This window comes from Amycolatopsis sp. NPDC003861 (assembly GCF_053605405.1).
In genome coordinates this window covers 17,141-72,782 of the sequence record NZ_JBSGJD010000013.1, presented here as the reverse complement: position 1 = coordinate 72,782, position 55,642 = coordinate 17,141, and the positions used below count along the sequence as shown (strand labels likewise).

General features: G+C 71.9%; 51 protein-coding genes, 4 tRNA genes and 3 pseudogenes. 38 read left to right on the top strand and 20 right to left on the bottom strand.

What is annotated here, in order from left to right:
• The first annotated feature begins 182 nt into the window (after nucleotides 1-182).
• Entirely contained in the window at nucleotides 183-1,022 is an 840-nt protein-coding gene (locus ACWEVN_RS06010) for a universal stress protein (RefSeq protein WP_452050451.1), read from the top strand.
• Here ACWEVN_RS06010 and ACWEVN_RS06005 read toward each other — a convergent pair.
• A complete protein-coding gene (locus ACWEVN_RS06005; protein ID WP_452050450.1) occupies nucleotides 977-1,213 on the bottom strand; it encodes a PLD nuclease N-terminal domain-containing protein in 237 nt (78 codons plus the stop codon). The genes ACWEVN_RS06010 and ACWEVN_RS06005 overlap by 46 nt on opposite strands.
• Before the next feature lie 148 nt (nucleotides 1,214-1,361).
• On the opposite strand from ACWEVN_RS06005, the gene ACWEVN_RS06000 reads away from it, so the two are divergent.
• From ACWEVN_RS06000 to ACWEVN_RS05990, 3 genes are all read left to right on the top strand, one after another.
• Nucleotides 1,362-2,021, top strand: coding sequence for a CBS domain-containing protein (locus ACWEVN_RS06000; RefSeq protein WP_452050449.1), 660 nt, complete (start codon nucleotides 1,362-1,364; stop codon nucleotides 2,019-2,021).
• A gap of 10 nt (nucleotides 2,022-2,031) precedes the next feature.
• Complete coding sequence (locus ACWEVN_RS05995; protein ID WP_452050448.1) at nucleotides 2,032-3,276, top strand: NAD(P)/FAD-dependent oxidoreductase; 1,245 nt, start codon at nucleotides 2,032-2,034, stop codon at nucleotides 3,274-3,276.
• Between the two features lie 79 nt (nucleotides 3,277-3,355).
• Nucleotides 3,356-5,209, top strand: a complete 1,854-nt coding sequence (locus tag ACWEVN_RS05990; protein ID WP_452050447.1) for an LPXTG cell wall anchor domain-containing protein — start codon at nucleotides 3,356-3,358, stop codon at nucleotides 5,207-5,209.
• Nucleotides 5,210-5,318: 109 nt separating this feature from the next.
• Here ACWEVN_RS05990 and gap read toward each other — a convergent pair whose 3' ends face one another.
• On the bottom strand, nucleotides 5,319-6,332 hold the full coding sequence (gene gap, locus ACWEVN_RS05985) for a type I glyceraldehyde-3-phosphate dehydrogenase (RefSeq protein ID WP_452050446.1): 1,014 nt from the start codon (nucleotides 6,330-6,332) through the stop codon (nucleotides 5,319-5,321).
• 158 nt (nucleotides 6,333-6,490) lie between these two features.
• Between gap and ACWEVN_RS05980 the strand changes: the two genes are divergently transcribed.
• Genes ACWEVN_RS05980 through ACWEVN_RS05970 form a run of 3 tightly spaced genes read left to right on the top strand, consistent with a single transcriptional unit; the run spans nucleotide 6,491 to nucleotide 8,590 of the window.
• Nucleotides 6,491-6,988 (top strand): universal stress protein, encoded by a 498-nt coding sequence (locus tag ACWEVN_RS05980; RefSeq protein WP_452050445.1) that lies wholly within the window; start codon nucleotides 6,491-6,493, stop codon nucleotides 6,986-6,988.
• 10 nt (nucleotides 6,989-6,998) lie between these two features.
• Complete coding sequence (locus ACWEVN_RS05975) at nucleotides 6,999-7,778, top strand: ATP-binding cassette domain-containing protein (protein ID WP_452050455.1); 780 nt, start codon at nucleotides 6,999-7,001, stop codon at nucleotides 7,776-7,778.
• A complete protein-coding gene (locus tag ACWEVN_RS05970; protein WP_452050444.1) occupies nucleotides 7,775-8,590 on the top strand; it encodes a slipin family protein in 816 nt (271 codons plus the stop codon). The genes ACWEVN_RS05975 and ACWEVN_RS05970 overlap by 4 nt, the downstream gene beginning before the upstream one ends.
• A gap of 65 nt (nucleotides 8,591-8,655) precedes the next feature.
• Here the strand turns inward: ACWEVN_RS05970 and ACWEVN_RS05965 are convergent, their stop codons facing one another.
• Complete coding sequence (locus ACWEVN_RS05965; protein WP_452050443.1) at nucleotides 8,656-9,915, bottom strand: NAD(P)/FAD-dependent oxidoreductase; 1,260 nt, start codon at nucleotides 9,913-9,915, stop codon at nucleotides 8,656-8,658.
• Between the two features lie 141 nt (nucleotides 9,916-10,056).
• Here ACWEVN_RS05965 and ACWEVN_RS05960 point away from each other — a divergent pair, with 141 nt between their 5' ends.
• On the top strand, nucleotides 10,057-11,577 hold the full coding sequence (locus ACWEVN_RS05960; protein WP_452050442.1) for a WS/DGAT domain-containing protein: 1,521 nt from the start codon (nucleotides 10,057-10,059) through the stop codon (nucleotides 11,575-11,577).
• On the opposite strand, the gene ACWEVN_RS05955 is transcribed toward ACWEVN_RS05960, so the two are convergent.
• Genes ACWEVN_RS05955 through ACWEVN_RS05925 form a run of 7 tightly spaced genes read right to left on the bottom strand, consistent with a single transcriptional unit; the run spans nucleotide 11,565 to nucleotide 18,525 of the window.
• A complete protein-coding gene (locus tag ACWEVN_RS05955; protein ID WP_452050441.1) occupies nucleotides 11,565-13,208 on the bottom strand; it encodes a SulP family inorganic anion transporter in 1,644 nt (547 codons plus the stop codon). The two genes, ACWEVN_RS05960 and ACWEVN_RS05955, sit on opposite strands and share 13 nt — an antisense overlap.
• On the bottom strand, nucleotides 13,205-13,615 hold the full coding sequence (locus ACWEVN_RS05950; protein ID WP_452050440.1) for an ArsR/SmtB family transcription factor: 411 nt from the start codon (nucleotides 13,613-13,615) through the stop codon (nucleotides 13,205-13,207). Before ACWEVN_RS05950 ends, ACWEVN_RS05955 begins: the two co-directional genes overlap by 4 nt.
• Nucleotides 13,616-13,662: 47 nt before the next feature.
• Complete coding sequence (locus ACWEVN_RS05945) at nucleotides 13,663-15,024, bottom strand: wax ester/triacylglycerol synthase family O-acyltransferase (protein ID WP_452050439.1); 1,362 nt, start codon at nucleotides 15,022-15,024, stop codon at nucleotides 13,663-13,665.
• A gap of 9 nt (nucleotides 15,025-15,033) precedes the next feature.
• Nucleotides 15,034-15,714 (bottom strand): AMIN-like domain-containing (lipo)protein, encoded by a 681-nt coding sequence (locus tag ACWEVN_RS05940; protein ID WP_452050438.1) that lies wholly within the window; start codon nucleotides 15,712-15,714, stop codon nucleotides 15,034-15,036.
• Nucleotides 15,711-15,950 (bottom strand): SHOCT domain-containing protein, encoded by a 240-nt coding sequence (locus tag ACWEVN_RS05935; RefSeq protein WP_452050437.1) that lies wholly within the window; start codon nucleotides 15,948-15,950, stop codon nucleotides 15,711-15,713. The genes ACWEVN_RS05940 and ACWEVN_RS05935 overlap by 4 nt, the downstream gene beginning before the upstream one ends.
• 14 nt (nucleotides 15,951-15,964) lie before the next feature.
• Nucleotides 15,965-16,975 (bottom strand): Acg family FMN-binding oxidoreductase, encoded by a 1,011-nt coding sequence (locus ACWEVN_RS05930; protein ID WP_452050436.1) that lies wholly within the window; start codon nucleotides 16,973-16,975, stop codon nucleotides 15,965-15,967.
• Nucleotides 16,975-18,525, bottom strand: a complete 1,551-nt coding sequence (locus ACWEVN_RS05925; RefSeq protein ID WP_452050435.1) for a bifunctional aminoglycoside phosphotransferase/ATP-binding protein — start codon at nucleotides 18,523-18,525, stop codon at nucleotides 16,975-16,977. The genes ACWEVN_RS05930 and ACWEVN_RS05925 overlap by 1 nt, the downstream gene beginning before the upstream one ends.
• 125 nt (nucleotides 18,526-18,650) lie before the next feature.
• Here ACWEVN_RS05925 and ACWEVN_RS05920 point away from each other — a divergent pair.
• From ACWEVN_RS05920 to ACWEVN_RS05900, 5 genes and pseudogenes are all read left to right on the top strand, one after another.
• Nucleotides 18,651-19,298, top strand: a pseudogene (locus ACWEVN_RS05920) (ABC transporter ATP-binding protein); the annotation flags it as partial.
• Nucleotides 19,296-19,922: pseudogene (locus ACWEVN_RS05915) on the top strand (ABC transporter permease); the annotation flags it as partial. The pseudogenes ACWEVN_RS05920 and ACWEVN_RS05915, both read left to right, overlap by 3 nt.
• A 131-nt stretch (nucleotides 19,923-20,053) precedes the next feature.
• Complete coding sequence (locus ACWEVN_RS05910; protein ID WP_452050434.1) at nucleotides 20,054-20,500, top strand: DUF6292 family protein; 447 nt, start codon at nucleotides 20,054-20,056, stop codon at nucleotides 20,498-20,500.
• 4 nt (nucleotides 20,501-20,504) lie between these two features.
• The gene (locus ACWEVN_RS05905; RefSeq protein WP_452050433.1) at nucleotides 20,505-21,488 is read left to right on the top strand and encodes an Acg family FMN-binding oxidoreductase; all 984 of its coding nucleotides are present in this window, start codon (nucleotides 20,505-20,507) and stop codon (nucleotides 21,486-21,488) included.
• 78 nt (nucleotides 21,489-21,566) lie between these two features.
• Nucleotides 21,567-22,010 (top strand): hypothetical protein, encoded by a 444-nt coding sequence (locus ACWEVN_RS05900; protein WP_310970383.1) that lies wholly within the window; start codon nucleotides 21,567-21,569, stop codon nucleotides 22,008-22,010.
• A 6-nt stretch (nucleotides 22,011-22,016) separates the two neighbouring features.
• Here ACWEVN_RS05900 and ACWEVN_RS05895 read toward each other — a convergent pair whose 3' ends face one another.
• A complete protein-coding gene (locus tag ACWEVN_RS05895; RefSeq protein WP_452050432.1) occupies nucleotides 22,017-22,934 on the bottom strand; it encodes a galactose-1-phosphate uridylyltransferase in 918 nt (305 codons plus the stop codon).
• Entirely contained in the window at nucleotides 22,931-24,343 is a 1,413-nt protein-coding gene (locus ACWEVN_RS05890) for a glycosyltransferase (protein ID WP_452050431.1), read from the bottom strand. The genes ACWEVN_RS05895 and ACWEVN_RS05890 overlap by 4 nt, the downstream gene beginning before the upstream one ends.
• 199 nt (nucleotides 24,344-24,542) lie before the next feature.
• Here ACWEVN_RS05890 and ACWEVN_RS05885 point away from each other — a divergent pair, with 199 nt between their 5' ends.
• The gene (locus tag ACWEVN_RS05885) at nucleotides 24,543-25,163 is read left to right on the top strand and encodes an Rv1733c family protein (protein WP_452050430.1); all 621 of its coding nucleotides are present in this window, start codon (nucleotides 24,543-24,545) and stop codon (nucleotides 25,161-25,163) included.
• A 13-nt stretch (nucleotides 25,164-25,176) separates the two neighbouring features.
• Here ACWEVN_RS05885 and ACWEVN_RS05880 read toward each other — a convergent pair whose 3' ends face one another.
• Both ACWEVN_RS05880 and ACWEVN_RS05875 read right to left on the bottom strand, forming a co-directional pair.
• Nucleotides 25,177-26,529, bottom strand: a complete 1,353-nt coding sequence (locus tag ACWEVN_RS05880) for a hypothetical protein (RefSeq protein WP_452050429.1) — start codon at nucleotides 26,527-26,529, stop codon at nucleotides 25,177-25,179.
• 226 nt (nucleotides 26,530-26,755) lie between these two features.
• The gene (locus ACWEVN_RS05875; RefSeq protein ID WP_452050428.1) at nucleotides 26,756-27,187 is read right to left on the bottom strand and encodes a histone-like nucleoid-structuring protein Lsr2; all 432 of its coding nucleotides are present in this window, start codon (nucleotides 27,185-27,187) and stop codon (nucleotides 26,756-26,758) included.
• 152 nt (nucleotides 27,188-27,339) lie between these two features.
• Between ACWEVN_RS05875 and ACWEVN_RS05870 the strand changes: the two genes are divergently transcribed.
• Nucleotides 27,340-27,735: a helix-turn-helix domain-containing protein gene (locus ACWEVN_RS05870; RefSeq protein WP_452050427.1), complete on the top strand. Its 396-nt coding sequence runs from the start codon at nucleotides 27,340-27,342 to the stop codon at nucleotides 27,733-27,735.
• A 155-nt stretch (nucleotides 27,736-27,890) separates the two neighbouring features.
• A complete protein-coding gene (locus ACWEVN_RS05865; protein ID WP_452050454.1) occupies nucleotides 27,891-29,102 on the top strand; it encodes a tyrosine-type recombinase/integrase in 1,212 nt (403 codons plus the stop codon).
• Nucleotides 29,103-29,152: 50 nt separating this feature from the next.
• Here the strand turns inward: ACWEVN_RS05865 and ACWEVN_RS05860 are convergent.
• The 4 genes from ACWEVN_RS05860 to ACWEVN_RS05845 form a co-directional block, all read right to left on the bottom strand.
• Nucleotides 29,153-29,227: transfer RNA gene (locus ACWEVN_RS05860), tRNA-Val, on the bottom strand.
• A gap of 1 nt (nucleotide 29,228) precedes the next feature.
• Nucleotides 29,229-29,299, bottom strand: a tRNA-Cys gene (locus ACWEVN_RS05855).
• Nucleotides 29,300-29,323: 24 nt separating this feature from the next.
• Nucleotides 29,324-29,396: transfer RNA gene (locus tag ACWEVN_RS05850), tRNA-Gly, on the bottom strand.
• A gap of 112 nt (nucleotides 29,397-29,508) precedes the next feature.
• Nucleotides 29,509-29,934, bottom strand: coding sequence for an SsgA family sporulation/cell division regulator (locus ACWEVN_RS05845; RefSeq protein ID WP_013227152.1), 426 nt, complete (start codon nucleotides 29,932-29,934; stop codon nucleotides 29,509-29,511).
• 390 nt (nucleotides 29,935-30,324) lie between these two features.
• Between ACWEVN_RS05845 and ACWEVN_RS05840 the strand changes: the two genes are divergently transcribed.
• The 14 genes from ACWEVN_RS05840 to ACWEVN_RS05775 all read left to right on the top strand — a co-directional run bounded on the left by ACWEVN_RS05840 (nucleotide 30,325) and on the right by ACWEVN_RS05775 (nucleotide 42,190).
• Nucleotides 30,325-30,396 (top strand) — tRNA-Val (locus ACWEVN_RS05840).
• Between the two features lie 776 nt (nucleotides 30,397-31,172).
• Nucleotides 31,173-32,696 carry a sugar transferase gene (locus ACWEVN_RS05835; RefSeq protein ID WP_452050426.1) on the top strand — a complete coding sequence of 508 codons (1,524 nt, stop codon included), beginning with the start codon at nucleotides 31,173-31,175 and terminating at the stop codon, nucleotides 32,694-32,696.
• A gap of 984 nt (nucleotides 32,697-33,680) precedes the next feature.
• Complete coding sequence (locus ACWEVN_RS05830) at nucleotides 33,681-34,295, top strand: malonic semialdehyde reductase (protein WP_449680921.1); 615 nt, start codon at nucleotides 33,681-33,683, stop codon at nucleotides 34,293-34,295.
• A 133-nt stretch (nucleotides 34,296-34,428) separates the two neighbouring features.
• A complete protein-coding gene (gene thrS / locus ACWEVN_RS05825; protein WP_449680922.1) occupies nucleotides 34,429-36,456 on the top strand; it encodes a threonine--tRNA ligase in 2,028 nt (675 codons plus the stop codon).
• Nucleotides 36,453-36,995, top strand: a complete 543-nt coding sequence (locus ACWEVN_RS05820; protein WP_449680923.1) for an HIT family protein — start codon at nucleotides 36,453-36,455, stop codon at nucleotides 36,993-36,995. The genes thrS and ACWEVN_RS05820 overlap by 4 nt, the downstream gene beginning before the upstream one ends.
• A gap of 60 nt (nucleotides 36,996-37,055) precedes the next feature.
• Nucleotides 37,056-37,577: a MarR family winged helix-turn-helix transcriptional regulator gene (locus ACWEVN_RS05815; protein ID WP_449680924.1), complete on the top strand. Its 522-nt coding sequence runs from the start codon at nucleotides 37,056-37,058 to the stop codon at nucleotides 37,575-37,577.
• 88 nt (nucleotides 37,578-37,665) lie between these two features.
• Complete coding sequence (gene pgsA, locus ACWEVN_RS05810; protein WP_364246338.1) at nucleotides 37,666-38,289, top strand: phosphatidylinositol phosphate synthase; 624 nt, start codon at nucleotides 37,666-37,668, stop codon at nucleotides 38,287-38,289.
• Nucleotides 38,286-39,203 (top strand): phosphatidylinositol mannoside acyltransferase, encoded by a 918-nt coding sequence (locus ACWEVN_RS05805; protein ID WP_449680926.1) that lies wholly within the window; start codon nucleotides 38,286-38,288, stop codon nucleotides 39,201-39,203. Before pgsA ends, ACWEVN_RS05805 begins: the two co-directional genes overlap by 4 nt.
• Nucleotides 39,204-39,221: 18 nt before the next feature.
• The gene (locus ACWEVN_RS05800; RefSeq protein ID WP_449681030.1) at nucleotides 39,222-40,370 is read left to right on the top strand and encodes a glycosyltransferase family 4 protein; all 1,149 of its coding nucleotides are present in this window, start codon (nucleotides 39,222-39,224) and stop codon (nucleotides 40,368-40,370) included.
• Nucleotides 40,367-40,849, top strand: coding sequence for an NUDIX hydrolase (locus tag ACWEVN_RS05795; RefSeq protein ID WP_310970397.1), 483 nt, complete (start codon nucleotides 40,367-40,369; stop codon nucleotides 40,847-40,849). The genes ACWEVN_RS05800 and ACWEVN_RS05795 overlap by 4 nt, the downstream gene beginning before the upstream one ends.
• Nucleotide 40,850: 1 nt before the next feature.
• Entirely contained in the window at nucleotides 40,851-41,120 is a 270-nt protein-coding gene (locus ACWEVN_RS05790; RefSeq protein ID WP_449680928.1) for a hypothetical protein, read from the top strand.
• Nucleotides 41,117-41,368: a hypothetical protein gene (locus ACWEVN_RS05785; protein ID WP_449680929.1), complete on the top strand. Its 252-nt coding sequence runs from the start codon at nucleotides 41,117-41,119 to the stop codon at nucleotides 41,366-41,368. The genes ACWEVN_RS05790 and ACWEVN_RS05785 overlap by 4 nt, the downstream gene beginning before the upstream one ends.
• 32 nt (nucleotides 41,369-41,400) lie before the next feature.
• Nucleotides 41,401-41,667, top strand: a complete 267-nt coding sequence (locus ACWEVN_RS05780) for a hypothetical protein (protein ID WP_449680930.1) — start codon at nucleotides 41,401-41,403, stop codon at nucleotides 41,665-41,667.
• Between the two features lie 13 nt (nucleotides 41,668-41,680).
• On the top strand, nucleotides 41,681-42,190 hold the full coding sequence (locus tag ACWEVN_RS05775) for an XdhC family protein (RefSeq protein WP_449680931.1): 510 nt from the start codon (nucleotides 41,681-41,683) through the stop codon (nucleotides 42,188-42,190).
• Between the two features lie 108 nt (nucleotides 42,191-42,298).
• Here ACWEVN_RS05775 and ACWEVN_RS05770 read toward each other — a convergent pair whose 3' ends face one another.
• Nucleotides 42,299-44,407: an elongation factor G-like protein EF-G2 gene (locus ACWEVN_RS05770; protein WP_452050425.1), complete on the bottom strand. Its 2,109-nt coding sequence runs from the start codon at nucleotides 44,405-44,407 to the stop codon at nucleotides 42,299-42,301.
• A 134-nt stretch (nucleotides 44,408-44,541) separates the two neighbouring features.
• Here ACWEVN_RS05770 and ACWEVN_RS05765 point away from each other — a divergent pair, with 134 nt between their 5' ends.
• The 4 genes from ACWEVN_RS05765 (at nucleotide 44,542) to ACWEVN_RS05750 (ending at nucleotide 49,083) form a co-directional block, all read left to right on the top strand.
• Entirely contained in the window at nucleotides 44,542-45,984 is a 1,443-nt protein-coding gene (locus ACWEVN_RS05765; RefSeq protein ID WP_452050424.1) for an FAD-binding oxidoreductase, read from the top strand.
• Nucleotides 45,985-46,015: 31 nt separating this feature from the next.
• Nucleotides 46,016-46,999 (top strand): DUF5937 family protein, encoded by a 984-nt coding sequence (locus ACWEVN_RS05760; RefSeq protein WP_452050423.1) that lies wholly within the window; start codon nucleotides 46,016-46,018, stop codon nucleotides 46,997-46,999.
• A gap of 90 nt (nucleotides 47,000-47,089) precedes the next feature.
• A complete protein-coding gene (pdxS, locus tag ACWEVN_RS05755) occupies nucleotides 47,090-48,013 on the top strand; it encodes a pyridoxal 5'-phosphate synthase lyase subunit PdxS (protein ID WP_449680934.1) in 924 nt (307 codons plus the stop codon).
• A gap of 89 nt (nucleotides 48,014-48,102) precedes the next feature.
• Nucleotides 48,103-49,083, top strand: coding sequence for a hypothetical protein (locus ACWEVN_RS05750; protein ID WP_452050422.1), 981 nt, complete (start codon nucleotides 48,103-48,105; stop codon nucleotides 49,081-49,083).
• A gap of 25 nt (nucleotides 49,084-49,108) precedes the next feature.
• On the opposite strand, the gene ACWEVN_RS05745 is transcribed toward ACWEVN_RS05750, so the two are convergent.
• Entirely contained in the window at nucleotides 49,109-49,768 is a 660-nt protein-coding gene (locus ACWEVN_RS05745) for a DUF4190 domain-containing protein (RefSeq protein WP_452050421.1), read from the bottom strand.
• Nucleotides 49,769-49,895: 127 nt separating this feature from the next.
• On the opposite strand from ACWEVN_RS05745, the gene ACWEVN_RS05740 reads away from it, so the two are divergent.
• The 4 genes and pseudogenes from ACWEVN_RS05740 to ACWEVN_RS05725 form a co-directional block, all read left to right on the top strand.
• Nucleotides 49,896-51,809 carry a hypothetical protein gene (locus tag ACWEVN_RS05740; RefSeq protein WP_449680936.1) on the top strand — a complete coding sequence of 638 codons (1,914 nt, stop codon included), beginning with the start codon at nucleotides 49,896-49,898 and terminating at the stop codon, nucleotides 51,807-51,809.
• 8 nt (nucleotides 51,810-51,817) lie between these two features.
• Entirely contained in the window at nucleotides 51,818-54,661 is a 2,844-nt protein-coding gene (locus ACWEVN_RS05735) for an ATP-binding protein (protein ID WP_452050420.1), read from the top strand.
• Nucleotides 54,658-54,936, top strand: coding sequence for a hypothetical protein (locus tag ACWEVN_RS05730; RefSeq protein ID WP_449680938.1), 279 nt, complete (start codon nucleotides 54,658-54,660; stop codon nucleotides 54,934-54,936). Before ACWEVN_RS05735 ends, ACWEVN_RS05730 begins: the two co-directional genes overlap by 4 nt.
• Nucleotides 54,933-55,642: pseudogene (locus ACWEVN_RS05725) on the top strand (hypothetical protein); the annotation flags it as partial. The gene ACWEVN_RS05730 and the pseudogene ACWEVN_RS05725, both read left to right, overlap by 4 nt.

Genomic DNA, 55,642 nt, shown 5'->3' with positions numbered 1-55,642 from the left:
GGCCAGTTTCTTCGGGTTGCCCCCCGGTTTCTGGGGCCGAAGGTCCCCGGCCGGGAGGTCCTTGGGTGCCGGTTGCCGGGGACCGCGGACGAAGGACCGAAGTCCTCCCGGAACAGGGCGGAAGCCTCGCGCGCGCGAGTGCGGGGAACCGGTTGGCTCCGGGGCGGCGAAAGGGGAATCGGATGAGTGGCACCCAGCTGGTGGTCGGTGTCGACGGCTCGACCGGAGCGCTCGCGGCAGTCCGGTGGGCCGCTCGCGTCGCCCGAGCCCGGCGGCTCGGCCTGCGCCTGGTCCACGCGCTGCCGGAACTGCCCGCGCCCTACCCGAGGGCCGATCCGACGTACGAGCAGTTGCTGGAGGCGGCAGGCGCACAGGGCCGGGTCATGCTGGCCGAGGCCCGGGACGCGGCCGGCGAAGTCGAGGCGGAGACGGTGCTGCGGCTCGAACGGGCCGCCGACGCCCTGGTCGCCGCATCCGCCGGCGCGGCGATGCTCGTGCTCGGCACACCGGGGCTGCGGCCGCTGGGCCGGGTCCTGCTCGGGTCGGTCACGGTGGCGCTCGCCGCGCACGCGCGGTGCCCGGTCGCGGTGATCCGCCCGCACGCCGGGGAGGACGAGCCGCCCGCCGAAGGGCCGGTCGTGGTCGGCGTCGACGGGAGTCCCGCGAGCGAGGAGGCCATCGCCGTCGCGTTCGAGGAGGCGTCCTGGCGGGGTGCCCGGCTGATCGCGGTGCACTGCCACCGCGGCGGCCGGTGGGGCACGGGCGAGGAGTACGCCCGGGAACTGCTCGCCCAGCGGCTGGCCGGCTGGGGCGAGAAGTACCCGGACGTGGTGGTCGACCGCGAGGTCGTGGCCGGCCGCGCGGCAGAGCGGCTGCTGGACTTCGCCGACCGGGCGCAGCTGCTGGTCGTGGGCAGCCGCGGCCGGGGCGGGCTCAGCGGGCTGGCGCTGGGCTCGACGAGCCAGGCGCTGATGTCCTACGCGCTCTGCCCGGTGGTGGTGGCGCGCCCCCGGGCGAAGTAGAGCACTGGGCCGACGAAGTTCACCGCGATCACCAGTGCCCACAGCCACTTCGGGCCACGGACCTGCGTGGCGGGCCGGTGGGCGAGGTCCCACCAGGCGGCCGAGGCGAGCAGCAGCTGGACGCTCGCGGCGAGGCGGATCCGGCCGCGTTGCCGGGGGCTCAGGTCGCGCCACCGCTTGTGGTCGGTCATGGCTTCTCCTTTCGGTAGAGGCTTCCAGGCAAGGACATCGGCAGGCACGGGCAAAGGGGCGAAAGACCTCTCGGCCGGGGACCCTCGCCCGCAGCCCGGTTCCGGCCGGGTTCCTACCTTGAAGAGAACTGTCCGACGGAGGTGTGTGATGCGCGGTCCGCAGGTGTCGGATCTGATGACCTGGCCGGTGGTGACCGCCGGTCCCGGGACGACGTTCAAGGAACTCGTCTCCCTGCTGGCGGAGCACGGCATCGCCGCAATTCCGGTGCTCGACGAGCACCGGCGCCCGATCGGCGTGGTCGACGAAGCCGACCTGCTCGCCCGTCACCGCGGTGACAGCAGGGCGGAGCCGGTCTTCTGGAAGCGCCGGGTGTGGACCAAGGCGCAGGGGCTGACCGCGCGTGAACTGATGACCCGGCGCGTGCCGACCGTCGCCAAGGACGAGCCGGTGGCCGGCGCGGCCCGGAGGCTGGTGGAGGCGAAGCTGCGTCGCCTGTACGTCGTCGACGGCTCGGGCCGGCTGATCGGCGTCCTCGCCCGCCGGGACGTCCTGCGCGCGTTCCTGCGCCCGGACGAGGAGCTCAAGGAGACCGTCGAGCGCGAGGTGCTGCAGCGGTCGATCTGGGCGGACCCGGCGACGGTGACGGTCCAGGTCGACGACGGTGTCGTGACGTTGAGCGGGGTGATCGACCGGCGCAGCGAGGTGGAGCGCGCGGAGTGGCTGACCGAGTCCGTGCCCGGCGTGGTGGCGGTCCGCAACCGCCTGAAGTACACCCAGGACGACGGCGCGGCCGCCGGACTGCGCTGAAGGGGCGGCGATGAAACGCATCGTCGTCCTAGGCGGGGGCACCGGGGGAACGCTCGCGGCGAACCGCCTGTACCGCGACTTCGGCGACGGCGCACGAATCACCGTCGTCGACCAGGACGACCACCACGTCCACCAGCCGGGCCTGCTGTTCGTGCCGTTCGGGACGGCCGACCCGGACGACCTCGTCCGGTCACGCCCCCGGCAGCTGGCCGACGGGACCGGCTACCACTGCAGCGAGGTCGAGCGCGTCGACGTCGACGCCGATCGCGTGCACCTGGCCGACGGCACCGTGCTCCGCTACGACGCGCTCGTGATCGCCACCGGGGCGCGGCTCAGGCCGGAGAAGACCGCAGGGCTCACCGGGCCGGGCTGGCGTTCCCACGTCGACACGTTCTACGACCTCGACGGCGCGGTGGGCCTGGCTTCGGCGCTGGCGGGATTCGACGGCGGCCGCCTGGTGGTCGACGTTCTCGGACTCCCGGTCAAGTGCCCGGTCGCCCCGCTCGAGTTCTGCCTCCTCGCCGACTGGTTCTTCACCGGACGAGGTGTCCGGGACCGGGTCGAGCTGGCCTTCGTGACGCCGGTCAGTGGCGCGTTCGCCGAGCCGGTGGCCGCCGAGGCGTTCGCGGAACTGCTGGCGGCGAAGAACATCGAGCTGGTGGCCGGCTTCGCCACCGGCGAGGTCGACGGCACCGCCCGGCGGCTGGTGTCCACCGACGGCCGGGAGGTCGCCTTCGACCAGGCGGTGGTCGTCCCGTTGCACGGCGGTTCGTCCTATGTGGACGGCTCGCCCGGCATGGGTGACGAGCGCGGGTTCGTCCGGGCCGACGAGCACACCCTGCAGGCCGAGGTGAAGGACAACATCTTCGTCATCGGAGATGCCGCGGCGATCCCGGCCGTGAAGGCGGCGTCGGTCACGTACTTCGAGGGCGAAGTGCTGGCCCGTAACGTCGGGCAGTTCCTGGACGGCAGGCCGCTCGACGCGAGCTTCGACGGGCACGCCACCTGTTTCGTCGAAAGCGGTTTCGGCAAGGCGCTGCTGCTGGACTTCAACTACGAAACCGAGCCGCTCCCCGGCCGGTTCCCGGCGGACACGGGCCTGCCGCTGCTCAGGGAGTCGCGGCTCAACCACCTCGGGAAGGTGCTTTCCCCGTGGTTCTACTGGCACCACCTGCTGCCCGGCCGCGACCTGCCCGGCATGCCGAGCGCGATGCCGCGCGCGGGCAAGCAGTTCCCGGAACCGGCCGGACGCTGAGCACCCGGTCTCTTCCCCCTGAACTCTCCGGACCACGCACGCAGCGGCCGGCAGAGGCCGCGCAACGGGAGGAGTGATGATGAAACGAATGTCCCGGGTCGTCGCGGCGGCCACGTTGGCGGTGGCGATGTCCCTCGGCGTCTCGGCCGGGCCGGTGTTCGCGGCGGAGACCGAGGCGCCGGCTTCCGCCGCCGCACCGGGGGCGGATTCCCCGCCACCGGCCACGCCGGAAACCCCGACGACGAGACCGGCGCCGACATCGAGACCGGCCCCGACGACGAAACCGGCGCCGGCCACCAAGCCGTCTCCGGCCCCGACCACCACCAAGCCGGCACCCACGTCGGTGCAGCCGCCGGAGAGCGCGGTGAAGGACCCGCCGTCGTCCGTGTCGAGTACGGCGCCGGTGTCGACGACGTCGGCCTCCGCGCCGCCCGCTGCCGCGGAGGAGCAGCCGGACCTGCGGCTGACCGTGGTGTTCGACAAGCCGTCCTACCGGCCGGGTGACACGGTCGCCGCCCGGGCGACGGTGACGAACGCAGGCACCGGCACCGCCACCAATGTGTGGTTGACCGATTCGGGCACCCTGACGTCCCATTCCTGGTACGGCTTCACCGGCCCGAACGTCGTGGCACCGGGGCAGACGATCGAGGGCAGCACCTCGGCCTACATCGAAGACGTCAGCGAGAACGTCGTGCGGCTGACGGCCGCAGTCACCTCCAGCGAACCCGACGCGAACCCGGCCGACAACTCGGTCACGGTCACGGCCCCGCTCACCATCGTGCGCGGCGGGCTCACCGGGATCGCCTACGGCGACCACAACCGCAACCACGTGATCGACCCGGGTGAGACCCTGGCCGGTCTGGTCGTCCGCGCCTCGGGGCCGCCGGCCCCCGGCCGGTACTTCGACGCGGTGACCGACAGCGGGGGCCGGTTCTCCTTCCACGACATGCTCGCCGGGTCCTGGACGCTCTACGGTGTTTCCCCGGACTGGAAGTTCGCCGGCGTCACCGTGGAGGTGACCGGGGACAGCGAGCCGGAAGTGGTGGTCCGGGGCGAGTACGACATCACCGGCTGGCTCAAGGGGTCCGCACGGTTCTCCCCACCGACGTACGCCGGTGGGGACACCGCCCGGATGATCGTCACGGTGGCCAACAGCGGCCGCGGCCCGGTGCCCGGCCTGACCGCCCATTGCTTCACGAGCGACTACGGAGTGCCGATCGGCCTGGGCGAGCTGGACCCGGCCGGCGCGGGCGGCACGGTTCCGGCCATGTCCTCGCGGAACTTCGAGGTCACCATCCCGGTCCGGCCGGAGGCCGTGGCCGCCGGATATCTCGAGGCCCGCTGCACGGTCTACCCACCCGGCTTCTTCGGTTACGTCGAGGTGTCGGCGACCGCGCGGATCCCCGGTGCACGCGCGCCCAAGTCCGTCGGGTACGTCGTCACCCCGATCTACGGCTGCGGGTGTCACCCGCAGTACGACCGGGTGCCGGGAGTGAAGGTGTACCTGCGCAACCAGGTGACCGGTGTGATCGTGGCGCGTGCGGTGAGCGACGCGGACGGGACCGTGGTCTTCTTCGACCTGCCCGCCGACCGCTACGACGTCGGCATCGTCGGCCCGTGGCAGGGCCAGTGGGGCCAGACGCAGATCTGGCTCGCTCGCGGCGGTGACGACGGTACGTACTACCGGAACTGGATCGTGATCGTTCCCGGGCCGAACCAGCCCGATCCGGATGCGGTTCCGCCGGCGGCGAAGCCGCCGGCCGGTAAATTCGGCGCTCCCGCTCGGCCCGTACCGGCCCGGCAGGTCGTCGCGGGCTCGGAAACCGGTCGCCTGGCCTCGACCGGTGCGGACGCCGGCTGGCTCGCCCTGGGCGGGCTGCTGACCTTCGTCGCCGGGGCGTCCTTGGTGTTCGGCAGCCGCCGTCGAACCTGACGGGGGCGCAACGACGGCACCCGCCCGCCGGACCGACCGGCGGGCGGGTGCCTGAAGTGCTGGGGACGGGTGCCCGCCGGGCCGCATCACCGGCGGGCGCCCGGGGCACTCAGCCCAGCGATCGCCCGATCAGTTCCACCAGTTCGACCGTCCGGGTCGCGTAGCCCCACTCGTTGTCGTACCAGCCGAACACCTTCGCCAGGTGCGAGTCGGCCTTGGTCAGCTGGGCGTCGAACACGCAGGACGCCGGGTCGCCGATGATGTCGCGGGACACGATGGGCGCCTCGGTGTAGCGCAGGATGCCCTTGAGGTCGCCGTCGGCGGCCTCGGCGAAAGCGTGGTTGACCTGCTCGGCCGTCACCGGGCGCTCGAGCTCCACCGTCAGGTCGGTCAGCGAGCCGTCTTCGACCGGGACGCGGACCGCGACGCCGTCGAGCTTGCCGGCCAGCTCGGGCAGGACCAGGCCGATCGCCTTCGCCGCGCCGGTGCTGGTCGGAACCACGTTGACCGCGGCCGAGCGGGCGCGGCGCGGGTCCTTGTGCGGCCGGTCCAGCAGGGCCTGGTCGCCGGTGTAGCTGTGGATCGTGGTCAGCAGGCCCCGGCGGATGCCGAACGCGGAGTGCAGCACCTTCACCATCGGCACGACGCAGTTGGTCGTGCAGGAGGCGTTCGACACGATGTGGTGCTTCGCGGGGTCGTAGTCGTCCTCGTTCACGCCGAGCACGATCGTCGCGTCGACGTCCTTGCCGGGGGCGAAGATCACGACCTTCTTGGCGCCGGCGGTCAGGTGCACGCCGGCGGCTTCGCGGGTGCGGAACTTGCCGGTCGACTCGACGACGACGTCCACGCCGTATTCGCCCCACGGCAGCTGAGCCGGGTCCGCGGTGGACGAAACCTGGATCAGGTGGTCGCCGACACGCAGCGCCTCGCCGTCGACGACCTCGACCGGGATGCGCAGCCGTCCGTAGGTGGAGTCGTGCGCGAGCAGGTGCGCCAGCATCTCCGGGGACGTGATGTCGTTGACCGCGACCACTTCGATCGGGCTGTCCGGGGTTTCCAGCACGCACCGGAGGATGTCGCGGCCGATCCGGCCGAATCCGTTGATGCCGAGCCGTACCGTCATGGGTTTCTCCCTGTCGTCGTCTTTCCCCGTCGATGGTTCTCCGGCGGCGCACACGACCCGTAGGGCCCAAGGTCCTCGCAGGTCGGGCAGAACGACTGCTTCGCCCGGCGCGCGGAAGGGGTTCGCTGAAGGTGCAGGGGACTGCGGAAGGAGCGGTGATGACGGAAACGACCGCGAAAGGCCGGATCGTCGTCGGTGTCGACGGTTCCGACGCCGGCACGGCCGCGCTCGTGTGGGCGGCCGGGCAGGCGGCGGCCGGCGGCGCCGAACTGGACGTCGTGACGGTGTGGCTGCACGACGCGATGCTCGACGACGCGTCCGTGAACCGGACCCTGGAAGAAGCCCGGCGAGTGCACTTCCACGAGTTGGAAAAGCTCGTCGCCGCGGTGACGAAGGACCTCACGGGCGTGACCGCCCGGTGCTTCGCCCCGGACGGCGATCCCGCCGGGGTGCTGACCGAACGGGCGAAGGACGCGACCATGCTGGTCGTCGGCAGCCACGGCAAGGGAAAGGTCCGTGCGGCGCTCGCCGGTTCGGTGAGCAGCGCCTGCCTGCGGCACGCGACCTGCCCGGTCGCCGTGATCCCGCCGCCGGCACGCACGCCGGACAGCCCCCTCGGCCGCCGGCTGGCCGAGGTCGCCGGGGAAACGGCCTGACGTGACCACCATCACCGGCCCACCCTTGCTGCGCGTCCGGGGCCTCACGAAGAAATTCGGGCCGGTGCAGGCGCTGGCCGGCGTCGACCTCGACGTCCCGGCCGGTCAGGTCACCGCGCTCGTCGGTGACAACGGCGCGGGCAAGTCCGTGCTGATCAAGTGCATCGCCGGCATCCACGTCCCGGACGCCGGCGAACTCGCCTGGCAGGGGCAGCGGGTGCGGATCCGCACGCCGCGGGACGCCGCCGCGCTCGGCATCGAGACCGTGTACCAGGACCTGGCGTTGTGCGACAACCTCGACATCGTCCAGAACATGTTCCTGGGCCGGGAAAAGGTCCGACACGTGTCGCTCGACGAAGACAGCATGGAACTGGCCGCGAAGGAGACGCTGCACAGCCTGGGCGTCACGACGGTGACGTCGGTTCGCCAGCCGGCCGGCTCGCTCTCTGGCGGCCAGCGCCAGGCCGTGGCGATCGCCAAAGCCGTGTTGTGGCACTCGAAACTGGTCATCATGGACGAGCCGACCGCGGCGCTCGGCGTGCAGCAGACCGAGGTCGTGCTGGAGCTGGTCGGCCGCCTGGCCGAGCGCGGGCTCGGCGTGGTCGTGGTGTCGCACAACATGAACGACGTCTTCGACGTGGCCGACCGGATCGCCGTGCTGTACCTCGGCCGGATGGCGGGCGTGTTCGCCACCGGCGAGCTGACCAAGGAAACGGTCGTCGACCTGATGACCGCGGGCCGCTCCGACCGCTGGAGCGTCCCGGCCCGAGTGAAGGGAGTCGCGTCATGACCTTCTGGTTGATCACCGCCGCGGTCGTCATCGTCTTGCTGGCGCTGTCGATCCGGGTCGTCAAGCAGTACGAGAGAGGGGTCCTGTTCCGGCTGGGCCGGGTCCTCGGGGTCCGTGAGCCCGGGTTGCGGTTCATCATCCCGGTGATCGACGTGCTGCGGCGGGTGTCCCTGCGGATCGTCACGATGCCGATCCAGTCGCAGGGCATCATCACGCGCGACAACGTGAGCGTCGACGTCTCGGCGGTGGCGTACTTCCGCGTGCTCGATGCGACGAAGTCGGTGGTCGCGATCGAGAACGTCTACGCGGCGATCGACCAGATCGCCCAGACGACGCTGCGGAAGGTCGTCGGCCAGCACACCTTGGACGAGACGCTGGCGGAGACGGACAAGATCAACTCCGACATCCGGCAGATCCTCGACGTGACCACCACCGAGTGGGGCGTCGACGTGACCCTGGTGGAGCTGAAGGACATCCAGCTGCCGGAGACGATGAAGCGGGCGATGGCCAAGCAGGCCGAGGCCGAGCGGGAGAAGCGAGCCAAGATCATCAACGCCGAGGGCGAAGCCCAGGCCGCGGCGGCGCTCGGCACGGCGTCGGACACGATGATGGCGCACCCGCTGGCGCTGCAGCTTCGGAACCTGCAGACGCTGATGGAGATCGGGGTGGACCACAACAGCACGGTGGTGTTCCCGGCACCGCTGATGAGCACGATCGGCGAGCTGGGCACGTTCCTGGCCCGTGAGGCGGCCGCTGCCGCTCCGCCCACGGCAGTATCCAACGGCGAAGCGGCGGTTCCCTCGCCTCGCTGAGCCGGTCGCGCGTGAAGGCCGCCTTGATCTTCTCAAGGCGACCTTCACGGCTGGGGACCTCCGGGTCACCGGGCCAGCCAGCGCGTCGCGCCCCGCAGGCCGAAGGCCATCGAGTCCCAACCCGCCCCCGCGTGCACCGGCAGCCCGGCGCGGAACCGGCCCGGCACATACGTTCCCAGTGCCTTCTTGCCCAGCCGCCAGGCCGCCGACGTGCCGACGCGGTAGTCCTCGAGCGCGTCCGGGTCGACGACGACCGGGCGGACCGGATCGCCGGTGACCGACAGCGGGACCTGCGCGAACGTCGCCTTGTCGAACATTTCCAGCACGCACATGCTCACCGGCTCGAACCCGGGGCCCGGCAGGTCCACGCCGGCGTCGGCGGCGATCTGGCCGGCCACCGCCTGGGCCTGCAGCAGGGCCAGGAACGCCTGCTTGACCGGGAAGTCGCCGGCGTCGCCCGGGGCGTAGACACCGGGGTGTCCCAGCACCTCGCGCTTGCTCTCCTCGCAGACGAGGAAGCCGCGGTCGTCGGCCGGGAGGCCTTCGAAGCGCTGGGCGGCGACGTACGGCGGGAACGCCACCAGCAGGTCGAACTCGTGCGAGGTGCCGTCGGTGAAGGCCACCTCGAGCTCGCTCACCTTGTCGGGTTCGACGCCGGTGCGGCCCTCGATCCCGCGGGTGGCGAACTCCGCGGCCACCACGTCGTGCAGCTTGGGCCCGAACGCCTGCACGTAACTCTTCTCGGAGGTGGCGAAGGCGATCTGGACGTTGTCGCGGACCTCGCGGCGGCGCAGCCAGGTGTCGAGCATCAGCGTGATCTCGTACAGCGGTCCGGCGCACTTGTTGCCGGGCGGCACGAGGAACAGGACCTGCTGCAGCCGGCCGTGCCGGGCGTGCTGGGCCACCCACTGCAGCTGCTCGCCCAGGGCGTGCAGCTGCCCCGGCGTCCACACGGTGCGCGCGTACTCCGCCAAGCCGGGCACCTCCTCGGGGCGCATCGCGGCACCGGTGGCGATGACCAGGTGGTCGTAGGGGACCGGTTCGTGGGAGGTGTGCACGACACCGCGGTCGGTGTCGACGCCTTCCGCGGTGGCGATCCGGGCCTCGATCTCCCGGCGGCGCAACGGTTTTGCGAGCGGCACGTGCAGCGGTGCCTCGGCCGCGCCGAAGGGCAGGTAGATGCTGTTGGGGCGGAACAGGAAGTCGTCCCGGTCGGAGACGAGGGTCAGCCGGACGCGGTCCGGGTTCGCGAGCGCGCGTAGCGCGAACGCCGTCTCCGGCCCGGCGAACCCGCTGCCCAGGACGACTACGTGGGTGGGGGACATGAGTCTTCTCCGATGCTCCGGTGGGTCGGCCGACATTTCACGATGCGCCCGGACGGGGGAGCGGAGGGAGGGTCCTCGGCCGCGCGGGCGAGGGACTTCCGGCCCTTTTCACCGGATTCGGTGCCCCAGCACAGTGGAACGGTGCCGAACACGCGGAAAACCGTCGGACCGCACCGCCGGATGCCGGCGCAGGACAGCCTGTGGTTGCACCTGGACCGGCCCGGGAACCTGATGGTCGTCACCTCGGTGCTCTGGACGCGGACACCGGTAGATCCCGCGCGGCTGCGGTCACTCGTGTCGGATCGCCTGCTCGCCCGGTACCCGGTGTACTTCCAGCGCGCCGTCCGGCGCGGCCGCACGCTCTTCTGGGAAACGGATCCCGGCTTCGACCTCGGCAAGCACTTCGTCGTGCAAGACCTCCCGGCGCCCGCCGACCAGGCGGCCCTGCAGGCGTTCGTCGCGGCGCGACGCGGCGAGCCACTCGACCTACGGCGTCCACTGTGGACCGTCGATCTGCTGCAGGGCTACCGCGGCGGCAGCGCGCTCGTGTGCCGCACCCACCACGCGATGGCGGACGGCATCCGGCTGACGCAGGTCCTGTTCAGCCTCCTGGACCCGGTCGAAAGCGAGCCGGCCCCGCACGCGAAGGTCGGCGGGGCCGGACCCCACCGCGAACCGGTGGCCCAGCCCGTGGCCCGGCTCGGCGCCACCGCGCTACGGGTGCTCGGTGACACCGGCGCGAAGGTCCAGCAGCAGGCTGCCCGCGTCCACCCGGTGCTGGAGTCCGCGGTCGCCCTGCCGTTCCTCGGCGCGACCGCGGCCGTGGGGGCCACGGGCGCGGTCGCCGGCTTCCTGTCGTCGGCCCTCGACGGCGGTCCCCGGCGCGCGGTCGACACGGTCGCGAGCGCGGCGACGACCCTCTGGCACAGCGCGACCGGGACCGCCGACCTGCTCGGCCCGTCCACCGCCACCGGCCTGTGGGACGGTGAACCGGGCGTCGAGAAGACCGCGGCGTGGGGCGAACCGATCCCGCTGATCACCCTCGGCCGGATCGGCCACGACACCGGGACGACGATCAACGACGTCTGCACCGCGCTCGTCGCCGGAGCAATCGACCGGTACTTCACGGCCCACGGAACCGCGCGGCCCGGGGCGTCGGACCTCGGCTGGCTGATCCCGGTGAGCCTGTCGTCCTTCGACGACGAGCTCCCGGCCACCCTGGGCAACCACTTCTCCCTGGTGCTGGCCCAGCTGCCGTTGGGCCGCTGCACGTTCGCCGAGCGCCTCGCCGAGGTGCACCGGCGGGTCGCCCGGATCCGCGACTCCTTCGAGCCGGTGCTGACGTTCGGGGTGCAGTACGCGATCGCGCAGAGCCCGGCGCCGGTCGGGTTGCCGCTGAGCCGGTTCTTCGCCGGCAAGGCCGTCGGCGTGCTCACGAACGTGCCCGGCCCGCGGGCGGCGATGACGCTGGCGGGCGCGGAGGTCGACGGGATCGTCGGCTGGGCGCCGTGCAGCGGCCGCCAGGCGATCACCATCTGCATTTTCAGCTACGCCGGCCAGGTGCGGTTCGGCTTCGGCACCGACCGCACGCTGATCCCGGACCCGGAGCTGCTGGTGGCCGCGCTGGCCGAAGAATTCGCCGAGGTCGCTCAGCGCGCCTGAGCCGACGCCGCGCTCACCTGGGCGCGGGCGTGGGCGAGCGCGTCGTCGAGGCTGGTGAAGAGGTGGCGGCCGGTGCGCAGGGCGCCGGTGGTGGTCAGCAGGTGCCGGTGGTGGTCCTGGACCCCCTTCAGCAGCACCGTGATTCCCCGTGCCTCCAGCTCCCCGATGGTCTCGCCCAGCGCCTTCGCGCCGGTCGCGTCGAGCAGGTGCAGGCGGGAGAACCGCAGGATGACGACGAGGACGTCGTCGGCCGCGGCCGCGAGCTCGGTCATGATCCGCTCCGAAGCGCCCCAGAACACGGCGCCCTCGAAGCGGAAGACGGCGATGTGCTCGTCGCCCTCGGCGGCCGGGCCGGGCAGGGTGTCGCGGCCGGCCCGGGCGGCGCGGGCGAGGTGGCGCAACGCGAAGAACGCGGCAGCCAGCAAGCCGATCTCGACCGCGAGGATGAGGTCGGCCGCGACGGTGACGAGCGCGGTCACGGCGAAGGTGACCGCGCTGGACCGGCTCGCCCGGACGACTTCGCGGACAGTGGCCAGCGGCACCATGCGCAGGCTGGTGATCAGCAGGACACCGGCGAGGGCGGACAGGGGGATCCGGGAGACGAGCCCGGTCGCGGCGTAGATCACCGCGAGGATCACCAGCGCGTGCAGGACGGACGCGAGCCGCGTGCGCGCCCCGGACCGGACGTTGACCGCGGTGCGGGCGATCGCACCGGTCGCGGGCATCCCACCGAACAGGCCACTGGCGATCGAGGCCAGGCCTTGGCCGACGAGCTCGCGGTCCGGCCGGGTGGGCCCCACCGGCGGGCCGCCGCGGGTCATCGTCGCGGCCACCCGGGCCGACAACAGGGATTCGATGGCCGCCAGCGCAGCGACCGCGATGACCGCCCCGGCGAGGTCGTGGACCACGCCGAGGTCGAACTGCGGCAACGCGGGGACGAGGCTGCTCGGCAGGCTTCCGATGCGTGGCACCGGGGCGTGCGCGACTTCGGCGGCGACGGTCGCCACGGCCACCGCCACCAAGGACGCCGGGATCCCGCGATGCAGCTTCGGCAGCGCGAGCATGGTCACCGCCACGACGGCGACCGTCGCCACCGTCCAGCCCGCCACGCTGCCGGCGTGCACGAGCGCGGATCCTGCGCCCATTACCGGGTTACGGCCCGCCGGCGCGGTCGTCCCGACAACCGCGGGAATCTGCTGGAGGAAGATGATGCAGGCGATGCCTAGCGTGAAGCCTTCGACGACAGGCCAAGGCAGGTAACCCACCAGCCTGCCCAGCCGCGCCGCGCCCGCGGCGAGCACCACCACGCCGCCGAGGATCGACACGAGCGCCACGGACGCCGTCCCGTGGACGGCCACGATCGGCGCCAGGACGACGGCCATGGCCCCGGTCGGGCCGGAGACCTGGACCGGCGATCCGCCGAAGACCGCGGCCACGATCCCGGCGACCACGGCAGTGACGAGCCCAGCTGCGGCTCCCGCGCCCGAGCTGATGCCGAAGGCCAGCGCGAGGGGGAGGGCCACGACGCCGACGGTGATCCCGGCGAGGAGGTCCGCCCGCAGCACCGGTGGGCGCAGGTCGTAGTCGGCCCGGTCGGGCAGCAGCTCCCGGGCGGTCGCGAGGCGGCTCACGCCTCGGCCGCGATCGCGTCGAGGATGGCCTGGGGGCTGGCTCCGGGCAGGGGTGGCAGTTCCTGCGCGGTCCGCAGCCGGTCGGAGTCCGGCGTCAGGCTCGACAGCAGGAACGCGCGGGCGACGACCAGGAGTTCGGCGACGAGCGGCTGGGCGAGCCAGTACTCGACGGCGTTGCCGGTGCGGGTGGAGGTGACGACTCCGCTGCGGCGGAGCACCGCGAGGTGCTGGGACAGGTGGGACGCTTCGCAGTCGGTCACCTCGAGCAGCCGGGTGACCGGGGTGCCTTCGTCGCCGGCCGCGGCCAGCACCTCCAGCACCTGGATCCGGATCGGGTGGGCCAGGCACTTGAAGAGGTCGGCTTTGATCCGGTAGAGCGGCTCGGTCGTGCGGGAGCGGGCGGGCATGGACACCTCCTGGATTGATGATTCTATCAATCCATCAACCCACGGCTTCAGCGGGCCGCGGCCAGCAGTGCCGGGACCTCCCGCTCGATCGCCTTGGCGAGCACGTCGGTTTCCGGGACCGCGTCCGCGTCCGCCGTGATCCCGAAGGTCACTTCGCCGGCGTAGCTGAGCATCGCCACGCCGATCCGCACCCGCAGCGCGATGGGCACGTACGGATGGATCCGGACGATCCGGCGGCCGAGGGCGGACAGCGGTTCGGCCGGGCCGCGCACGTTGGTCGTCACCGTGACGATGTTGCGCTGCGGCAGGTGCGCAGCCGCCCGGATAGCCCACGCGACCGGGGCGAACGGCTCGTGCGCCGCGGTAGCGGTGAGCAGCGCACCCGCATCGGCCTCCTTGGCGGCTTTCAGCGTGCCCAGTCGCCGGTGCACCCGGACCAGCCGCTGGGCCGGGTCGGCCAGGTCGACCGGCAGCAGGGGCAGCAGGAGCGAGACCTCGTTGTCGAGTGCGGTTCCGGTTCGCACGGACACCGGCACCAGCGACCGCACGCTGTCGGCGGCGGGCGTCTCGCCGCGCTGCAGCAGCAGTTCCCGGAACCCGCCGGTGACCGCGGCCAGCAGGACGTCGTTCACCGTGACGTCGAAGGCCCGTGCGACGGCCTGGACGTCGGCCAGCGGCACCGACACGGTCGAGTAGCGCCGGTCGCGCCCGAGCGGCCCGGTGAGCGGAGTCGGCGACACCGGCAGGAGCGCGGACGTCATCGCGGCGAGGCCGCGCGCCGCGTCGCTGACGCGGCGCGCCAGCCGGTTCGGGTGCAGCAGCTCGCGGGCGAGCAGCCGGGTCTGGGTCCAGGGCGTGCGCAGCAGCGAGCCGGCCGCGTCCCGCAGCAGCTTGGCCGTGCCCGGGTCGGCTGCCTCGGCGGCGGGACGCGGGTCGGCCGGGGCGTCGCCGAACAGGACGGTCTGCAGCCGGGTCGCGGCGAGCCCGTCGGCCAGGGCGTGGTGCACCTTCGTCAGGATCGCCCAGCGGCCGCCGGGAAGTCCTTCGATCACCCAGAACTCCCACAGCGGCCGGTCCCGTTCGAGCCGTTCGGCCATCAGGAGGGCGACCAGCTCGCACAGCGCGTTCTCGTCGTGCGGCGCCGGGAGCGCGACCCGCCCGAAGTGCGCGGGAGGGTCGAACGCCGGGTCGTCGACCCAGGCCGGCGGCCCGAGGTCGAACGGCACCGTGCGCACCTTCTGCCGGTAGCGCGCGATCCCGGCCAGCCGCGCGAGCACGGCGGCGGCGAACTCGTCCTGGCCCGGCACCGGTCCCTCGGCGATCGCGACCGAGGCGATGGCCAGAGACAATCCCGGGTCCTCGTCTTCGATCTCGAGGAAGGCCGCGTCGAGCGGGCTGAGCCGGTCCATGACGTCCTCTCAATGGGCGATGTCGACGACGACTCGCCGGACCTGGTCCTGAGGGCCGAGCTGGGTGAACACGCGGAACGGCAGCCGAGCGCGGACACCGGCGGCGAACGTGCTGAGCCCTTCGAAGGAGCCGGCGAAGCGCACGGCCCGCAGCGACGGCCAGCCCGGGGTGCTGACGAGGGTGTCGCCGACCACGGCCAGGACCCGGCCGGGCTGGTGCCCGGAGTCGTCGGTGCCGAGCGCGGGCGCGCGGACGACGATCTGCAGGGCCGCGCCACCCGGCACCGGCAGCGGTTCGCCCTTCGGGTCGGTGGTCACCACCGGCACGTACCGGACGGCGAACCCCGCCGCCGGGCCGTTGACGTCGAAGACCACGCGGTCGAAGCAGGCGTGCCGCCCGGCTCGCACGAGGTACAGCGCGTCGCGGCTCATCGGGTCGGAGTCACGCGCGTCCGTGCGCCAGCCCGCGGTTTCCGGGCACACCGCTTTCGCCGGGGGCGGCGTGGCCGTAGGCGGCACGGAGGTGGTGGGCGCCGCCGGAGTGGTGACCGGGGTCGTCGCGGGTGCCGGGAGCACCGACGCCGAGGGCGACGTGCTCGCCGGTGGCGCCGCGGCCCGGTCGCTTCCGCACCCGGCGACCGCCAGGCCGCACGCCAGCGCGACGAGCACCGCGCGCCCGCGCGGGGTCATCTCGTCCTCGTCAGCGCGTCCCGCCGCCGTTCGTACTCCTCCTGGTCGATCTCGCCGCGGGCGAACCGTTCGTCGAGGATCCGCCGGGCCGCGCCGTCCGTGGACGGCGGCTGCGGTGCCCCCCGCGCGAGGACGACCACGAGCGCGACGAGCCCGGCCAGGATGAGCGCCATCAGCACGAGCATGCCGATGCCGCCGGCCCAGCCCATGGTTGCGGGGGAGTGCCAATACGGCATGACCGGCTCCTTTCCTAGTGGGCCTGGAAGTGCTTCGGGGGAGCTTCGAGCGGCTGCAGCACGTCATCCAGGTCGCGGCGCGGGGTGGCGGGCAGCGGCTCGGCGTTGGCGGGGGCCCAGCCGATGCGCAGCACCATCTGGGGGAACGACCCGCCGGTGACGTGCTCGGTCACGGTGTCGCGGACGTCCGGCAGCTCCAGCGGCTCGGTCAGCGGGCACGACGACAGGCCGAACGCGTTCGCCGTCAGCAGCACGGCACTCGTGGCTTCACCAGCCCGCAGCCGGGACATCCGGTCGTCGGACGCGGTGCTGAGCACGAGCAAAACGGTCTCGTCGTCCTCGGCCTTGGCCCCCACCGGCTGAGCCAGGAGCGGGTCGGCGAAAGGCCGGGTCCGGAGCGCGCCCGGGGTGTCGTCCGGGGCCGGGGTGTTGCGGGCCGGGACGCCGTCCGGGGAGAGGTGACGTCCGCTCCAGGCCGAAAGTTCGGTGCGGTAGGCGGGGTCGGCCGCGTGCCGGTCCGCGGCCTCCTCGATCGCCGTCGCGAGGTAGTACCTCGCCGAGTTGTCGGCGAGTTGCAGCACGGTGCCTTCCAGCGCGGCCGCCCGGGCCATCGCTTCGACGTGGCCGCGCGGGACGACCCACGAGCTGTGGCGGCGGCGGTCGGTCCGCCGGCGGGGGATGGCGGCGGCCATCGCGATCTCGTCCTGGGACGGGTCGTGCGGGTGCAGCGTGATCGCCGCCAGGTGGTCGGGCTCGGCGGGATTGGGCAGCCGGTGCACTTCCGCGGCCCAGCCGAGCGCGGCGAAGCCGACCCGGGCGTGGTGCAACGCGGCACCGCAGCTGAGGATCAAGTCACGACCGTCCGGGTCGGTCTCGGGCAACCGCCGGTCCGGGTCGGCGTAGAGGTGCAGGGAGCTGTGGCCGAGCCGCCAGTACCACGGCTGGGAGTTGTGCACCGACGGCGCGCGGACCGCCATGGCAACCGCGGTCTTGACGGTGAAGTCGTCCGGGAATGCTCGGTCCATCATCGGCCTGCCTCGTCGTCGGGAGTCTCTGCCGCCTCGACCTTCGCACCGCGGTCGCGGCCGCCGGGAGGGCCGGAGTGCCTTCGCTGCGGGGACTTTCGGTGCTCGGGCACGAGACAGGCCAAGGCTCGCGCGAGCGACTCCGCGGGCGTGCCGCTGGTCGGCAGCGAATGCGCTTCGGGCCACGGGTCGGCGTCCACGGCCATCCGACGGGCGATCTCGGGGGTCGCGTCCGACAGGGCGCCGGTCCGGGACGTGATGCGCTGCGCGGCGATCACCTCCGGGGCCCGGCAGCGGAGGGCGACCACCGGGCTGCTCGTCCGCGCGGCAGCCGCGACGGCGAGCGCCCGATGCGGGGCCGCGTTCCAGGACGCGTCCAGCACCACGGTTTCGCCGAGCGCCAGCAGGTCACCGGCCCGGCGCACGAGCTCGGCGTACGTCGCGTCCGTGTGCCGCGAGTCGTAGAGGCCTTCGCGGTAGCCCTCGGCGGGCCGCCGGGCCGGGGTGAGCCCGGCCAGTTCCTTGCGCAGGCGATCGGACTGCAGCAGGGTCGCGCCGAGCCGGTCGGCCAGCCCGGCGGCGATGGTGGACTTGCCGGTGCCCGGTTCCCCGCCGACGAGGACCAGCCGAACCTGGCCCAGCCGCAAGTGCCCGAGGGCGAGGTCGGCGTACGCCCGGGCCAGCTCGGCCGCCCGCGGATCGCCCTGCCCGTGGCGGAGGCAGGCCACCTTGACCCGGACGAACGCGCGGTAAGCGAGGTAGTGACGCACCAGCGCCGGGGGAGCGGGGTCGCCGGCGAACTCGCGGTAGTCGCGCAAGAGCTGTTCGCCCAGTTCGAGCGCGCCGAGCCGCTCGAAGTCCATCGCGAGGAAGGCGACGTCGTCGAGCACGTCGACGTGCCGGAGGTGGTCGTCGAACTCCAGGCAGTCCAGCACACGCGGGCCGTCGCCGAGGCAGAAGATGTCGTCGGCCAGCAGGTCTCCGTGGCCGTCGACGACGTGCCCCTGGGCGATCCGGCGGTCGAACAGCGGTTCGCGGCCGGCGAGGAACTCCTCGGCCAGCTCTTCGATCTCGTCCGCGGTGGCCGGGTCGAGCACCTCGCCGTGGAGCGGCCGGACCTGCGCGAAGCTGTCGCGCCACCGGTTCCGGACGGCGTCGCGGGTCTCGTCGGCGTCGATCTCCGGCCCGCGTGCCGCCTGGGCGTGGAAGGCGGCCAGCTGCCGCGCCAGGGCGCGGATCGTGGCGGGCCGCGCCGCGCCGTGCCGGACCAGGGTCGAGAGCCGCCGGTCCTCGGGCATCCGGCGCATCACGACCAGGTGGTCGCGGACCTCGCCGGCGGGGCCGGTGACGTCGGCGACGCCGAGGTAGACGTCCGGTGCCAGCCGCCGGTTCAGCTCCACCTCGCGGTGGCAGGCCCGTTCGCGGGCTTCGCGCGTCGAGAAGTCCAGGAAGCCGAGGTCGACCGGCTTCTTCAGCTTGTAGGCGAGGTCGCCGACGAGGAAGACCGCACCGATGTGGGTCTCGCGGACGTCGGCCCAGGGTCCGTCCATGCCGTCAGGATCGGCTCGCCGGGGCGGTTTGCGCCGGGGACGAAAGTCATCGGGAGCGAGGACCCGGGGAACCTTCCGCGAGCGCCTTCCGGCGCTCACCATGGTGCCCGGTGGAAGGAGACGTCGTGGACGAACCGGCGATCGAGGTGACGGATCTGCGGGTCCGCCGCGGCGGACAGGAGGTGCTGCGCGGCATCGGGTTCACCGTGCGGCGCGGGACCGTGACCGGCCTGCTCGGCCCGAACGGCTGCGGCAAGAGCACGCTGATGCGCTCGATCGTCGGCGTGCAGCTCGTCGAGTCCGGCCGCGTGGACGTGCTGGGCCGGCCCGCCGGTCACCCCGGGCTGCGGCGGCGGATCGGCTACGCGACCCAGGACCCGGCGATCTACGCGGACCTGACCGTGACCGAGGCCCTGCGGTACTTCGCCTCCGTGCTCGGCGCGCCTGCGTCCGATGTGGATCGTGTCGTTGCGCAGACCGGGCTCGCCGGGTCGGCCCGGACCCTGGTCGGGCGGCTGTCCGGTGGCCAGCGCGGCCGGGCCAACCTGGCGGTGGCGCTGCTGGGCACGCCGGAGCTGCTGGTGCTGGACGACCCGACGGTGGGCTCGGACCCCGAACTGCGCGACGAGCTGTGGCGGCTGTTCCACGACCTGGCCGACACCGGCGTCACGCTGCTGATCTCCAGTCACGTCATGGACGAAGCCGCCCGCTGCGACGACCTCCTCCTGCTGCACCAGGGCCGGCTGCTGGCTCGCGGCACCCCGGAGGCCCTGCTGCGGTACGTCCTGAACTCGGAACAGCGGTTCAGCGCGATCGCACCGGCCCTGCTGGGCATCTTCCCCTTCACCATCATGTTCCTGCTGACCTCGGTGACGACGCTGCGCGAGCGCACGACCGGAACACTGGAACGCCTGATGACGCTGCCGATCGGCAAGCTGGACCTGATCCTCGGCTACGCGCTGGCGTTCGGCGTGCTGGCGGTGCTGCAGGTGGTCGTGGCGGCCGGGATCTCCCTGACCTGGCTCGGGCTGGACATCGCGGGCTCGGTCTGGGTGCTGCCGCTCGTGGTGGTGCTGGACGCGCTGCTGGGCACGGCGCTGGGCCTGTTCGTCAGCGCGTTCGCCCGCACGGAGTTCCAGGCGATCCAGTTCCTGCCGGTGTTCGTGCTGCCGCAGTTCCTCCTGTGTGGCCTGTTCGTCCCGCGCGGGGACATGGGCTGGGTGCTGAGCGCGATATCGGACGTCCTGCCGTTGTCCTACGCCGTCGACGCCCTCACGCAGGTGACCCGCTCGGCCGACGTCGACGGCACCCTCGTCCGCAACATCGGGATCATCGCCGGCTGCGCCGTCCTCGCCCTCCTCCTCGGCGCGGCCACGCTGCGCCGCCGCACATCGTGAGGCCACAAGTGACGAAAGTCCCTGGCGGCAAGGTCCAACGACGCCATCCGCCGGCGCACGCACGAACGTACCGTCGGGTCCCGAACCGGCGCGGTCCGCTGTGGCCGGTGCACGAACCCCGGCGTTGGAGAGTGATTCCCCTGCTCACCGGAATCGACCGTGATCACGGCCTGCGCAGCGGGCTGACCGGCTACCTGGCCGCGGTGAGCGCCGCGGTCGGCGTGGGGGAGGAGTCCTGCACCGTGGACCTCGACACCCCCGCCTCGGCGTACATCGCCCTCGACGTGCGGCTGCACCGCCACCCCGGCCGCGACATGGCGCTGCTGTGGGACGAACGGCACGGCTGGGCGTTCGCCATGGAAACCCATTCCGGCGAGGACCTGCTGGTGCTGGCCTACCTCGGCGGCGAGCTCGTGCCCAGCCCGGCGCGCGTGCGCCGGTTCGTCGCGGCGCTCCGGTCCGCCGGTGGCGCGTCCGCTCCGCCGGTACCGCCGGATCTGCGCGGCGACCGCGGCGAACTGCTGGACCGCCTGCGCCGCCACCGGCGGATTCTTCCTTATCTGTCGCGGATCGGGTGATCGTATGTCCACTGTGGAAGCGCCGGGCTGGACACCCGCGGAGACCGAGGTGCTGGTCCGGTCGATGATGCGGGCGCCGTCGGTGCACAACACGCAGCCCTGGCTGCTGGAAGTCACCCCGGGCGAGCTGTCGGTGCGCGAACGTTCCGAACCGGCTCTGCCGCACCACGATCCGCAGGGCCGTGACCGAGCCGCCTCCTGCGGCGCGGCGGTGGCGAACCTGGAGCTGGCGGTCCGCACGTTGGGCCTCTCCTGCGTGGTGGCGTTCCTGCCCGAGGACGAACAGCCGGATCTCCTCGCCCGGGTCAACGTCGGCGAGCCGGCCGCACCGGCGATCGAGGAGCTCCGCTGCTACGGCGCGATCGCCCGCCGGGCCAGCCACCGCGCGCCGTTCGAAGGCGTGGCCGTGCCCGCCGCCGTCGTCCGGCGGATCGCGGCGGCGGGCGGGGCGCCGGGTGTGGAAGCCCGGCCCGTCCACGAGATCGCCGCCGTAGCGCGGTTGCTGCACTTCGCTGCGGACACCTTCCGGCAGAACGGCGCCTACCAGCGTGAGCTGTCGCTGTGGACGATCCGCGACGAGCAGGCGCACCGGCACGGCGTCGGCATCCCCGCGAGCCGGATCCCGGCCGGTTCGGTGCCCTGGGCGGGCTTGGTCCGCCGCGCGACCGACATTCCCGAGCTGCCCGAACTCGAGCGTCGCCTGGCGGGCGAGACGCTCCTGCTCATCATGACCGCCGACGACTCCCGGCTCGACCACGTGCGGGCCGGGTACGCGATGGAACGCGCCTGGCTCGCGGCGGTCGACCTCGGCCTGGCCGCGGCGGTCCTGACGCAGCCGCTGCACCTGCCGGAAGTGCGCTCGGCGCTGTGCGAAGACCTCGGGCTCACCGGCTTCCCCCAAGCCCTTCTCCGCATCGGCTACGCCGCGGAAGCGGACCCGCCCAGCCCGCGCCGGGCGGTGGACGAGGTGCTGCGCCGCGGACCTTAGGCCCGGAGGCGTGGACCAAGGACTCTGCCTCCGGCCTGTTCACCGGCCGATGATCGTGGTGGGAGAACGGAGTCCACGATGACCACCAGCGTGCAGAAGGCCAGACCGCCCGTCCGGACCCGGCGCGCCGGCTACCTCGTCGGGGTCGTGCTCAACGGCGTCCTGCTGGTCCTGGTCAACGCCTGGCCCGGCTGGGACGTGCTGCCGTTCCTCACCCCGGCGTTCCCGATGGTGCTCGGCCTGGTCGACCTGACCCTGCTCGCGGGCCTCGTCACCAGCCTGGTCCAGTTGTGGCAAGACCCCGAGTGGCTCGTCGCCCTGAACGGCGTCGTGACGACATGTGCGGGGCTGGCCGCGCTGGTGCGGTTGTGGCAGGTCTTCCCCTTCGACTTCACCGGCAGCAGCTTCGACTGGGCGTTGACGGCGCGGATCGTGCTGGCCGTCGGCCTGGCCGGCTCGGTGCTCGGGCTGGTGGCCCAGGTGGCTGCCCTGATCCGCGCCGGGCTGCGGCGGCCACGCTGACGCCGGTCACGCCGCCACGGCGGTGCGCAGGCGCGTGGCGGCGTGCTCCGGGGTCACGGTCGTCACCGGGACCCCGGTCGCCAGCTCCAGCCCGGCCGGGATCTCCAGCCGCGGCACCACCTGCAGTGACCAGGCCAGGAAGGGTGCGGTTTCGTAGCCGCGGGGCGCGGTCCGCACGACGACGTTGTAGGCGGGATCGCCCAGCTCGGCGCGCAGCGCGGCCAAGACGGCCCGCAGGCACCCGGCCGTCGCGCGGATCTCCTCGGCCGTGGCGGCGGCGAAATCCGCGTGCGCGCGGTGCGGGACGATCCGGACCTCGTACGCGGCGACCTGCGCGAAGGGCGTGTAGGCGACCACGTGGTCGTCGGCGAAGACGATCCGCTTCCCGTCGTTGAGCGTCGCTTCGAGCTGTTCGTCGGCGAGCCGCCGCCCGTGGTCGCGGTGGTGCGCCCGAGCCGTCTCCAGCTCGCGGCGTGTCCCCGCGGACAGCACCGGCAACCCGGCGACCTGCGAGTGCGGGTGGTCCAGCGAGATCCCGGCCGCCGGCCCGTGGTTCCGGAACACGACGACCTGGGCGGCGGACGGCCGGAGTGCGCGGTGGCGGTGCTGCCAGGCGCCCAGGACGTCGGCGACCTCCGCCTCGGTGCCGGTCGCCAGGTCCCAGTCGTGGCGCGGCGACTCGATGACGATCTCGTGCTTGTCGGACAAGGCGTACCGGTTCGGCACCGCGCGAACGCGCCAGGCCGGCCCATCGCCTGGCAGCCGCCACTTCTCCGGCGGGGTGTCCTGGGTTTCCGGGCAGAACGGGCACACCGCCCGTGCGACCCGGTGCGGGCGGTCGCCGCGGCCGGGCGCGAGGATCGTCCAGTCTTCCGTTTCGGCGTTCCAGCGCAGCTCGCCGCCGTGCCATGGCCGGGTCGTCACGAGGCAGCTCCTTCGAGGAAGGCGGTGCGGCACCGCTGCGAGCAGAAGTAGCGGGTATGCCCCTCTGCGAGGATCGACGGCGTGCCGCTGCCGGGCGGGACAGTGAGCCCGCAGACCGGGTCGCGGTGGTCGGACCGGGTCATCAGCGCGCCGGGCCGGTCGCCGTGGGCGAGGCCGTCGAGCAGCGTCAGCTCGTCGAGCAGGAGCCGGGGGAGCAGGAAGTGCCGCCGCACACGCTCGCGGCCGGCGGCGCCCAGCGCGGCCGAGCGGCCCGGGTTCTTGAGCAGCTTCAACAGCGTCTCCGCGCACTCGGCGGTCGAGTCGACGAGCAGCCCACCGGCGTCGTCGGCGACCTGCAGCGGGATCCCGCCCGCCCGGCCCGCGACGATCGGCGTGCCCTTCCACAGCGCCTCGGAGACCACGAGCCCGAACCCCTCGCGGATCGACTTCTGGATCATCACGGACGAGAACCGCTGGAACGCGTTGACCTCGACGTTGCCGACGCCGGTCAGGTTCGTGAAGACGTGGATGTCGGGATCGTCGCGGCCGGCGTCGCTGATCTGGCGGTAGACGTCCCAGCCCTGCGGGTCGTCGAGCGCCATCGAACCGACCAGCGCCAGCTGCAGGCCGGGAACTTCGGGGCGGACCAGGCGGAACGCCTCGATCACGCCCAGCGGGTCCTTCCACGGGTCGAACCGCGACACCTGGGTCACGAGCGGGCGGTCGGGTTCGATGCCGATCCAGTTGAGCACCGCGTGCGCGGTCCGGTCGTCCAGTGACATGTTCTTCGGGCTGAGCGGGTCGATCGCCGGGCAGATGATGTCGGCCCGGTCGCGGTCCAGCGTGGGCGGCACGAAGTCCGGCAGGGTGAAGACGGTGCCATCGTAGCGTTCGACGTGCTTGCCGAGGTAGTCCCAGACGCCGGGGGCCGGTTCGGACGTGTCGACGTGGCAGCGCCACACCGAACGGGCGTTCGTGGTGTCCGCAAAGGACAGTACGGCCGCGGGCTGCGGGTCGTGCACGAAGACGAAGTCGCAGTCCGCGAAGTCCGGATCGGCTGACAGCTGTTCGGCGTTGCGGCGCGATGGTTCTTCGTAAAGGCGGATGTCGGCGTCGGTGACCGGTTCGGTACCGCCCTGCAGCGCGTTGTGCAGCTTCTTCGTCACGGCGAAGAAGGCGGGCTCACCGCTGATGATCTTCCAGCTCGCCCGCACGCCGAGGTCGTTGTAGAGCGGCACCGCCGACCGCAGCAGTTCGGAAACCCCGCCGCCGTAGGGAGTCGCGCTCAGATGGATCACCCGCGCGCCGCGAAGCCGTTCCGCCACTTCGAGAAGCGGCTCGACGATCCAGTCCGGCGCGACCGCGCGGTAGGCGGAGACGGAGAGCGCACCGACGTCGACTGTCTGCATCCCGGATCCCTCGTTCGACGGCCAAGTGTCCAGCGTCGGATAAGTCCGGCTGTCATGGCCAGGGCCCAAAGTCACCGGAACCGGGCCAGGGGAAACGGTCGCAAGGCCCGCCGGACGGGGACCGTCGCCCCTGCGGCGCGATCGCCTCTTCCGGCGATGCTGGGTGAACGTTTTCCGAGCGACCCGGAGGGCAAGACCGATGTACACCAGGATGCGGTTGAGCCGGCTGCGGCACACACTCCTGCCGGGCCGAGGCCCGCTGGTCCGCCGGTCGGACCGGCTGCAGGCGAGGCTCTTGGCCTTGGTGATCCTGCTGTCGCTGGCGGCAGCAGCGGGAGCGGTGTTGTTCGGCATCGGCGAGTACTCGGCCACGGCGGCCAAGTCCCGAGAGCAGACTTACGCGCGCTACACGGTGACGGCGGTCCTGCTGGCGAACGGCCCCGAACCGGCCGCGGCCGGCCGCGGCGGAACGCCCTTCGACTCCGCCCCGACGCAGGCGACGTGGCGAACGCGAGACGGGCAGCAGCGCGTGGGCGAGGTCGAAGCGGCGGCGGGCACGGTCGCGGGTCACGAGGTCGAGATCTGGGTCGACGAAACGGGCGCACCGACGGAGCGCCCGCTGACCATGGCGGCCGCGATCATCGGCGCCCCCATAGGCGCGGCAACCCTCTGGGCGGCGGCGGTGTCGTTGCTCGTCTTCCTCTACCGCGGCGCGGTCTACGCGCTGAACCGCCACCGCCTGACCGAGTGGGAGCAGGAATGGGCCACCCGCCAGGCCGGCAGCACACGTCGAGACGACCAGAACCAGACGGGAGCCTAGTTCTGGAGCCGCGTCAGTCCGGTCCTCGCCGGGGTGGATTCATCCGCAGTAGGACCTGCATCGCCGCGACAAGGCAGGCGATGGCCGCCCCCAGGAGGATCGCGATGACGAAGAGCACGTTGCGCGACCGGTCTTCGGCTCCCTGATCGAAGACCGAGTACGTGATTCCGGCGAGGTTGTTCTGGGCACGCCAGAACAACTTGTTCTGCATCTCGAGCGGTGGCGACGCCTGGGTCACCGTCTCCAGCGGGCCGAGGTTCCCGCCGTCCACCGAGATGGCCAATGACTTGGGGCTCACCAACAGGTGGCCGACGATTTGCACGACGTTGGAAGGCTGGTGGAGCCGCCGTGGGGAAGCGGCGTGGACCGCCGGCAACGACACGACGGACCGCGAAGCAGCGCTCTGCTCGAACGATCCAGTGACGAATCCAGCGTACGTCGAATCGCTCTGGCCGAGCGTTCCGGAAAGAATTTGCGAGCCGTCGGCCGCGTCCGTGAGCAAAATCCCGTTCCCCGCCTGCTGCTGCTCCTCCTTAAACCTGAGCCCGTCGAGCAAGAGAATGACCCAGGCACGGGACACCAGCCCCTCGATGTCACCTACCGGACGGACCCGCAGGGACATCCACATTCCCGCTGGACCCCAGGATTCGTAGCTGAGCTCGACGCTCAGTTCGGCTGTGGGGTCGGCCGTGAACACCACGGCGTTGCCGGCGAGCTCCGGTGCGGCGACTGGTGCCGTGAACCGAGGGATGCTGGCGAACGAGACGAAACCCAGCATCGTGGCGATGAGCAGCAGCGCGGCGACCTCGGCGAGAACCACTCTTCCCCAGGAAGCGACCAGCCACGCGACCGTGCCGACGAGGACGATGAACAGCATCAGCGGAACGAGCAGCCCGTTGACGTCGGCCGTGCTGCCCGGCAACTCGCTCATGATCAGTACGAGGGCCAGCGCGATCGCGAGAATTGCCAGTCCGGCGAGCACACCAGAGGCCCAGCGGCCCCGGCGCTTGGCTGATCCCCGGAGCGCGACGACCAGCACCAGAACCGCCGCCATCGCGGCAATTTGCGCTGGCAGCCCATGGTCGAGCTTGATTTGCCACCCGCTGACGGCCAGCAGGAGCGACGCAAGAAGGCCGTACCCGGCTGACGTTCCGCGCCGGGGTCGCTGTTGATGCCCGGAAAGGCTGGACGCCACCGGTACGTCGGCAGTCGTCCCCGACGGTGCGGCACCCGGGTGGAGATCGCCGCCCTGTGGACGTGTCGTCACCAAGCGGCCCAGAAGGGCGCCGAGGACCGCCGACAGCACGACGACGAGACCCAGTCTCCGGTGCCGGCCGGACTCACCGGTCTTCCGGGAAGCGGTCACTGATGTCTCCTCCGAGGATCTTGCGCGCACCCGGGAGTCGCGGTGCTGTGCCCCTCCGTTACTCCGGTCCTCGGCGCCGAAGGCGCCCCGACGTTGACCCCTGATCACGCACGTCTCCAACGGGGCCGATTGTCGGAGTTAGGAGTGTCAGGGCGCCGTACGCGGCGCTCATCCGCTTTTGGAGATGGCTATGAGTTTCTTTGGGTGGCGGTCCGGTTCGGACGTCTCATTTGGTGTGCTTGGCTCGCCGTTTCGGTGTCCGTCCGGTGCGAGGGTTCCGGGCGGTGCTGGAGGTGCCGTCTCGGCGAGACGAGTTGAACGCCTCAACAACGGTCTTCGAGATTCGTCCTTGGTCGGCTACCTCGTACCCATTCTCGCGAGCCCAGGTACGGATGTCGTGAGTCGCCGCGTAATCCGTGGCCGCCCTCGGTTCCTGCTTCGTGTCGTCGGTGGACTGGCCGACAGCGACCCTGATGCGGCGACCTCCCGTGCGGCGAGCCGCTGCCACATATGGCTCCATCGCCGAGCGCAACGCTCGGGCGTTCACAGTGGACAGATCGATCTCGTAGGACACGCCGTCGAGTCCGAACGGGACAGTCTGGTCGGCGCGGCTGCCGTCTGTGTCGTCGGAAATCTCAATAGAGATTCGCTTCGCCATAAGCTCAATCCTTCTCTGAGTCGCTGGTGTGCGTCGGATCCGTTGAATAGTAGCGTCGTGAATTCGCGTTGAACCGACGGGCGTGTCGGCCGACGAGGGTCTTTGTATTTTTTGCGAGAGACCGTTGACGGGCAGGTGCCCGTTGGGTGTAGATGGTCGTATTCGACGACGAACACTTCCCTTGGACGACCGTAGAAGAGGCAGAGGAGAAAGCGATGGAAACCGAGCATGACGTGGCAACGTCAGGTGACGTTGCGGCAGCGATCCGCGAGCTCGCTGCAGCGGTCCGGGCGACCGTGCCGGAGCCGCCGGCTGACCCGGATGCGTTGCTGACCGCGGAGGAGGTGGGGGAGTTGCTGCAGCTGTCGCCGAGGACGTTGAAGGACCAGGCTGCTGCCGGGGTGTTGCCGCATCACCGGTTCGGGAAGCACTACCGGTTCACCCGCGGCGATGTTGCGGAGATCGTGCGGCTCAATGCCGCGCCGGTGCAGCCGCCGCGGCGGCGGGTGTCTGTTGCGGATGTTGCCGAGGACTTCCGTGCCGCGTGATGCGGGCGGAGTAATAAGAAGAAGAGGAGTCAAGGATGGCCCACGGCCAGGAAGAGCCCGGCACGGGTGAGTGGCGTGCCCGGTACAAACGTCCCGACGGGACGTGGGGGAGTCGGTCGGGGTTCCCCACCAAGAAGGCGGCTGAGGAGTGGGGGCTGGAGCAGGAAGCCCTGATCCGGCGGAATCTCTGGCTGGACCCCCGGGACGGCGAGACCCGGTTCGACGACTTTGCCGAGGAGTGGCTGGCCGCGGTGGCTCCGCGGCTGGAGTTGAACACGGTCGCGAAGTACCGGTCGTTCCTCGACACGCAGCTGCTGCCGCAGTGGAAGGCGTGGCCGCTGATTGCGATCTTCAACGGATACGTGGAGATCGAGCGGTGGCTCTCGGAGCTGCACGAGGATTACGCCGAGTCGTCGGTGGCGTCGTACTTCGCGTTGTTCTCCACCATCCTCAACGCCGCCGTGCGTGCCCGGATGATCCCGGCCAACCCGTGCAGCGGGGTCCGGGTGTCCAGCGGCGAGTTCGACACGGAGCGACTCGTCGCCACGCCGGCGCAGGCTCTGCGGGCCGCGATGCGGCTCTACGAGCTGGGTCTGGGGATGTCGGGGTTCGTGTTGTGTCTGATGGATTTCTATACCGGCGCCCGATGGGGTGAACTTGTCGGGCAGCAGCGGCACGAGTACGACTCCGAGCGTCGTGGCATCGAGATCCGGACGCCGCTGAAGGAGGTGGCCGGGAAGGTCTACAAAGGAGGCCGGAAGAGTGATGATCATCACGCGGATGCCCGCCAGCGGCCACCGACGCGGCGCGGGAACTCCCGGCCCAAGAAAGGGCGGACCAAAACCCCTGCGGGGACGAGGTTCGTGGCCCTGCCGCCCGGGATCGCGGTGCTCTACGAAGAGCTGATGGACAGCCATCGGGAGCCGTTCGTGCTGTGCACGCCGGAGGGGTATCCGTGGCGGCGGTCGAACTTCCGGATCCGCTTCTGGCGGCCGGCCTGGGACGGCGTCGAGCTCAACGACGCCGGAGCGGGGGAGCGACGACCGCCGATCCTGCCCACCTTCACCTTCCACGAGGGCCGGCACACGCACAGCACGTGGCTGACCGAGGACGGCACTCCGGAGGTCGCGCGGCGCGCCCGGCTGGGGCAGAAGATGAAGGGCATCGCCCGCGTCTACGACCACGTGACCCCAGCGATGGTCAACCAGATCCTGGACGCCCTGGAAGAACGCTGGCTGCGGTCGCTGGCGTCGCTGTACCCGGGCGAACGGGCGAAGCTGGTGTCCTGGTTCCCCCACCTGCGGTCCCAGCGGGCGATCGGGCCGGGACCGGGGGCCGTCGCCGGATCGTCGCCGACTGACAGCTGAAAGCCCCGCCCCTCCGGGGAGGGACAGGGCTTCTGACCTGCGAAAACATGTGGTGCGCGATACTGGGATTGAACCAGTGACCTCTTCCGTGTCAGGGAAGCGCTCTCCCGCTGAGCTAATCGCGCGAGGTGGAGACGGGATTCGAACCCGTGTACACGGCTTTGCAGGCCGTTGCCTCGCCTCTCGGCCACTCCACCGTGACTAGGCCCGAGAGCCTACCGAGCGGATGACGGGATTCGAACCCGCGACCCTCACCTTGGCAAGGTGATGCGCTACCAGCTGCGCTACATCCGCATTCCGCAGCTCCGGGAGGCCGTTCCCCCGTCGCCGTGGTGTGGGAAAACCATATCGGACCCCGGAAACGGGTTCGACACCGGGGTGTCACTCCGCCGTTGCGGGGCTGTCATCAGGCCAGATCGTGGGGGATGAGGTGGGTGAGGGCGTCGTCGACGTCGACCCACAGGTGCTCGTTGCCCGGCAGCACCACGTCGTACGTCCGGTCGAGGAAGTCGGCCAGCTCCTGGGCGGACGCCTCGAACATGGCGTGCCCGGACGGCGAGTTCAGCTCGATCAGGACCGCCTCGGGGTCCTCGACCGACGGGCGGATGCGGACGTCCCCGTCACCCGCGTCGGCCAGGAGGCCGTCCGCGAGGAGGTCGCGTGCGTACACCCACTCGACCCAGCCGGCGCGGCCGGTGCGGAAGGCGGCGACGACCGCGTACGGGTCGCGTGTGTCGTAGCGCAGCTCCACCTTCACCGGAACCGCGGGAGTCCGCGGCGCCAGCAGGTCGAAGACCGCCGTCGAGCGGAGCGTCACGTGATCGTTGCGCATCGTCCTACCCTTCGTCTCCCTTCCCGGCCCGGCCCGGCCGAGGGCGTCACTGCTTGGACGCATCAGGAGGCCGATTCCGTCGCGGGTGCGCCGCAGATCACCCGTACGGGCTCTTCGGCCCCCTTCTCCACCCGTGACCACCCGCGGCGCGCAACTGACCGGCGCACCCCGCGGGGCCCACGCCTCCATACTGCGCGGTTTAGTCGCCGGGCGATAGCACCGTCGCACGGATGTCGAACGTGGCGTCAGGCGGCCCCCCGGCCGGACAACCCTGGCTAGCTCGGGGTTGTGCGTTCCGTACTCGTCGGTAAGCGGAGTGTGGTCGGTCAGGACCACCCGTTTGCAGGCGCCTGAAAGTCGTACGCTAATGTTGAGCCGAACACCGCGAGCGGGCGATTAGCTCAGCGGGAGAGCGCTTCGTTCACACCGAAGAGGTCACTGGTTCGATCCCAGTATCGCCCACGCGAGAGTCGAGAGAGCCCTGTCCGCCGAAGAGGCGGGTAGGGCTCTTTTGCTGTCTCCGGCGAGCCGGCCCCGAGGTCGGGTCGCGTTTTCCCGCAGGGGCCGGCCGGCCGCCGAAGCGGAGTGAACGATCCGTTCGGATCGTCCGTATCAGCTTGCGAGAGCGGTTCGCGCCCCGCCGCAGGGGCCTGCCGGACCTGCCTTCGAACCCTGCCGCTGCGGCGGCTTTCTGTCGAACGCCACCCTGCGGGAGGTCGGATGTGATCCTCGGCACGTCGGGCCGGCCGCGATTGCGTGGCCGCCCGGCAACGACGTGTGACAGAACCAGCGCGCGTGACGCCGCGACGACGAATGTCACCGAGGGTGGCCGCCCGGTCTTCGCGCCGGCGCCCGCCGCCTCGCACCGGTCCACTGTGGACCTTCGCGATCCCCAGTGTCCACAGTAGAGTCCCGAAGGCCGCGCTGGGCCGTTCGGCCGAGCTTGGTCCAGCCGGGTGCGGGCATCACCCTTTCCGTCACGGAATGTAGTTTTCACGGGGATACGCGCTATTGCGCATCGTCCTCATCTTGTTATCTTCCGGCCATTTCTTGGCGGGGATGTCGCGCAGCATGTGGCTGGAAATCCTTGTAACACTGCCGAGAGAGCCGCCGATAACTTGCCGTGTGAAGCCTCCGCGGGCGCTGCGCGACCACTGAGATGGGGTTAACTCTCCGAAATCATCTCTGGTGACGCTGCGTGCCTGCGGCTCAACTCGATCCAGTTCCCGGGAGGTCAGATGGAAGAGTCGGTGCGGCCTTCGTACACGGTGAGCCAGCCACCGCCGCACATCGACCTCCAGGCCATCCCGCGTCCCGCCAAGCGGGACGACGACCACCCCGGCGACGGCGGCCCGTCCGCCAAGGCGTGGCCCGCGGCCTGGGAAGCGCGGTACAGAGCCTGGGTCATCGGCAGCGACGTGTTCATCACGCTGCTGGTGATCGCGATCAGCGCGTTCGTCATCGATCGCGTTGCCCCGCACGACATGCACGCCTTCGGCACGATCCTCGCGGTGTTCGTCTCGCTGCCCGCCAGCCGGGCCTGGAGCTCGCGCGTGCTCGGCGAAGGCGCGGAGGAGTACCGCACCCTCGGCCGCGGCTTCATCACCGCCGCCGTCCTGGTCGCGCTCGGCGGCCTGCTGTTCGGTGCGCTCGAGGTCCAGGTCTGGGTGTTCATCGTCGTCCCGGCCATCGCGCTGGTCGCCTTTCCGCAGCGCTACCTGCTGCGTCAGGTGCTGCACCGCAAGCGTGCCAAGGGACTCTGCCTGCTGCCGGTGATGGCGGCCGGCAGCCCGGAAACCGTCGCCGACCTGATCGCCCGCACCCGCTCGGAGGTGCACGTCGGCTGGCGCGTCGAGGCCGCTTGCACGTTCAGCGGCCACGGCGAAGACCGCGACAGCGGCGAAATCGACGGCGTCCCGGTGGTCGGACGGCTGGAAGAGCTGTCCCGGCACGTGCGGCGCGGCGGCTACCGGGTGGTGGCGATCACCGCCGACCAGTACTGGACGCCGAAGCGGCTGCAGCGGCTGGCCTGGGACATGGAGGGCACCGGCGCGGAGATGGTCGTGGCGCCCGTGCTGATGGAGGTCGCCGGGCCCCGGCTCAACGTCACCGGCGTGCTCGGCATGCCCCTGCTGCGGGTCACCGCGCCGATGTTCACCGGCGGGCGGCGCGTCGTGAAGGAGATCGTGGACCGCTGCGGCTCGGCGCTGCTGCTCACCCTGCTGTCCCCGCTGCTGCTGGCGATCGCGATCGCGATCAAGCTGAACGACCGCGGCCCGGTGATCTACCGCCAGCGCCGCGTCGGCCGCGACGGCGCGACGTTCACCATGCTCAAGTTCCGGACGATGGTGACCAATGCGGACGCGATCAAGCAGACATTGGCGGCGGAAAACGAAGGGGCGGGCCCGCTTTTCAAGATGAAACGCGACCCGCGTATCACCCGCGTGGGTGGTTTCCTGCGCCGGTATTCGCTCGATGAGGTGCCGCAGTTGTTCAACGTGGTGTCCGGAAAGATGTCGCTCGTCGGCCCCCGGCCGCCGCTGCCGGAGGAAACCGAGCAGTACGCGCCCGACGCGCGCCGCCGTCTGCTCGTGAAGCCGGGCCTGACCGGGCTCTGGCAGGTGAGCGGGCGCAGCGACCTCACGTGGGCGGAGAGCATCCGGCTGGACCTGCGTTACGTCGAGGACTGGTCCCTCGCGCTGGACCTGGTGATCCTCTGGAAGACGTTCCGCGCGGTGATGGGCGGCCAGGGCGCCTACTGACCCGTTCCTCATCGCGCCGCGCACCACGGCCGCCGACTCCCGCTGGGGGGAGTCGGCGGCCGTGCCCGTTCCCGGGGTCCTGTGGATGAGAGGGCGCGGCGACGCGGTGGAGGCCCCGGAACTGTCGGTGCGCGCCGGTAGACTGGAGACCGGGGGCCGGAGGGCTGCCCTTTGCGCCGCCGCAGCCGCCCGGCAGGGTTGGGGAGCGGGGTTTCGGCTCGGGGAACTCGCGGGTGAGCAGGCGAGTGGTGGGGATTCGTGCTTCCTCGGGCTCGCATTGCGCCATCGGTCGCGCCTGGCCCATCGGGGGACTTCTCACCGCCCGCCCCACGTCATCACGGGGACTTCTGGCTGGCCCGCGCCTCGAGGCGAGGGGGACTTCTCGCCAGCTGCGCCCCTGCGGCGAGGGGCTCCTCGTCAGCCATGCCCTCAGGACGAAGGGGCTCCTCGCTGGCCGCGCCCCCACCGAGGGGACCTCTCGCCTACTGTGCTCCCACAGCGAGGGAGACTTCTCGCCGCCCGCCCCACATCATCACGGGGACTTCTGGCTGGCCCGCGCCTCGCGGCGAGGGGGCTCCTCGCCGGCCGCGCCTCGCGGCGCGGGGACTTCTCGCCGGCCGTGCCCCCAGGACGAGGGGCTCCTCGCCGGCCACACCCCGCGCCAGACAGACCTCGCCGGCCGTGACCCGCCGCCCGACTCCTCACCGGCCGTGCCCCTCCGCAAGACTCCCGACACCCGCCGAGCCGTCAGGCCGCCCCCGTACCCCCGTCCGCCACGGTAAAGCCTCCCCGGCCGGGCCACGTCGGATTGCCCCGTTCGCCCGGATTACCGGCGCCCGACGAGGCTACCGTGCCCCGATCGGCTGACCCGCCCTCACCGTCGGCCGTCCCCGCTGTGATTCACGCAACTGGTTGAACGCGAAATAGTTCAACGCTCAACCTGGTTGCACGGGGTACCGACCCAACGGAAGGAAGCACCGCCCCATGACCACCTTTGCCGAGCAGACCGAAGCCCTCGCTGTCCCCGCGGACGTCCAGAACCTGCTCTTCCGCGAGGCCCGCACGGCCAACAGTTTCAGCTCCGAGCCGGTGAGCGAGGAGCAGGTCCGCGCGATCTACGACCTCGTCAAGTGGGCCCCGACGTCGATGAACACCCAGCCGCTGCGGGCGCTGGTGCTCCGGACCGCCGAGGCGAAGGCCCGCCTGCTGCCGCACATGGCCCCGGGCAACCGGGACAAGACCGAAGCCGCGCCGCTGACCGTGGTGCTCGCCGCGGACGTCGACTTCCACGAGAACATCCCGCAGGTCTTCCCGCACGCCCCGCAGGTGAAGGACAACTTCGCCGACGAGCAGGGCCGCGTCGAGTTCTCCAAGCTGAACTCGCTGCTGCAGGTCGGCTACTTCATCATCGGCGTCCGCGCCGCCGGGCTGGCCGCCGGCCCGATGACCGGCTTCGACGCCCAGGGTGTCGACGACGAGTTCTTCGCCGGCAAGAAGTGGCGCTCGCTGGTCGTCGTCAACGTCGGCAAGCCGGGCGAGAACCCCTGGTTCGACCGCCTGCCGCGGCTGGACTTCGACCAGGTCGTCGAAACCCTCTGACGCAGCTCGGACGGGCCGTCTCCGAAGCCGGAGGCGGCCCGTCCGGCGTTCGCGCCACGCGCGTGAGGCGCGCGAGCGCCGCCGACTAGCATCGACGGCGTCATCTCTGTCACTCCAGCTTGAGGAGCCGATCGTGTCCCAGTCGCCCCCCGTTTCCCCCGTGGCCGCCTCCCGCGTGGTGGTACCGGCGGGCACTACGGCGGGCGCGGCGGTCCGCGAAGCCGGTCTGCCGACCAAGGGTGCGGACACGATCGTCGTCGTGCGCGACGCCGACGGGAAGCTGCGCGACCTCGCCTGGGCGCCGGAAGCCGACGCCGAGGTCGAGCCGGTCGCCGCGAACACCGAGGACGGCCGCAGCGTCATCCGCCATTCGGCCGCGCACGTGCTCGCCCAGGCCGTGCAGCAGCAGTTCCCGGACGCCAAGCTGGGCATCGGCCCGCCGGTCAAGGACGGCTTCTACTACGACTTCGCCGTCGACAAGCCGTTCACCCCGGAGGACCTGCAGGCGCTCGAAAAGCGCATGAAGCAGATCGTGAAGGGCGCCCAGCAGTTCTCCCGGCGCGTTTTCGACTCCGTCGACGAGGCCAAGAAAGAGCTCGCCGACGAGCCGTTCAAGCTCGAACTCGTCGACCTCAAGTCCGAAGTGGACACCGCCGAGGTGATGGAGGTCGGCGAGGGCGAACTCACCATTTACGACAATCTCGACCCGCGCACCAAGGAACGTGTCTGGAGTGACCTCTGCCGCGGCCCGCACGTGCCGACGACGAAGTTCATCCCCGCGTTCACGCTCACCCGCGTCGCCGCCGCGTACTGGCGGGGTAGCGAAAAGAACCCGCAGCTGCAGCGGATCTACGGCACGGCGTGGGAATCGGCCGAGGCGCAGGACGCCTACCTCGAGCGCATCGCCGAGGCCGAGCGCCGCGACCACCGCAAGCTCGGCGCCGAGCTGGACCTGTTCTCCTTCCCCGAGGAGATCGGCTCCGGCCTGCCGGTGTTCCACCCCAAGGGCGGCATCATCCGCCGCGAGCTGGAGAACTACTCGCGCCGCCGCCACGAGGAGGCCGGCTACGAGTTCGTGAACACCCCGCACATCAGCAAGGGCGAGCTGTTCCACACCTCCGGCCACCTGCCCTACTACGCGGACACGATGTTCCCGCCGGTGCAGTTCGACGAGGAGAACTACTACCTCAAGGCGATGAACTGCCCGATGCACAACCTGATCTTCCGCTCGCGCGGGCGGTCCTACCGCGAGCTGCCGCTGCGGCTGTTCGAGTTCGGCACCGTCTACCGCTACGAGAAGTCCGGCGTGGTGCACGGCCTCACCCGCGTCCGCGGGCTGACGATGGACGACTCGCACATCTACTGCACCAAGGAGCAGATGCCCGGCGAGCTCAAGTCGCTGCTCAAGTTCGTCCTCGACCTGCTCGCCGACTACGGCCTCTCCGACTTCTACCTCGAACTGTCCACCCGCGGTGACTCCGACAAGTTCATCGGTGAGGACTGGGAGTGGGAGGAGGCCACCGAGACGCTGCGGCAGGCCGCCATCGACTCCGGTCTCGAGCTGGTCCCGGACCCGGGTGGCGCAGCCTTCTACGGCCCGAAGATCTCGGTGCAGGCCAAGGACGCCATCGGCCGCACCTGGCAGATGTCGACCATCCAGCTGGACTTCAACCAGAACAAGCGGTTCGAGCTCGAGTACACCGCCCCGGACGGCTCGCGCCAGCGCCCGGTGATGATCCACCGTGCGCTGTTCGGCTCGATCGAGCGCTTCTTCGGCGTGCTGACCGAGCACTACGCGGGCGCGTTCCCGGCGTGGCTTTCGCCGGTGCAGGTGGTCGGCATCCCGATCACCGCCGACCAGGTCGAGTACCTGCAGGACGTCGAGAAGGCGTTGCGCGCCAAGGGGATCCGCGCCGAGGTCGACGCGAGCGACGACCGGATGCAGAAGAAGATCCGCACGCACACTACGCAGAAGGTGCCGTTCATGCTGCTGGCCGGCGCCAAGGACGTCGAGGCGGGCGCGGTGTCGTTCCGCTTCCGCGACGGCGGCCAGATCAACGGCGTGCCGGTGGAGAAGGCGGTCGAGGCCATCGCGGAGTGGGTCGCGCGCCGGGAGAACGCGTCGCCGTCGGCCGACGCGCTGGAGACGGTCGTTCGGTGAGTGAGGGTCCCGAGCTCGTCGAGCAGCAGGGCATCGGGGTCCAGGACGCCTTCCAGCGCCTCTGGACCCCGCACCGGATGGCCTACATCAAGGGCCAGGACAAGCCGGACGACGACGGCGACACCGGCTGCCCGTTCTGCCGGATCCCGGCGCTGGACGACAAAACCGGCCTGATCGTCGCGCGCGGCGAGCTCGTGTTCGCGGTGCTGAACCTGTACCCGTACAACCCGGGGCACCTGATGGTGGTGCCGTACCGGCACGTCGCGGACTACACCGAACTGACGGCCGAGGAGACGCGCGAGGTCGCCGAGTTCACCCAGCACGCGATGAAGGTGATCCGCGGCGTGTCCGGCGCGCACGGGTTCAACATCGGGCTGAACCAGGGCCACATCGCGGGCGCCGGGATCGCCGCGCACCTGCACCAGCACCTGGTGCCGCGGTGGGGCGGGGACGCGAACTTCATGCCGGTCATCGGCCAGACGAAGGTGCTCCCGCAGCTGCTGGGGGAGACGCGGGACCTGCTGGCCGACGCCTGGTGACAGGTGGTCCGACCGGGGAAAACTCCTGATTGAGTGTTCAACCGAGAGTATGATGGGGTCATGTCCGGAACCCGATGGCTCAGCGACGACGAACAGCGCGTCTGGCGTGAGTTCAACGCGGCCACCCGCATGCTCAGCGCGCACCTCGAAGGTCAGCTGCAGCACGACTCGGGCATGCCGCACACCTATTACGAAGTCCTCGTCGCGCTCTCGGAGGCCGAAGGTCGCCGGCTGCGGATGAGCGAGCTCGCCGACGCCCGGCAGGCGTCCCGCAGCCGCCTTTCGCACGCCGTCGCGCGGCTGGAGGCGAACGGGTGGGTGCGGCGCGAGGCCTGCCCGACCGACAAGCGCGGCGCCTGGGCGGTGCTCACCGACACCGGCTTCGCCGCGCTCGAAGCGGCCGCGCCCGGCCACGTCGAGGCCGTCCGGGAAAGCCTGTTCGACCCGCTGACGCCGGAGCAGGTGACGGCGCTCGGCGAGATCAGTGCCGCGATCCGCCGTCAGCTCTCGCCGAAGTGCGCCGCCGCCGCGGCCGCCGAAGCGGCGCGGGAGCACGAGGGCGAGCTCACGAAATCGGGCTGACCCGGGGCGGCGCGTCGGGTTCGCCGAGGCGGGTGGATAGGCTGCATTCGCCCACCCGACCCTCGTAGCCAGGTGCCTCGACGAACCGATGCTCAATATCTTCGCGCGTGCCTCCGTCTCCCGCGTCACCGATCCGATCGGCCAGGCGCTGGTCCGCGCCGGGCTGACCCCCAACGTGATGACCGTGCTCGGCACCGCCGGCGCGGTCGTCTGCGCGCTGGCCTTCTTCCCGACCGACCACCTGCTGTGGGGCACCTTCACGGTGTGGGGCTTCGCCATGCTCGACCTGCTCGACGGCGCCATGGCCCGCGCCCGCGGCTACGGCACCCCGTTCGGCGCGGTGCTCGACGCGACCTGCGACAGGCTGGTCGACGGCGCGCTGTTCGCCGCCATCGCCTGGTGGTGTTTCGTCGTCGACGACAATCGGCCGGCCGCCGCCGCGGCGCTGCTGTGCCTGGTGCTCGCCCAGGTCATCTCCTACGTCAAGGCCCGCGCGGACGCCTCCGGCCTGCCGGTCGACGGCGGGCTCGTCGAGCGCGCGGAGCGGCTGATCATCGCCCTGGTCGGCACCGGTTTGCACGGCTTCGGCATCCCGTACACCGTGGACGTGACGCTCTGGCTGCTCGCGGTGCTGTCGGTGATCACGCTGCTGCAGCGGACGGCCGCGGTGGCGAAGGCGGCCCGCGCGGCCGCCGGGGAGCAGCCCGCATGAGCAGGTTCAGCGAGCGGTTGAGCGCCTTCGGCTACGCGGCCGGGTGGAAGCTCGCCGGCTGGCTGCCCGCCGGGTTCGGCGGCACGGTGTTCTCGCTCGGCGCGGACCTCGCCGTCCGCCGCGACGGCGGGGGCGTGCGGCAGCTGCGCGCGAACCTCGCCCGCGTGGTGCCGCAGGCCGACCAGGTCGAGCTCGACGAGCTCACCCGGCGGGCGATGCGCTCCTACGCGCGGTACTGGCACGAGACGTTCCGGCTGCCGTCGATGGACCACAAGGAGGTCAGCACCAGGGTCGCGGCGTCGATCACCGGTGTGGAGAACCTGGACGCGGCGCTGGCCGAGGGCAACGGCGCGGTGATGGCGCTGCCGCACAGCGGCAACTGGGACGTCGCCGGCGTCTGGCTGGCCGACTACCTCGGCGGGTTCACCACCGTGGCCGAACGGCTGAAGCCCGAATCGCTCTACCGCCGGTTCGTCGAATACCGGGAGTCGCTCGGCTTCGAAATCGTCCCCCTCACGGGTGACAGCTCGGCGATGCGCGTGCTGCTGAAGCGCCTGCGCGAGAACAAGGCCGTCTGCCTGGTCGGCGACCGCGACCTGACCACCAGCGGCATCCCGGTGAAGTTCTTCGGCGAGAAGGCCCGTTTCCCCGGGGGCCCGGCGCGGCTGGCCGCGACGACCGGGGCCGCGCTGATCCCGGCCGGCTGCTGGTTCACCGAGGACGGCTGGCAGATCCGGCTGCACCCGCGCATCCGCGTCACCGCCCGCGCCGAGGTCCCGGCGGCGACCCAGGCCCTGGCGGACATCTTCGCCGGCGACATCGCCGCGCACCCGGCCGACTGGCACATGGTGCAGAAGTTCTGGCCCGCCGACCTCGAGGCCGCCGAGCAGGCAAGCCTCGAAGAAGCGAGCTGAGCGGTGGCCACGCGGCCGATGCGGGTCGGGATCGTGTGCCCCTACTCCTTCGACGTGCCGGGCGGGGTCCAGGGGCACGTCATCGACCTGACGAAGGCGCTGCTCGCGCGCGGGCACCAGGTGTCCGTGCTGGCGCCCGCGGACGAGGACGCGGAGCTGCCCGAGTTCGTGCACCCGGCGGGCAAGGCGCTCGGGATCCCGTACAACGGTTCGGTCGCGCGGCTGCAGTTCGGCCCGGTGTCGTACGCGCGGGTGCGGCGCTGGATCCGCGAAGGCGACTTCGACGTCCTGCACCTGCACGAACCGGCCGCGCCGAGCCTGTCCCTGCTGGCGCTGCTGATCGCCGACGGCCCGATCGTGGCGACCTTCCACACCGCGACCACCCGCTCGCGCACGCTCTCGGCGTTCCAGCCGGTGCTGCGGCCGCTGCTGGAGAAGATCACCGCGCGGATCGCGGTGTCCGCGCTGGCCCGCCGCGTCCAGGTCGAGCACGCGGGCGGCGACGCCGTGGAGATCCCGAACGGCGTCGACGTCGAGTTCTTCTCCTCGGCATCGCCGTTGCCCGGCTACCCGCGGGCCGGCGGCACGGTCGGGTTCGTCGGCCGGTTCGGCGAGCCGCGCAAGGGCATGGGCGTGCTGCTGGAAGCGCTGCGGCGGATCCTGCCGGAGTTCGAGGACCTGCGGCTGGTCGTGGTCGGCCGCGGCGACGACGACCAGCTGCGCCGTGACGCCGGTCCGGAGCTGGCTCCCCACTTGGAGCTGCTCGGCCAGGTCGACGACGCCACGAAGGCCCAGGCGCTGCGCAGCGTCGACGTCTACTGCGCGCCCAACACCGGCGGCGAGAGCTTCGGGATGATCCTCACCGAGGCGATGGCGGCCGGGACCCCGGTGCTGGCCAGCGGGCTCGACTCGTTCCGGCGGGTGCTCGACGACGGCCGCGCCGGGCTGCTGGTCGAGACCGGTGACCCGGCCGCGCTCGCGGACGGGCTGCGCGAGCTGCTCGGCGACCCGGCGCGCCGCGCGTCGCTGGCCGCGGCGGCGGGGGAGCGCGTCACGATGTACGACTGGTCGGTGGTGGCCACGCAGGTGCTGCGCGTCTACGAGACGGCCGTCGCCGCCGACCCGCGGCGGGTCGCGGCCACGGCGGAGCGGGAGCTCGCCCGGTGAGCGTGCTCGGCTGGCTGCTCCCGCTCCTCGCCCTGATCGTGCTGCTGGGCGGGCTCTTCCTGGTGGCGACGGCGAACCGGCTCGACCGGCTGCACGTCCGCACGGACGCCGGCTGGGCTGCGCTGGACGCGGCGCTGGCACGGCGGGCCGTGGTGGCGCGCGCGGTCGCTTCGGTGCTGGGCTCCCCGGGCCTGCGGACGTCGGCGGAACGCGCCGAAGCAGCGCCGCGGGCCGAGCGCGAAGCCGCGGAGAACGAGCTGACGCTGGAGCTGGGCCGCATCGACCGGGCGGGTCTGCCGGCCGAGCTGGCCGAGGAGCTGACCGACGCCGAGCACCGGGTGGTGATCGCCCGCCGCGTCCACAACGACGCCGTCCGCGACACGCTGCGGCTGCGGCGGCGGCGGAAGGTGCGGTACTTCCGCCTCGCGGGGACCGCGCCGTTGCCGGAGTACTTCGAATTCGCGGAGCCGGAGGTCTGACATGTGGTGGGTGGTCGTCGAGGAACAGCGCGGCGGCGGGGACGGGCGCACCTGGAACGTCACGAAGACGAAGCCGGCGGGCGGGGATCGCGAGCACGCCGACGAGGTGGCCCGGCGGCTGGCGTTTTCGCACGAGCCGGTGCACCCGTCGGGGGTGAAGGAACGGAAGGTGCTGCGGGTCGGCGACGGTTACCTGGTGATCGCGACCGGCCGGACCCAGACGTTCCACTTCCGCGTGACGCTCGGCGAGACGGTGGCGGAACCGGAATGACCTGGTGGGTGGTGGTCGAGGAGCAGCGCACCTCGGAGCGGCACTGGGCGCTGTCGGAGACGTTTTCGCAGCCCGACCAGGAGACCGCCGAGGCCGAGGCCCTGCGGCTGGCGCACGAGTACCAGCCCGCCTACCCGTGGTCGCCGAAGTCGCGGAAGGTGCTGCGGGGCCCGGGCGGGTACGTGGTGATCGTCGAAGGCCGGACGTCGACGTTCCACTTCCGGCTGAGCGTGCTCGAAGAACTCTGAAACCTCCGGCGGACCGGCCGCGTCGGAGGGGCATGAGTACGTGGTGGGTGGTCATCGAAGAGCAGGGCGGCGCGGGCGACGGGCGCGGCTGGGGCGTCGCCGACGCGGCGGGGTACGCCGACCGCGACACCGCGTTCGGCGAGGCGCACCTGCTGGCGAAGCAGCACCGGCCGCCGCGGCCGTCGTCGCCGCAGAAGCGGGTCGTGCTGCGGGTGAGCGACGGGTACCTGGTGCTGGTCAAGGGCAAGCTCGACGTCTGGCAGTTCCGCGTGACGGTGGGCGAGCAGGCCGGCGGCTGACACACTGGGCGGCATGAGCGAAACCTGCGACGTCGCCCACGGCACGGCTCCGGCCGACCCGGGGTTGCGGACCCTGGTGGCGGTGTTCGCGTCGCCGGTGTCGCGGTCCCTGCTGAAGTTCGCGAAGGAACTCGGCTACCACGTGGCGCTGTTCGAGCCCGATCCCGCGCGCGTCACCGACGTGCCCGAGGGCTTCGACGCGGACACGGTGCTGCCGCCGCTCGACGCGTCCGCCGACGTGGTCGTCACCGACCACCACCGGCCCGAGCTGGGGCAGGTGCTCAAGGCCGCGCTCGAAGGAGAGCCGCGCTGGATAGGCGTGCTCGGCAACCCGCGTCACCCCGGCCCGCACGTCGCCGCCCTGCAGGGGCTGGGCGTGCCGGAGTCCGCCATCGCCCGCGTCCACCGCCCGGTGGGCTTGAACATCGGCTCCCGCACCCCGCCCGAGATCGCCCTGGCGACCTTGGCGGGCCTCATCGCGGACCGCAACAACCGCCCCGGCGGCTTCGACTTCACCGCGTGACCCGCGTGATCGGAGCCGTGACCCGCGTGATTGAAGCCGTGACTCGCGTGATTGAAGCCGTTCCGCCTCGGATCACGCGAGTCACGGCCTCGATCACGCGAGATCCGGCTAGTGGACCGCCATTCCTTCCGGCATGGGCTCGAACCTGGCGTGGCGGCGGGTGAACGTCGCCGTGCCCGAGGTCATCGAGCGGAGGTCGATCAGGTAGCGGACCAGTTCCGTGGCCGGGACTTCCGCGCGGATCACCGTCCGGCCGCCTTCGCCCGCCTCGGTGCCCAGCACGCGGCCGCGGCGGGAGGACAGGTCGCCGAGGACCGTGCCGAGGTGCTCGTCCGGGAGCCGGATGGCCACCTCCTCCAACGGCTCCAGCATCGTGATGTGCCCGTTCGCCGCGGCCTCCCGCAAGGCCAGGGCGCCCGCCGTCTGGAACGCCGCGTCCGACGAATCCACGCTGTGGGCCTTGCCGTCCACCAGGGTCACCTTGACGTCGACGACCGGGTGGCCGTCGGCGAGGCCGCGCGCCAGCTGGGCCCGCACGCCCTTCTCCACGCTCGGGATGAACTGGTGCGGCACCGCGCCGCCGACGACCTTGTCCACGAACTGGAACCCGCCGCCGCGCGGCAGCGGCTCGACCTCGATGTCGCAGACGGCGAACTGGCCGTGCCCGCCGGACTGCTTGACGTGCCGCCCGTGGCCCTTGGCCGGCTTGCTGAACGTCGAGCGCAGGCTGATCTTCACCGGCTCGGTGTCGACGTCCGCGCCGCCCGCGCGCAGCCGCGAGAGCACGACGTCGGCGTGGGCCTCGCCCATGCACCACAGCACCAGCTGCCCGGTCTCGGCGTTGCGGTCCAGCCGCAGCGTCGGGTCGCCGGCGACCAGACGGGACAGGTTGCGGGCCAACGTGTCCTCGTCGCTGCGGGTCTTCGCGACCACCGCCACCGGCAGCAGCGGCTCCGGCATCGCCCACGGCTCCATCAGCAGCGGGTCGTCGGGGGAGGAGACGGTGTCGCCGGTCTCCGCCGAGCCGACCTTCGTCAGCGCGCAGAGGTCGCCCGCGACGCAGTAGGGCACCTCCCGCAGGGACGAGCCGAGCGGCGAATACAGGTGGGCGACGCGCTCGTCGGCGTCGTGGTCCTCGTGACCGCGCTCGGCGAGGCCGTGCCCGGACACGTGCACCGGCCGCTCGGGCCGCAGCGTCCCGGAGAACACCCGGACGAGGGACACCCGGCCGACGTAGGAGTCCACCGCCGTCCGGACGACCTCCGCGGCGAGGGGGCCCGCGGGGTCGGCGGTGATCGCGGCGTGCTCGCCGCCGTCCGGCGTGGTGACCTCGGGTGGCCGGTGCTCCAGCGGGGAGGGGAACGCGCGGACGATGCCGTCGAGCACCTCGGCCAGGCCGATCCCGCTGGTCGAGCACACCGGGATGACGGGGTGGAAGGACCCGCGCGCGACCGCGGTCTCCAGGTCGGCGATGAGGGTGGCCTCCGCGATCTCCTCGCCGGCGAGGTAGCGGTCCATCAGGGACTCGTCCTCGCTCTCGGCGATGATCCCTTCGATCAGCTCGTTGCGCGCCTCGGCCATCCGTTCCAGGTCGGCCGCGGCCGGCTCGCCGACCGTCGGCGGGTGCCCGCCGGAGTAGTCGAAGTAGCGCTGGGTGATCAGCCCGACCAGGCCGTCGCCCGCGGGCAGGTACAGCGGCAGCACCCCGGCGCCGAACGCGGCCTGGCAGGCGGCGATCTCGGCCATCGCGTCGGCCCGGTGGTGGTCGAGCCGGGAGACGACGACCGCGCGCGGCATCCCGACCGCGGCGCACTCCTCCCACACCGCGACCGTCGCCGCGTCGACGCCCTCGGAGGCGGAGACGACGAACAGCGCCGCGTCGGCCGCCCGCAACCCCGCCCGCAGCTCCCCGACGAAGTCCGCGTACCCGGGCGTGTCGATCAGGTTGATCTTGTGGCCCTGGTGCAGCACCGGCGCGACCGAAAGGCCGACCGAGCGCTGCTGGCGGACCGCCGCCGGGTCGTGGTCGCACACCGTGGTGCCGTCGACCACCGAGCCCGCCCGCGGCACCGTGCCGGAGGCGGCGAGCAGGGCTTCGGCGAGGGTGGTCTTCCCGGAACCGGCCGGGCCGACGAGCACGACGTTGCGGACCTTGGCGGGGTCGTCCACAGCGACGGCGGCCCCGGTGTCGGCGTTCTTGGCTTGTTTGTCTGCCATGACGACTCCTCGGCGAACGGCTGGTGTACGGGATGTGTCCTCGATCACACACCCGCTACCCTGGTCACGGCAAGGCAAGGCCTCCGGGACCAGCCGAATGCCCAGGGGGAAGTGCGGTGCGAGGGGGAGTGGTCATGGACAGGCGGGCTTTCTTGCGCATTTCCGGGGCGGTGCCGGTGGCGGGCCTGGCGGGGTGGCCCCCGCCGGACGACTGGGAGCGGCTCCGGAAGCGGCTTTCGGGGCCGTTGTTCCGGCCGGGCGACCCGGGCTACCCGGAGGCCAAGCAGGGCTTCTTCACGATGTACGACGACCGGATGCCGGCCGCGGTCGTCGGCGCGGCGCGCGTCGAAGACGTCCAGGCCGCGGTCGGGTTCGCCGCCCGGCACGGGCTGCCGGTCGCCGCCCGCAGCGGCGGGCACAGCTACCCCGGCTATTCCACTGTGGACGGCGGGATCGTGGTGGACCTCAGCCGGTTCTCCGGCATCGACGTGCGCCCGGACGGCCGCGCGGCGATCGGGGCGGGCGCCCGGCTGGGGCCGATCGCGGCGACGCTCGCCGCGCACGGGCGGGTCCTGCCGGCCGGCTCGTGCGAAACCGTCGGCATCGCCGGGCTCGCCCTCGGCGGCGGTGTCGGCCTGGTCGACCGCAAGCACGGGCTGACGTGCGACCACCTGGAGGCGGCGCGGATCGTCACCGCCGACGGCCGGGTGCGCACGGTGTCGAGGGCGGCCGAGCCGGACCTGTTCTGGGCGCTGCGCGGCGGGGGCGGCGGCAACTTCGGGATCGTCACCGGGTTCACCTTCTCGACCGTGCCCAGCGCCGACGTCGTCACCTACAAGCTCACTTTCCCGGCGGGCACCCAGGCCGCGTTGCTGGCCGGCTGGCAGGAATGGCTGCCAGGGATGCCGGACGAGCTGTGGTCGGGGGTGAACATCGGCGCGGCGACCGCCGAAACCAGCGGGACGTTCCTCGGCACCGAGGCCCGGCTGAAGCCGCTGCTCGACGACCTCGTCCGCCGCGTGGGCACCGCTCCCGCCGAGCGGGAGGCGCGGACGCAGGACCACTTGAGCGCGCTGCGGTCGTTCGACGACCACGAGGCCCGGCCCGGGGCGGTCGCCGCGCGGGCGGCGTACGTCGGCACCTCGCGCATGCTGCGGCGGCCCGTCGACGACCCGGCCGCGGTCGTCGAGGTGCTGACCCGGTTCCCGCGCGTCGGCACCCTCATCGACTCCGCCGGCGGTGCGATCGCCCGCGTCGGCGCCCGCGAGACGGCGTTCCCGCACCGGTCCGCCCTGGCGAGCTTCCAGTTCCTGCACGGCGCCGCGCCCGAAGACGGCGGCGAGGCCGAGGCCCGGCGCGCGCTGGCCGCCGTGCGCGACGGGCTGGGGCCCGAGTTCGGCACCACCGGGTACGTCAACTACCTCGACCCCGACATGCCGGACTGGGCGCAGGCGTACTACGGGGTGAACCTGCCGCGGCTGCGTGCCGTCGCCCGGAAGTACGACCCGGACGGGGTTTTCGCCTTCCCGCAAGGGCTTTCCAGGCCCCGCTCGACCGTCCACATCGGAGCTACTTAGACTGCGCGGACTTCGTGCAGGGAGGCAGCGCGTGCTCGATCTGGCATTCTCCACAGAGGACCTGGCGCACACCCGGTTCGCGTTCTCCCCGGCCTGGGAGATCGTCGCGAGCGTCCGCGTCCTGAACGCCCCGGGGCAGCACGCGCTGCACCTGCCGTGGATCAAGCGCGCCACGGCGGCGCTGACCGAAGCCGGCCTCGACATCGGGCTGCTGCGCGACCTCGTCCCGCTGCGGCACCTGCCCGGGTTCCTGGCCGGCACGCCGTCGACGCCGCTGCCCGAACTGGCCGACGAGCTCGCCGACCTGCGGGACGTGCCCGCCCGCCTGGTCCGGCGCGAGCTCGACGCGCTGGCCGGGCCGCGCTCGCCCGCACTGACCCGCCTCCACCGCGAGCCGGAGGCGGGCCTCGACCGGCTCGCGAGCCTGATGGAGCAGTACTGGCACCTCGTACTGGCCCCCGACTGGCCGCGGATCCGCGCGCTGCTCGAGGCCGACGTGCTGTACCGGTCCCGGCTGCTGGCCCAGGGCGGCGCCGCCGAGCTGTTCAACGACCTCACCCCGCTGGTCCGCTGGCAGGACGGCACGCTCACGGTGGCGCACCGGCACCTGCACGCGGCCGTCCCGCTCGACGGGCGCGGCCTGGTGCTGGTGCCCTCGGCGTTCGTCTGGCCGCGGGTGTTCTCCAAGACCGACGCGCGCTGGCAGCCGGTGCTGCGCTACCCGCCGCGCGGGATCGCCACGCTGTGGGAGACCGGCACGGCCACCGCGCCCGGCGCGCTGGCCGCCGTGGTGGGCCGCGGCCGCGCGATGCTGCTGACCGAGCTGGCCGCGCCGGCGTCCACCGCGGAGCTGGCCCGCCGGAGCGGGCTGAGCGCCGGGGCGGTGTCGCAGCACCTCGGCATACTCAACGCTGCGGGCCTGGTCAACCGGCATCGTGCGGGACGTCACGTGCTCTACGTGCGTACTTCGCTGGCGGAAGCCCTGGTCGCGGGCACCGGCGAAGTGGACTGCTGAGATACCCGCGTACTGGCCTGCTTGAAGGGTCCACCGCCGACCTACTCTCGGACTCGTCACCCCCTGTTCTCCTTGTGGAAAGGCCCCGTCGTGTCCGAGCAGCAGACCGCCCCCTCCACCGGCACTGTCCAGTCCGTCACCGGCACCGCCAAGGTGAAGCGCGGCATGGCCGAGATGCTCAAGGGCGGCGTGATCATGGACGTGGTCACCGCCGAGCAGGCCAAGATCGCCGAAGACGCCGGCGCGGTCGCGGTGATGGCCCTCGAGCGCGTGCCCGCCGACATCCGCGCCCAGGGCGGCGTCGCCCGGATGAGCGACCCCGACCTGATCGACGGCATCATCGAAGCCGTCTCGATCCCGGTGATGGCCAAGGCGCGCATCGGCCACTTCGTCGAGGCGCAGGTCCTGCAGTCCCTCGGCGTCGACTACGTCGACGAGTCCGAGGTCCTCACCCCGGCCGACTACGCCAACCACATCGACAAGTGGGCGTTCACGGTGCCCTTCGTCTGCGGTGCGACCAACCTCGGCGAGGCCCTGCGCCGCATCACCGAGGGCGCGGCGATGATCCGCTCCAAGGGCGAGGCCGGCACCGGCGACGTCTCCAACGCGACCACCCACATGCGCCAGATCCGGCAGGAGATCCGCCGGCTGACCTCGCTGCCGGAGGACGAGCTGTTCGTGGCGGCGAAGGAGCTCCAGGCGCCGTACGAGCTGGTGCGCGAGGTCGCGCAGGCCGGCAAGCTGCCGGTGGTGCTGTTCACCGCGGGCGGCATCGCCACCCCCGCCGACGCGGCGATGATGATGCAGCTCGGCGCCGAGGGCGTGTTCGTCGGCTCGGGCATCTTCAAGTCCGGCAACCCGGCCCAGCGCGCCGAGGCGATCGTCAAGGCGACGACGTTCTACGACGACCCGGACGTCCTGGCCAAGGTGTCGCGCGGCCTGGGCGAGGCGATGGTCGGCATCAACGTCGAGGAGCTCCCGGAGCCCCACCGCCTCGCCGAGCGCGGCTGGTAACGAGAGGATCGGGGTCCACGCCGCCGATGTTGCGGCGTGGACCCGGCCATCCGGTGGTGTAGGTGACTCTGCGCCCAGAGAATGGAGCCGTGGAACGGCGGATCGACTTCTCGCGCGATCGGCACATGCTGTGCGGGACCTGCGGCCATCGGTGGATCGTCGATCTCGACTGGGTCGAACGGTGGGAACAAGGGCGGGAGGCATGCCGCGGCTGCGGCATGACGTGCGAGCACGAGGACTCGCCCCGGGTGACGGTCGACCCCGGCGACCCCGCACTCGACGACGACCAGGTCGCGCGGCTCTTCTGGTACCACACCAGCACGCAACCGGACTGGCCGACGAGAGACTTCGATCCGGCAGCCGTCCTCACACCCGAGACCCGCACGGCGATGGGCGGCGATCGGCGTGTCGCAGACTGGGCCGCGCGCCAGCGCGCGAAGGCGCTGCACGTCGGCACGTACGAAGCCGCGGTCCAGAACATGCTGCGGCGGATCGGCGATCAGGGCGACCACGGCAAACAGTTCCATCTTTACCGGGTCCACCTGAAGCCGTCCGTCGTCGTGCGGGAGGACTGGCTCATCGATCCGAGCGACTTCGCCGGCGATGTGGTGCTGGCCGAGGTCTGCCCTCCCGGTGTCGACGTCGCCCGCTACCTCAACCATCACGAGGACCCCGGCGGACTCTCCCTCGCGCTGGGGCGGGACTCGATCGCCGAGGTCCAGCAGGTCGCCGTTCCGCTCCCGGAGGCCTGGGACGCTGGCTGGGTCCGGGATGCCGCCACGGCTCTCGCCGACGCCTCCGACACCGCTGCACCGGCGATCGACGGACTGCGCCGATTCAGGCGGCCGCCCTCGCCGCGCGTTGTCCTGGGTCGTGAGCTCGGGGCGGCTCTGGCCGGCAGTCTGCCGGTCGGCCTTCAGTGCCAGTTCGCGCGGGCCGCGGTGTTCGACGAGGACGACGAACCGATGCGGTGGGCGCGCCGGACGAGTGGCCTCTTCCAGCTGATCGGGCATCCCGAGCGTGCGCTGTCGACGCTCGACCAGCAAGAACGCCGACCGGTATCGGCGTAACCCTCGCCGTCGGCGGGGCGTCGCTTCAGTGGCTCAACGGAGCCGTGAACTGCTGGCTCGAGGACGCCTGCAGGGTGCAGACCGCGGCTGACTTCCCGGCCAGCCAGGCCTTCGAGTCCGGGTAGAAGACGCCGAGGTCGGCCTCGACCGGTGGGTTGTACGCCGCCCCGAACTTGGCGGTGCGGCGGGCCTCGCAGCCGGTCTTCGCCTGCTTTTCGAGGTAGTCCTCGCCCGGGTACTCGCCCTTGAGGAAGCCGGTCAGCGGCACGGTGTCGAACACTTCGCCGTCGTGCGGTTTCGCGCAGTCGGCCTTCGTCGCGTCCAGGCCGTAGCCGTCCGGGGTGTTGTAGCACTCGCCGACCTTGAGTCCCACGATCGTGGGTGTCGTTCCCGTCGTCTTGGCCTTGTCGGTGATGTAGATGACGCCCGCGGTCAGCCCGCCCGCCCACAGCAGGCTCAGCACGATGCCGGCGATGGCCATGCCGCGCCCGGACTGCCCGGTCCGGCCGATCTGGACCAGCGCCACGATCCCCAGGACCAGGGCGGGGATCAGGGACAGGCCGCAGAGGCCGAGGAGCCCGAGGATCAGCGACGCGGTCGCGAAGCCGTTCCGGCCCGTCGGTTTCGGCGCGGCCTGCACCCCGGGCATCCACTGCGGCGGGTTCGGCGGGTACTGGTCGGACATGGTTCCCCCTGCGTGATCGACATCGAGCGACGGTCAGTATGGACAAAACCGGGGGAAAGTGTCACACCGGGTTAGACCATCCGGCACAATGGCCCCCGACACGGGCGGGGCGAGGACCGGAGGCGCTGTGCAGGGGCGGGACGTGGTCGTGGCCGGGCGGACGACGGAGATGTGGGAGCGGCTGTTCCAGCCGACCGAGCGGTGGGGCTGGGAGTTCGTCAAGCCCGTGCCCGCGTCGGTCAGCCCGGAGGCGAACACCCCGCCGGTGGCGGAACAGGTGTACGCGCCGCAGGACTACCAGCTGCGGGAGAAGCGCAGCAAGCGGGCGTGGCTCGGGCTGCTCGGCTACGTCGTGCTGGCCTTCGTGATCTCGCTGATGGCCGCCGGCATGGTGAGCGCCGTGGCCAAGCAGGTCCCGGTCGCCGTCGAGGTGACGGGCTGGGTCGTGCTCGGCATCGGCGTCCTGCTGGCGGTCTTGAACCTCCTCCGCACCCGGCGCCGGTTCAGCGTGATGAAGCGCGACTACACCACGCGCTACAACGACGCCGTCGAGCGCTACAACCAGGCCTACACCTCGTGGCAGCAGCGCGTCGCCGACCACGACCGGCGGGAGGCGCAGCGGGTGGCGGCGGCGATGCGCTGGTACCCGGTCCAACTGACCTCCCGCCCGGCCCGGATCGACGTCTTCGGCGGCACCGAGGACGGCTGGGCGAGCCTGCTCATGACCGTCGGGTCGACGCAGCTCGCCGCCGGCTCGTCGGTCTTCCTGCTCGACTTCACCGACCTCGCGGTGGGGGACAACCTCGCCGTCGCGGCGGCGGGCAAGGGCTACGCCGTCGCCGTCCAGGAGCTGCCCCGCGACCTCGCCGAACTCGGCATCATCGCCGACCTCGACGCCACGGAGCTGGCCGAGGTGATCGCCGAGACCATGCACACGATGAACCGCACCCAGTTCGGCGCCGACCTGCGCGGGCTGCACATCGACCTGCTCACCGCCGTCGGCGAGCGGCTGAGCGGCCCGCCCACCTTCGCCAAGGTCGTCGCCGGTCTGCAGGTGTTCCGCCGGGTCTACGACGCGGGCTCCGACGACACCCTTTCGCCGGACGAGGTGCGCAAGCTCAACTCCTATGTGGACACCGTCGGCGGCACCGAGCAGACCCGCAACGAGCTCCAGGCGCTCGAAGGCGAGCTGCGCGGGCTGGCCAGGGCGGAACGCGCGTCGGAGAAGCAGACGACGGCGGGCTTCCGCGCGTTGTGGCCCGTGCGGGGGTATTCCGTCGTCGCGACCCGGTCGAAGACCGGCCGGCACCGCCGGCTCGTCGAGCACCTCGTCTTCCACCGCACGCTGCAGGAGCTGCACACGCGCGAGTCGACCGGCCGCGAGACGCTGATCGTCGCGGGGGCCGACCAGATCGGGCTCGAATCGCTCGAGGCCATGGCGCGCCAGGCGCGCCGCGCGGGCGTCCGGCTGATCTTCCTCGTCCAGCACCTGCGCGACGACATGCAGAAGCTGCTCGGCGCCGCGGGCACCGTCACCCTGCTGATGCAGCTCGGCAACGGCGACGAGGCGAACAACGCCGCGGAGTTCATCGGCCGCGGGCACAAGTTCGAGCTGTCGCAGCTGACCCTCCAGGTCGGGCGGACGCTGACCCACGGCACCGCCTCGACCGAGGGCGGCTCGGTGGGCATGCAGCGGTCCCGGGGCTACACCTACGGCGGGTCGTCCGGGGGCTCGACGGGGCCGGGCGGCTCGAGTTCGAGCTCGAGCAGCTCGTGGAGCACCACGAACACCACGACCCACAGCCGGGAGCAGAACTGGTCGGAGACGGTCTCCCAATCCGAGGCCGACTCCCAGAACCGCGGGGTGACCGCGGCTCGCGTGTACGAGTTCGAAGTCGAGCCGACCGCCCTGCAGGGGCTCGCGCCGACGGCGTACGTGATGGTCGAGAACGGGTCGTCGGGCCGGCGGGTGCTGACCGGCGACTGCAATCCGGGCACCGTGCTGCTCGACCGGGTCGCCGATCGCCCCCGCATCGGCTGAGGCACGCCGTGCTGGAGGGGTTCGCGTTCCACGACCTGCTGGCCGTCCCGCGCGGCGACGACTTCGCGGCGGGGGCGGACCGGCCCGACGAGACCGGCGGGCGCTCGCCGGCGCAGCTGTTCGCAGCGCTGTCCGCAGCGCACGCCGACCTGCGGTTCCGCGGCCCGGACGCGGCGTTCGCCGTGGCGTGGGAGCGTCCGGAGGGCAGCCGCGCGTTGCGCGTCCTGGTCGGGGGCCGGCCGCACTCGCCGGTGGCGCGCGCGAAGGAGGACGGTGTCGTCCCGGTGCTGTACCCGCCGGGTGGGCTCGGCCGGGCGGCGGACACCGCGGAAATCGCGCGGCGGTGGGCGGCGCTGCCGTCCTGGACCCGCTGCACGGGCGGCTCCGATCCACTGTGGACACCCCAGTCCGGCGCCGAGGCGCCCGGCCGGGGCGGCTTCGACGACTACGTCGCCCACATGCCCGGCGCGTTCGCCTGGCTGGTCGTGGCGGAACCGGTGGGTGCCGAGGCGATCGAACGCGAGCTGCTCGGGCTGGAGACCACGATGCCGCGGCTGCGGCAGCGGGAGAACTCCGAGCCGGACCGGATCGCCCTGCTGCGCGCGGAAGGCCGCTTCCGGGAGCTCTCGCGCGCCCAGCCGGCGGGCCTGTGGAGCGTGCACGTGCTGGTCGGTGGCCCGGACGAGGCGGCGACCCGCGCGGCGGCCGCGTTGCTGTGTAGCGCCAGCGACCTCGACGCACTGCCGTACGTGCTGACGCCGGGCACCGACTGCGCCGGGTTCGCCGAAGTGTGGGACAAGCCCGTCGAAAACGGCGCCCTGAGTTCGCCGTTCCGGGCGACCGGCGAGCTCGTCGCGGCGGTCGCGCGGCCGCCGCGGCGGGAGCTGCCGGGCATCCGGATGACCGAGCCGCCATTGTTCGATGTCACGCCCGAGTACACCGGTGACGTCCCGCTGGGCACGGTGCTCGACGACGCCGACCGGCCGGTCGGGGAGTTCGGCGTCGCGCTGGACACGCTCAACCGGCACACGTTCGTCGCCGGGGCCACCGGTTCGGGGAAGTCCCAGACCGTGCGGCACCTCCTGGAAGGCCTGCACCGCGCCGGGGTGCCGTGGCTGGTGATCGAGCCCGCGAAGGCCGAGTACGCGGCTATGGCGGGCCGGCTGGGCGCCGACGGCCTGGTGACGGTGATCCGGCCCGGCGACCCGGCGGCCTACCCCGGCGGGCTCAACCCGCTCGAGCCCGTCGAAGGCTTCCCGCTGCAGACGCACCTGGACCTCGTCCGCGCGCTGTTCCTGGCCGCCTTCGACGCCGACGAGCCGTTTCCGCAGGTCCTGGCGCAGGCGCTGACCCGGTGCTACGCCGACCAGGGCTGGGACACCGTGACCGGGCAGGTGCGCGGACGCGTCGGCCCGGTGAAGTACCCGAGCCTCGGCGACCTGCAGGCGACCGCGATCGAGGTGGTCAAGGGCATCGGCTACGGCAAGGAGGTCGCCGACAACGTCCGCGGCTTCGTCGACGTCCGGATCGGCTCACTGCGGCTGGGCACACCGGGCCGGTTCTTCGAGGGCGGGCACCCCCTGGACGTGGCGGCGCTGCTGCGGGGCAACGTCGTGCTGGAGATCGAGGACATCGGCTCCGACGCCGACAAGGCGTTCTTCATCGGGGCGGTGCTGATCCGGCTGTTCGAGCACCTGCGCGTCCACCACCGGCACGGCGCACGCGGGCTGAAGCACGTCCTGGTGCTGGAGGAGGCGCACCGGCTGCTGAAGCGCGCCGAGCCGGGCAGCCCGGCCGAGCACGCGGTGGAGCTGTTCACGTCGCTGCTGGCGGAGATCCGCGCGTACGGCGAAGGGATCGTCGTCGCCGAGCAGATCCCGGGCAAGATCGTGCCGGACGTCATCAAAAACACCGCGTGCAAGATCCTGCACCGCCTGCCCGCCGAGGACGACCGGCTGGCGGTCGGCGCGACGATGAACCTGAGCGAGGCCCAGTCCCGCCACGTCGTGACGTTGCCGCCGGGCCGGGCCGCGGTCTTCACCGACGGCATGGACCGGCCCCTGCGGTTGCGGATGCCGCTGAACGAAGGCGCCGAGGACACCGCACGGGTGTCGAAGTCGCCACCCGTGGTCGCGCGCCGGAGTGCCGCATGTGGACGGTTGTGCGCGGCGTCGCCGTGCACGCTGGGCCGGATCAGCGAAGCCGCGCACCGGGCGGACGCCGACCCGAAGCTGGTGCTGTGGCTGGAATTGCTGACGGTCGCCCACATCACCGGTCGTCGGGCCCCCGAACCGGACCGGGGCTGGCTGGCCTCGCTGCAGCGTTCGTTCGACGAGCAGACACTGGAATGCGCGGTGGCCCACCGCATCCAGGCCGCGGTCGACGCACGCTACGCGGGCATCGCGGAGTACAACGCGCCCGGCGAGTTCGTCGCGCATCTGGCGGCCAGTGCCACGCGCACGCTGAACGGCGAGCCGGGGTGCGCGTTCCCGGAAGTCCGGTGGCAGGCGGGCACTTACCGCTGGTTCGACGTCAAGAGGGCGTTGAAACCCCGGGAAGGCCGGGACGACACACCGCACCCGGCAACGGAATCGTGGGCGGCGCGCGGCCTGGTGCTGGAGGGCCGCACCCGCGCCGAGCAGCTGGCCGAGCTGCTCGACCGCCCCGAATGCTGGCGCGACGACGACCCGACGGTCCTCGGCACGGTACGGCCTACGCCGATCGACACGGCGGTCCGGAAGCTCAGCCGGGAACCGGACCCGGGCAAGCGGCTGCTGCACGCGGCGGGGTTCTTGAACCTGCCCAACAGCTGGGCGGTGGCGGTGCTCAAGCTGGGAGGAGGCGCGCGGTGAAGGAAACCGGCGAAGTCTCCGGCGCGTCCGACGAACCGGACGAAGTGAGGCCGGCCGAGGGCATGCAGGAGGCCGACGACGAAGAGCTCGAGGCCCGGGAGGACGTCCGCGCCGACGTCGCGGTGGAGGTCGCGAACACGGTGGGCGGCGAGATCGCGGCCGCGATCACCCCGGTGGCGCGGGACCTTTACGAGAACCGAGAGCATTGGAAGATCCAGGCGGACGCGGCGCTCGCGAAGATCGAGCGCAAGTTCGGCAAGAAGAGTGAAGAATGAACGAGACGAGCGAAGCGCCGGAGAGTCCTGAAGGTTCCGAGGGGGCCGAGGGTTCCGAAGCCGACGACCCGGGCCAGGGCGCCGAGGAGCCGGAATCGGCCGACCGGAGCAGCCCGCAGGAAGCCGACGACGAGACGGAGTCGGACGACCCACCCCCACCGGACCAGGCGGACGACGCCGACAACCCACCGGCGGCCGATCACGGGCAGGACGGCGAGCCCCCCGGCACGGGACCCCAGGAAGCCGACGACGAAGCCGACGACCCGGACGACAGCGAGGTTCCTTCCGCGCAAGGGGAGGAGACCGGCGACGCGGAGGCCGAGGAGCCCGAGGCCGCAGAGCCCGAGGCGGCGGAGGCCGGGGAGCCTGAGGCGGCTGAGGCCGGAGAGTCTGAGGCGGCGGAGTCGGAGGCCGTGGAGACTGAGGCTGCCGAGACCGAGGCCGCGGAAGTTGAGGCTGCCGAGACCGAGGCTGCCGAGACCGAGGCCGCGGAATCTGAGGTGGCAGAGACTGAGGCCGCGGAGGCTGAGGCTGCGGAGACCGAGGCTGCCGAGACCGAGGCTGCCGAGACCGAGGCTGCCGAGACCGAGGCCGCGGAGACCGACGCCGCGGAGACCGAGGCCGCGGAATCTGAGGTGGCAGAGACTGAGGCCGCGGAGGCTGAGGCTGCGGAGACCGAGGCTGCCGAGACCGAGGCTGCCGAGAC

Bases quoted from the DNA above. Each gene is read 5' to 3' on its own strand.
- pgsA (WP_364246338.1), top strand. From the start codon at position 37,666: ATGCTCAATATCTTCGCGCGTGCCTCCGTCTCCCGCGTCACCGATCCG.
- ACWEVN_RS05800 (WP_449681030.1), top strand. From the start codon at position 39,222: ATGCGGGTCGGGATCGTGTGCCCCTACTCCTTCGACGTGCCGGGCGGG.
- ACWEVN_RS05995 (WP_452050448.1), top strand. From the start codon at position 2,032: ATGAAACGCATCGTCGTCCTAGGCGGGGGCACCGGGGGAACGCTCGCG.
- ACWEVN_RS05785 (WP_449680929.1), top strand. From the start codon at position 41,117: ATGACCTGGTGGGTGGTGGTCGAGGAGCAGCGCACCTCGGAGCGGCAC.
- ACWEVN_RS05805 (WP_449680926.1), top strand. From the start codon at position 38,286: ATGAGCAGGTTCAGCGAGCGGTTGAGCGCCTTCGGCTACGCGGCCGGG.
- ACWEVN_RS05970 (WP_452050444.1), top strand. From the start codon at position 7,775: ATGACCTTCTGGTTGATCACCGCCGCGGTCGTCATCGTCTTGCTGGCG.
- gap (WP_452050446.1), bottom strand. From the start codon at position 6,332: ATGACGGTACGGCTCGGCATCAACGGATTCGGCCGGATCGGCCGCGAC.
- ACWEVN_RS05885 (WP_452050430.1), top strand. From the start codon at position 24,543: ATGTACACCAGGATGCGGTTGAGCCGGCTGCGGCACACACTCCTGCCG.
- ACWEVN_RS05950 (WP_452050440.1), bottom strand. From the start codon at position 13,615: ATGCCCGCCCGCTCCCGCACGACCGAGCCGCTCTACCGGATCAAAGCC.
- ACWEVN_RS05965 (WP_452050443.1), bottom strand. From the start codon at position 9,915: ATGTCCCCCACCCACGTAGTCGTCCTGGGCAGCGGGTTCGCCGGGCCG.
- ACWEVN_RS05930 (WP_452050436.1), bottom strand. From the start codon at position 16,975: ATGGACCGAGCATTCCCGGACGACTTCACCGTCAAGACCGCGGTTGCC.
- ACWEVN_RS06010 (WP_452050451.1), top strand. From the start codon at position 183: ATGAGTGGCACCCAGCTGGTGGTCGGTGTCGACGGCTCGACCGGAGCG.
- ACWEVN_RS05980 (WP_452050445.1), top strand. From the start codon at position 6,491: ATGACGGAAACGACCGCGAAAGGCCGGATCGTCGTCGGTGTCGACGGT.
- ACWEVN_RS05775 (WP_449680931.1), top strand. From the start codon at position 41,681: ATGAGCGAAACCTGCGACGTCGCCCACGGCACGGCTCCGGCCGACCCG.
- ACWEVN_RS05830 (WP_449680921.1), top strand. From the start codon at position 33,681: ATGACCACCTTTGCCGAGCAGACCGAAGCCCTCGCTGTCCCCGCGGAC.
- ACWEVN_RS05790 (WP_449680928.1), top strand. From the start codon at position 40,851: ATGTGGTGGGTGGTCGTCGAGGAACAGCGCGGCGGCGGGGACGGGCGC.
- ACWEVN_RS05890 (WP_452050431.1), bottom strand. From the start codon at position 24,343: ATGCAGACAGTCGACGTCGGTGCGCTCTCCGTCTCCGCCTACCGCGCG.
- ACWEVN_RS05935 (WP_452050437.1), bottom strand. From the start codon at position 15,950: ATGCCGTATTGGCACTCCCCCGCAACCATGGGCTGGGCCGGCGGCATC.
- ACWEVN_RS05945 (WP_452050439.1), bottom strand. From the start codon at position 15,024: ATGGACCGGCTCAGCCCGCTCGACGCGGCCTTCCTCGAGATCGAAGAC.
- ACWEVN_RS05770 (WP_452050425.1), bottom strand. From the start codon at position 44,407: ATGGCAGACAAACAAGCCAAGAACGCCGACACCGGGGCCGCCGTCGCT.
- ACWEVN_RS05990 (WP_452050447.1), top strand. From the start codon at position 3,356: ATGAAACGAATGTCCCGGGTCGTCGCGGCGGCCACGTTGGCGGTGGCG.
- ACWEVN_RS05940 (WP_452050438.1), bottom strand. From the start codon at position 15,714: ATGACCCCGCGCGGGCGCGCGGTGCTCGTCGCGCTGGCGTGCGGCCTG.
- ACWEVN_RS05870 (WP_452050427.1), top strand. From the start codon at position 27,340: ATGGTCGTATTCGACGACGAACACTTCCCTTGGACGACCGTAGAAGAG.
- ACWEVN_RS05780 (WP_449680930.1), top strand. From the start codon at position 41,401: ATGAGTACGTGGTGGGTGGTCATCGAAGAGCAGGGCGGCGCGGGCGAC.
- ACWEVN_RS06000 (WP_452050449.1), top strand. From the start codon at position 1,362: ATGCGCGGTCCGCAGGTGTCGGATCTGATGACCTGGCCGGTGGTGACC.
- ACWEVN_RS05745 (WP_452050421.1), bottom strand. From the start codon at position 49,768: ATGTCCGACCAGTACCCGCCGAACCCGCCGCAGTGGATGCCCGGGGTG.
- ACWEVN_RS05875 (WP_452050428.1), bottom strand. From the start codon at position 27,187: ATGGCGAAGCGAATCTCTATTGAGATTTCCGACGACACAGACGGCAGC.
- ACWEVN_RS06005 (WP_452050450.1), bottom strand. From the start codon at position 1,213: ATGACCGACCACAAGCGGTGGCGCGACCTGAGCCCCCGGCAACGCGGC.
- ACWEVN_RS05900 (WP_310970383.1), top strand. From the start codon at position 21,567: ATGACCACCAGCGTGCAGAAGGCCAGACCGCCCGTCCGGACCCGGCGC.
- ACWEVN_RS05925 (WP_452050435.1), bottom strand. From the start codon at position 18,525: ATGGACGGACCCTGGGCCGACGTCCGCGAGACCCACATCGGTGCGGTC.
- ACWEVN_RS05905 (WP_452050433.1), top strand. From the start codon at position 20,505: ATGTCCACTGTGGAAGCGCCGGGCTGGACACCCGCGGAGACCGAGGTG.
- ACWEVN_RS05835 (WP_452050426.1), top strand. From the start codon at position 31,173: ATGGAAGAGTCGGTGCGGCCTTCGTACACGGTGAGCCAGCCACCGCCG.
- ACWEVN_RS05815 (WP_449680924.1), top strand. From the start codon at position 37,056: ATGTCCGGAACCCGATGGCTCAGCGACGACGAACAGCGCGTCTGGCGT.
- ACWEVN_RS05765 (WP_452050424.1), top strand. From the start codon at position 44,542: ATGGACAGGCGGGCTTTCTTGCGCATTTCCGGGGCGGTGCCGGTGGCG.
- ACWEVN_RS05845 (WP_013227152.1), bottom strand. From the start codon at position 29,934: ATGCGCAACGATCACGTGACGCTCCGCTCGACGGCGGTCTTCGACCTG.